Annotated in this window: 41 protein-coding genes, 2 pseudogenes and 1 CRISPR repeat array; of the genes and pseudogenes, 16 read left to right on the top strand and 27 right to left on the bottom strand. The window is 40.1% G+C overall.

What is annotated here, in order from left to right; all coding sequences use genetic code 11:
• Window positions 1–69: 69 nt before the first annotated feature.
• Together BV375_RS23930 and BV375_RS23925 are read right to left on the bottom strand one after the other, a co-directional pair.
• Entirely contained in the window at window positions 70–1,569 is a 1,500-nt protein-coding gene (locus BV375_RS23930; protein ID WP_086765138.1) for a glycosyl hydrolase family 57, read from the bottom strand.
• Window positions 1,570–1,659: 90 nt separating this feature from the next.
• The gene (locus BV375_RS23925) at window positions 1,660–2,541 is read right to left on the bottom strand and encodes an SDR family NAD(P)-dependent oxidoreductase (protein ID WP_086765136.1); all 882 of its coding nucleotides are present in this window, start codon (window positions 2,539–2,541) and stop codon (window positions 1,660–1,662) included.
• A 558-nt stretch (window positions 2,542–3,099) separates the two neighbouring features.
• On the opposite strand from BV375_RS23925, the gene BV375_RS23920 reads away from it, so the two are divergent.
• Window positions 3,100–3,687: a hypothetical protein gene (locus BV375_RS23920; protein ID WP_086765133.1), complete on the top strand. Its 588-nt coding sequence runs from the start codon at window positions 3,100–3,102 to the stop codon at window positions 3,685–3,687.
• 373 nt (window positions 3,688–4,060) lie between these two features.
• Here BV375_RS23920 and BV375_RS23910 read toward each other — a convergent pair whose 3' ends face one another.
• The 15 genes and pseudogenes from BV375_RS23910 to selD all read right to left on the bottom strand — a co-directional run bounded on the left by BV375_RS23910 (window position 4,061) and on the right by selD (window position 21,062).
• Window positions 4,061–5,755: an alpha/beta hydrolase gene (locus tag BV375_RS23910; protein ID WP_086765130.1), complete on the bottom strand. Its 1,695-nt coding sequence runs from the start codon at window positions 5,753–5,755 to the stop codon at window positions 4,061–4,063.
• A 259-nt stretch (window positions 5,756–6,014) separates the two neighbouring features.
• Window positions 6,015–6,617 carry a hypothetical protein gene (locus BV375_RS23905; protein WP_086689280.1) on the bottom strand — a complete coding sequence of 201 codons (603 nt, stop codon included), beginning with the start codon at window positions 6,615–6,617 and terminating at the stop codon, window positions 6,015–6,017.
• A 42-nt stretch (window positions 6,618–6,659) separates the two neighbouring features.
• Entirely contained in the window at window positions 6,660–7,712 is a 1,053-nt protein-coding gene (locus BV375_RS23900; RefSeq protein WP_086765127.1) for a glucokinase, read from the bottom strand.
• Between the two features lie 89 nt (window positions 7,713–7,801).
• Window positions 7,802–8,449: a histidine phosphatase family protein gene (locus BV375_RS23895; RefSeq protein WP_086765124.1), complete on the bottom strand. Its 648-nt coding sequence runs from the start codon at window positions 8,447–8,449 to the stop codon at window positions 7,802–7,804.
• Window positions 8,450–8,737: 288 nt separating this feature from the next.
• Window positions 8,738–9,118 (bottom strand): annotated as a pseudogene (locus tag BV375_RS23890) (Uma2 family endonuclease); the annotation flags it as partial.
• Between the two features lie 31 nt (window positions 9,119–9,149).
• Window positions 9,150–9,899 carry an ABC transporter ATP-binding protein gene (locus BV375_RS23885; RefSeq protein WP_086765119.1) on the bottom strand — a complete coding sequence of 250 codons (750 nt, stop codon included), beginning with the start codon at window positions 9,897–9,899 and terminating at the stop codon, window positions 9,150–9,152.
• Between the two features lie 15 nt (window positions 9,900–9,914).
• Complete coding sequence (locus BV375_RS23880) at window positions 9,915–10,700, bottom strand: ABC transporter ATP-binding protein (RefSeq protein ID WP_086765116.1); 786 nt, start codon at window positions 10,698–10,700, stop codon at window positions 9,915–9,917.
• Window positions 10,701–10,703: 3 nt separating this feature from the next.
• The gene (locus BV375_RS23875) at window positions 10,704–11,216 is read right to left on the bottom strand and encodes a hypothetical protein (RefSeq protein ID WP_086765113.1); all 513 of its coding nucleotides are present in this window, start codon (window positions 11,214–11,216) and stop codon (window positions 10,704–10,706) included.
• The gene (locus tag BV375_RS23870) at window positions 11,213–12,145 is read right to left on the bottom strand and encodes a branched-chain amino acid ABC transporter permease (protein WP_086765110.1); all 933 of its coding nucleotides are present in this window, start codon (window positions 12,143–12,145) and stop codon (window positions 11,213–11,215) included. Before BV375_RS23870 ends, BV375_RS23875 begins: the two co-directional genes overlap by 4 nt.
• A gap of 15 nt (window positions 12,146–12,160) precedes the next feature.
• Window positions 12,161–12,763: a Uma2 family endonuclease gene (locus BV375_RS23865; RefSeq protein WP_086765107.1), complete on the bottom strand. Its 603-nt coding sequence runs from the start codon at window positions 12,761–12,763 to the stop codon at window positions 12,161–12,163.
• Between the two features lie 7 nt (window positions 12,764–12,770).
• Entirely contained in the window at window positions 12,771–13,721 is a 951-nt protein-coding gene (locus BV375_RS23860) for a branched-chain amino acid ABC transporter permease (protein WP_086765104.1), read from the bottom strand.
• A gap of 7 nt (window positions 13,722–13,728) precedes the next feature.
• Window positions 13,729–14,973: an ABC transporter substrate-binding protein gene (locus BV375_RS23855; RefSeq protein WP_086765147.1), complete on the bottom strand. Its 1,245-nt coding sequence runs from the start codon at window positions 14,971–14,973 to the stop codon at window positions 13,729–13,731.
• Window positions 14,974–15,120: 147 nt separating this feature from the next.
• Window positions 15,121–16,104 (bottom strand): glycosyltransferase family 2 protein, encoded by a 984-nt coding sequence (locus BV375_RS23850; RefSeq protein ID WP_086765101.1) that lies wholly within the window; start codon window positions 16,102–16,104, stop codon window positions 15,121–15,123.
• A gap of 7 nt (window positions 16,105–16,111) precedes the next feature.
• Complete coding sequence (locus BV375_RS23845) at window positions 16,112–16,885, bottom strand: TVP38/TMEM64 family protein (RefSeq protein ID WP_243714025.1); 774 nt, start codon at window positions 16,883–16,885, stop codon at window positions 16,112–16,114.
• Between the two features lie 222 nt (window positions 16,886–17,107).
• Window positions 17,108–18,672: direct repeats of the CRISPR family, unit length 37 nt; unit sequence ATTGCAATTAATTAAAATCCCTATCAGGGATTGAAAC.
• A gap of 110 nt (window positions 18,673–18,782) precedes the next feature.
• Entirely contained in the window at window positions 18,783–21,062 is a 2,280-nt protein-coding gene (gene selD, locus BV375_RS23840; RefSeq protein ID WP_086765098.1) for a selenide, water dikinase SelD, read from the bottom strand.
• A gap of 224 nt (window positions 21,063–21,286) precedes the next feature.
• Between selD and BV375_RS23835 the strand changes: the two genes are divergently transcribed.
• From BV375_RS23835 to BV375_RS23810, 5 genes are all read left to right on the top strand, one after another.
• Window positions 21,287–22,063 carry a pentapeptide repeat-containing protein gene (locus BV375_RS23835; RefSeq protein WP_086765095.1) on the top strand — a complete coding sequence of 259 codons (777 nt, stop codon included), beginning with the start codon at window positions 21,287–21,289 and terminating at the stop codon, window positions 22,061–22,063.
• A 238-nt stretch (window positions 22,064–22,301) separates the two neighbouring features.
• Window positions 22,302–23,744 (top strand): pentapeptide repeat-containing protein, encoded by a 1,443-nt coding sequence (locus BV375_RS23830; protein WP_086765092.1) that lies wholly within the window; start codon window positions 22,302–22,304, stop codon window positions 23,742–23,744.
• A 126-nt stretch (window positions 23,745–23,870) separates the two neighbouring features.
• Window positions 23,871–24,125 (top strand): pentapeptide repeat-containing protein, encoded by a 255-nt coding sequence (locus BV375_RS23825; protein ID WP_086765088.1) that lies wholly within the window; start codon window positions 23,871–23,873, stop codon window positions 24,123–24,125.
• A 417-nt stretch (window positions 24,126–24,542) separates the two neighbouring features.
• On the top strand, window positions 24,543–25,709 hold the full coding sequence (locus BV375_RS23820) for a pentapeptide repeat-containing protein (protein ID WP_243714024.1): 1,167 nt from the start codon (window positions 24,543–24,545) through the stop codon (window positions 25,707–25,709).
• A gap of 772 nt (window positions 25,710–26,481) precedes the next feature.
• On the top strand, window positions 26,482–27,084 hold the full coding sequence (locus BV375_RS23810; RefSeq protein ID WP_086765080.1) for a glutathione binding-like protein: 603 nt from the start codon (window positions 26,482–26,484) through the stop codon (window positions 27,082–27,084).
• A 173-nt stretch (window positions 27,085–27,257) separates the two neighbouring features.
• On the opposite strand, the gene BV375_RS23805 is transcribed toward BV375_RS23810, so the two are convergent.
• From BV375_RS23805 to BV375_RS23790, 4 genes are all read right to left on the bottom strand, one after another.
• On the bottom strand, window positions 27,258–28,157 hold the full coding sequence (locus tag BV375_RS23805; RefSeq protein ID WP_086765077.1) for a polysaccharide deacetylase family protein: 900 nt from the start codon (window positions 28,155–28,157) through the stop codon (window positions 27,258–27,260).
• 570 nt (window positions 28,158–28,727) lie between these two features.
• Window positions 28,728–29,126 carry a DUF309 domain-containing protein gene (locus BV375_RS23800; RefSeq protein ID WP_086765074.1) on the bottom strand — a complete coding sequence of 133 codons (399 nt, stop codon included), beginning with the start codon at window positions 29,124–29,126 and terminating at the stop codon, window positions 28,728–28,730.
• Window positions 29,123–29,488, bottom strand: a complete 366-nt coding sequence (locus BV375_RS23795; protein WP_086765071.1) for a ferredoxin thioredoxin reductase catalytic beta subunit — start codon at window positions 29,486–29,488, stop codon at window positions 29,123–29,125. Before BV375_RS23795 ends, BV375_RS23800 begins: the two co-directional genes overlap by 4 nt.
• A 223-nt stretch (window positions 29,489–29,711) precedes the next feature.
• Window positions 29,712–30,869, bottom strand: coding sequence for a DUF58 domain-containing protein (locus tag BV375_RS23790; RefSeq protein WP_086765068.1), 1,158 nt, complete (start codon window positions 30,867–30,869; stop codon window positions 29,712–29,714).
• Between the two features lie 246 nt (window positions 30,870–31,115).
• Here BV375_RS23790 and BV375_RS23785 point away from each other — a divergent pair, with 246 nt between their 5' ends.
• Window positions 31,116–32,318, top strand: coding sequence for a PilT/PilU family type 4a pilus ATPase (locus tag BV375_RS23785; protein ID WP_086765065.1), 1,203 nt, complete (start codon window positions 31,116–31,118; stop codon window positions 32,316–32,318).
• A 141-nt stretch (window positions 32,319–32,459) separates the two neighbouring features.
• Here the strand turns inward: BV375_RS23785 and BV375_RS23780 are convergent.
• From BV375_RS23780 to typA, 3 genes and pseudogenes are all read right to left on the bottom strand, one after another.
• Window positions 32,460–33,051: pseudogene (locus tag BV375_RS23780) on the bottom strand (Uma2 family endonuclease).
• 141 nt (window positions 33,052–33,192) lie between these two features.
• Window positions 33,193–33,837 (bottom strand): Uma2 family endonuclease, encoded by a 645-nt coding sequence (locus BV375_RS23775; RefSeq protein WP_086765062.1) that lies wholly within the window; start codon window positions 33,835–33,837, stop codon window positions 33,193–33,195.
• A 228-nt stretch (window positions 33,838–34,065) separates the two neighbouring features.
• Window positions 34,066–35,856, bottom strand: coding sequence for a translational GTPase TypA (gene typA, locus BV375_RS23770; RefSeq protein ID WP_086765059.1), 1,791 nt, complete (start codon window positions 35,854–35,856; stop codon window positions 34,066–34,068).
• Between the two features lie 363 nt (window positions 35,857–36,219).
• On the opposite strand from typA, the gene BV375_RS23765 reads away from it, so the two are divergent.
• A complete protein-coding gene (locus BV375_RS23765) occupies window positions 36,220–37,362 on the top strand; it encodes a serine/threonine-protein kinase (RefSeq protein ID WP_086765056.1) in 1,143 nt (380 codons plus the stop codon).
• A 441-nt stretch (window positions 37,363–37,803) separates the two neighbouring features.
• The gene (locus BV375_RS23760; protein WP_086765053.1) at window positions 37,804–38,382 is read left to right on the top strand and encodes an HD domain-containing protein; all 579 of its coding nucleotides are present in this window, start codon (window positions 37,804–37,806) and stop codon (window positions 38,380–38,382) included.
• 83 nt (window positions 38,383–38,465) lie between these two features.
• Here the strand turns inward: BV375_RS23760 and BV375_RS23755 are convergent, their stop codons facing one another.
• Window positions 38,466–39,485, bottom strand: a complete 1,020-nt coding sequence (locus BV375_RS23755) for a ribose-phosphate pyrophosphokinase (RefSeq protein ID WP_086765050.1) — start codon at window positions 39,483–39,485, stop codon at window positions 38,466–38,468.
• A gap of 885 nt (window positions 39,486–40,370) precedes the next feature.
• On the bottom strand, window positions 40,371–40,493 hold the full coding sequence (locus BV375_RS38820; RefSeq protein WP_279432956.1) for a hypothetical protein: 123 nt from the start codon (window positions 40,491–40,493) through the stop codon (window positions 40,371–40,373).
• Between the two features lie 62 nt (window positions 40,494–40,555).
• On the opposite strand from BV375_RS38820, the gene BV375_RS23750 reads away from it, so the two are divergent.
• The 4 genes from BV375_RS23750 (at window position 40,556) to BV375_RS23735 (ending at window position 45,709) form a co-directional block, all read left to right on the top strand.
• Window positions 40,556–42,253 (top strand): serine/threonine-protein kinase, encoded by a 1,698-nt coding sequence (locus BV375_RS23750; protein WP_086765047.1) that lies wholly within the window; start codon window positions 40,556–40,558, stop codon window positions 42,251–42,253.
• A 433-nt stretch (window positions 42,254–42,686) separates the two neighbouring features.
• Window positions 42,687–43,382 carry a dethiobiotin synthase gene (gene bioD / locus BV375_RS23745; RefSeq protein ID WP_086765141.1) on the top strand — a complete coding sequence of 232 codons (696 nt, stop codon included), beginning with the start codon at window positions 42,687–42,689 and terminating at the stop codon, window positions 43,380–43,382.
• A 144-nt stretch (window positions 43,383–43,526) separates the two neighbouring features.
• The gene (locus tag BV375_RS23740) at window positions 43,527–44,744 is read left to right on the top strand and encodes a M20 family metallopeptidase (protein WP_086765044.1); all 1,218 of its coding nucleotides are present in this window, start codon (window positions 43,527–43,529) and stop codon (window positions 44,742–44,744) included.
• A gap of 161 nt (window positions 44,745–44,905) precedes the next feature.
• Window positions 44,906–45,709 (top strand): hypothetical protein, encoded by an 804-nt coding sequence (locus tag BV375_RS23735; protein WP_143842190.1) that lies wholly within the window; start codon window positions 44,906–44,908, stop codon window positions 45,707–45,709.
• 249 nt (window positions 45,710–45,958) lie between these two features.
• On the opposite strand, the gene BV375_RS23730 is transcribed toward BV375_RS23735, so the two are convergent.
• Window positions 45,959–46,606, bottom strand: a complete 648-nt coding sequence (locus BV375_RS23730) for a response regulator transcription factor (protein ID WP_086765038.1) — start codon at window positions 46,604–46,606, stop codon at window positions 45,959–45,961.
• Between the two features lie 75 nt (window positions 46,607–46,681).
• Between BV375_RS23730 and BV375_RS37130 the strand changes: the two genes are divergently transcribed.
• The 3 genes from BV375_RS37130 to BV375_RS37125 form a co-directional block, all read left to right on the top strand.
• Entirely contained in the window at window positions 46,682–46,822 is a 141-nt protein-coding gene (locus tag BV375_RS37130; RefSeq protein ID WP_166507514.1) for a hypothetical protein, read from the top strand.
• 217 nt (window positions 46,823–47,039) lie between these two features.
• Window positions 47,040–47,270 carry a CTB family bacteriocin gene (locus BV375_RS23725; RefSeq protein WP_086765035.1) on the top strand — a complete coding sequence of 77 codons (231 nt, stop codon included), beginning with the start codon at window positions 47,040–47,042 and terminating at the stop codon, window positions 47,268–47,270.
• A 103-nt stretch (window positions 47,271–47,373) separates the two neighbouring features.
• Window positions 47,374–47,539, top strand: a 166-nt coding sequence (locus BV375_RS37125) for a CTB family bacteriocin (RefSeq protein ID WP_166507513.1), incomplete at its 3' end; no start/stop codon positions are given.

The following is a 47,539-nucleotide window of genomic DNA, read 5'->3' as shown; positions in this document are numbered from 1 at the left end:
CTGGATAATTTAACTTATTTACTACTAGCTCACTCCGGAAAGTGACAGAACAGGGGTATTTCTTATTTCTTAAATTGTCGTTTGCAGTAAGTTTTCGCCACGTTGGTAAATTTCTCTAGCATAGTCAGTCCAAGTACCATGTCCCCAATAACGAAAACAACTAGTTTGCAGCAATAAATTATGTAGGAGAAGATTGCGGTAACTAAATTGCCTAGTTATAGACTCTGCTGTTGAATTAACTAATAATTTATCCACCTTTTCATGGAATGAAGTGCTTAATTCATACATGGGGGATAGAACATTTTCGTATCCCTTCACCCAGCTTATATGATTAGTCCATGAAGCTCCATCTAGATGAAAATTGGGGTTAGTTTGTTTTAATTCTACAATGGCATTCTCTACAGCTTCAGGCTGGCAATTATCTGGTGCAACTCGCTCCCAAATGTAGTGTTGTCCTGCTGGCTGACAAGTGGGATAGTCTTCAGGTTTGCACCCAGCAGCCTCTATCAATTCTAAATATTCTGTACCACACATTCCAACTACGCCTGCTTTTCCGCCACCATGATTTACCATGTCCCACCAAGCTTGTTTGAAAGCACTGGGAAATTCATTCATCATCACACCGCCATTTTCGCCATCTCCTATTTGGCTGACGATAGGTGGTACTAACACAGTTCCAACTTGTTGCTTAGATAGGGTTTTGGCTTCATAGTAAGGTTGCATTTGAGCAACTAATTTAGTGTCAGAACCTTGGGTTTTAATTAAAGCGATAATGCTAACAGTTTCGCCTTGAGAATTGCGGGCAATTAGACGGTGTGGTAAATGTTTGTGACTCAAAGCTTGGCCGCTAATTGTTTCTACAGAATGTTCTTGAACTAATAGCCAACGATATCCACATTCTTTGAGTGCTTTAACAAACTCAAACAGAGTATCAGGATGATTCGGCAAGTGCATTTCTGGTGGAGAAAATCCTTTAACTCGCGCTAATGCTTCCCAACCAAAAATTGCGGCAAAATGCTGTTGCCATGCCACGATTTGCAATTTAATATCTGCTATGGGAGTGGAAGGAATCACCGCATGACTCCACATTGTCCCCAACCACTCTACATAAGGCTGATAGGTGGGATCGCAAGTGATGCGCTTGAGGTTATCTATAATATCACTGCGTCCCATTTGCCTGAGTCCCCAAAAAAGATTACCAGAGTAATCCAACATGACGCGGGGATTGCAACCTTGATTAACAAGTTCGGGAATAAAATCTCCCATGCGGCTGTAACAATAGGCAAAAGGCCCTGCATTGTGATTATCACCTTCGCCTTGATGTTCAAACATATATTGCAGATTGCTAATCAGTCCCCCATCATACCCAGCAGGTATAGTTGGCTGGTGCATATGTAAGGCGATCGCAAATCCAGCGTTAATATCTTCTAAATGGAGATTGGTGTTTGGTAAAAATACTGGTGCATTATGGTTCACTACCGAGAGAACCTCTGTTTCCCAACCAGAAATATTCGGTAAGCCATCTATAATTTCGGGCAAAGCAGGAAGAGTATGAGGTAATGTCAGCATTTCTGGTTGCTCCGAAACGAGGTTTATCTTAATTCTCAAGATCCCCGACTTCTTTAAGAAGTCGGGGATCTTGTAGTTATCTCCTGTATTCTACTTACGTGCAGATACGAAAGAAACCATGTTTCTGGATAAGAGCAAATCGCGTGTTATCAGGCTGAGTTTTTGGGTAAGTGCGCTCAGTAGGTTAGGCTGTTTGCTTCTAAAAGCTGGCGGAGTGGCCATTTGTAAAATCGGCTCTAACAACCAAGGTACAAGGCGCTGGCACCAAACAGCTAGATGACTTTGCCATCCAACTAAAATTTCTGGTGAATCTCTTTGCAAGCCAGCGACAAACGTTTGTGCGACTTGCTGGGGAGTCATTGGTATTACCCAGCGAAATAATTGGAAGCCTCGCACCATGTCTGTGTCTGTAAGGGAAGGTAGTAATGCTTGCACCTGAATATTGTATGGTGCTAGTTCCTGCCTTAAGGCTTGAGTAAATCCTAAAATTGCAAACTTGGTAGCAGAATAAGTCGCCATTGTGGGTGCAGCTATTTTCCCCATCAAGCTGGACACATTCACAATTGTCCCTTGTCTGTGGTTAGCCATGCGTCGAGCTACCAGACTAGTTAAGTTGTACATCCCTAATAGATTTAGGGAGATTTCTTCTTGAACTTGGGGAAGTTTGCATTGCAAAAACGAATTTTGGTATGCTACTCCCGCACAATTAACCAGTAGATGAATTGGGCCATGATTTCGCCAAAGTTGAGCAACAGCGATATTTACTTCAATTGTTTGAGTTAAATCTATTGGTACGATCGTAGCGGCTGTCCCAATCGCCTCGATTTGGGCGGCTACTTCAGCTAACTTTTGGCGATCGCGTGCCAATAATATCACACGCTTGATGCCTTGCTGTGCTAGTTCGAGGGCGATCGCACGTCCAATACCACGGGAAGCCCCAGTAATTAAGGCAACTTTACCTTGAATCTTCATGAGTTTTTACCTCCAAAATCTTCAGTCTTACCGCGTTCTCGCATCCGGAGGGTAAGACAGATTAGTAATCGTCATTCAAATCAAAACTAAGCCTTTCACAAGGAGATATTCCTGCGTTAATCTACAATCCCTCATTTTCTCTAAACAGCAGAAATTTCTCACTTTCTATCGAAAAATCAACAATTTTCTCAATTGGCTGAATGGATATAGCTCATAGGTTTTTACATCTCCTTCATCAGAGCATTCACCAGCTAGTTGTCATACACACGTTAACAATTTAATCAAGGTATGGCAACATTTATTAATAAGCATTTCTTAATACTTGTTTACAACGAGTATATATATAAGCAAGATTTTTGGGATAAGTTTTTATTAATACTGCTCGATCAATATAGAAATTTCTTGACAATCAGTACAAATTACTGGCATTAATTCAATAAAATCAACATTTGAGCTAACTTGTGACAGCTTTCGTCATCACTTAGACATTAAGTGTACATATAGTTTTAGAAACATTGCAGTAGTGATTTACTTCAGCAAATTTACTAAATCCAGGTAATGAATACTCCCAGCCATGCCATTCTCAATCTGGTTGTTTTCAGCCAACAAATGCGCGATCGGGCGAGTCACGCAATTTTTATTGGCGCAATCTTGCCTGATGTGCCGATATTTGTGTTCTACGTCTTGATGAAGTTTGTATATCGTCTGCCATCACATCAAATTTGGTCAGAAGTATACTATCAACCTTTTTGGCAAGCAATTATCAGTACTTTTCACTCCATTCCTCTAGCACTGATTGGGGTAATATTTGCCCATGTTCTCAATTGGAAAGTCATAGAAGTTGGGTTTATCAGTATGGTGCTGCATTCACTTTTAGATTTACCAGTACATAACAATGATGCTCATCGGCACTTTTTCCCCTTTAGCGACTACCGTTTTATTAGCCCCATTTCTTACTGGGATCGCAAGCATTACGGCGGGATCGTAGCTTTTGTAGAAATTTCTCTGGTGTTAATGGCAAGTATTTATCTGTTTCCTACCATGCGATCGCCATTTAGCAAAGGACTATTATTAGCAGTCAATATTTTTTATTGGGGCGCATATTTCAGGTTTTATCTGATTAAAAAAATATTCAATTTGTTGTAATGTATGGCGAATTCGCGGTACGTTAGTAGACTTGATCATGCGTACCTACATCAACTAAGACTATTGCCTCCTCTTCCATATCCTCAAACTTCTGAAAATAGAAGACAATCCGAAAGTCATATTCCACAGAGCAAGACTAGAGATCTTTAAGTTCGCCTTGGAGCTTGTGGGCTTTGAGGGTAGGGGAAAATGGATCAGTCTCAAGCAGACTTAGGGTTTTCAGAGAGTTCTTGCGTAAGTCCATAAAGAATAGCTTTCAACTTCCTTGTTATTTACGGACGGATATTTTGGTGAACTAAACCAAGTGTCTGCAAAGCCGCCCAAAGGATTGTTTTGGGAACCCGCAAGGGCGCAGTGGCTACCCTCATCCGCCTTACGGCGACGGAGTAGGAGTTGGTTTTGGTGACGGTACGGTTGGTTGGGGATCTAAGCCATTCAATGCTTGTTTCAGCTGCGCTGTTGTCAAGGACTGTAAAATACTGAGATTGAGAGGAGCCTGACTAATGTATTGGGCATAGGATGGCTGCAAATATGAGCGGTATTCGGGGCGATTTAAAAGATGGGTTTCTAAGAAAGCTAGGCTCAATGCCTTGACATAGGAATAAGCAGGCGCACGGTTTGGTCCTAGTAACGCCTCTGGTACAGGTAAAACATTATTGTTAGCAGTTGTTTCAGCGATCGCACTAAAGTGTGTAGCATTTTCGATTAAAACTAAGTATTTGTTGGGATTAGGCAGCCAAGTAAAGGGGTAAATCTGTTCAGCTACTGGTGGCGCGAAAATATCTTCACTACCTGCGACTAGCATTGTCGGCACTTGAACTTGACTCACTCCGCTTTCGCCTAGAACTGAACTATCAATCGGATTAATCGCCATCACAACCTTAATACGAGGGTCTTGAAGTGGATAATTTGCTACTGGTAACTCATAAGCACGACACTGCAAAAATACTGAGACATTCAAAGTTCTATTAGGATTGCAATCGCGGCGTAGTTTGTTAAAGTTAATCTTCGCTCCAGCTAGAGCCAAAACAGTATAACCACCGAAGGAATGACCGATCGCTGCGACTTGTTGGAAATTGAGTTTACCTTGGAGGTTGGGATCAGTTCTATCTAACTGCTGGAGTTGATCGAGTACAAACTTAACATCTAAAGGTCGGTTAATAAATTCTTGTGCTTCTGGTGGCCCAGCCAAGCCGGAAAAGTATAGCTGAAAGCGTTCAGCATTACTACCAGGGTGTTCCAGTACAGCAACGGCAAAACCATGAGATGCTAAATGTTCCGCTAAGTAGACGAAGGCATAGCGGTCTGAAGCGACACCATGAGAAATTACAACTAGAGGAAAGGGAGGCTTAGGTGTATCTCCTGTTGTTTGGGATGATGTTTGCGGCACATAGACATCCACAGGGAGACTGCGATTCCGAGAATTGTCGTTGAGTTTTAAGCTGGTTATTTGCCATCTGAAATTTCCAGGCGATCGCAAATCTGGCTGTTGGGAGAAGTCAACCTTGGCATTAGGATTTTCTGCGATCGTCTGTTGTTTGATAGACGCAAAAATTTGATCCTTGGCTTTGCCCAACTCTAACAAGCTATTAACTATCTGTAGACCCTCAGAAAAATTCAACCGCAAACTTTCACTGGGGTATTTACGCAGCAAATTTACAACTGTTAATCCCTGTGGATCGGCCGCAGATAAAATTAAAGCAGCACGGATCGCATAAAAACCATTCTGCCGAGAGTCGGTAAGCAGCAATTCTCCTAAACGTTGCACCACCGCTTCACCCAAAGGTGAGTAGGTAAACTGAGAGACTAAAACAGGAGGAATATCAAATTTTTGTTGCAAAAGTTGCCGTAATTGTGCTAGTTGTTTAGGAGTGGCACGACTGGCATAAAATGCTAATTCACTGTTGATTTTGCCTTCTTTAGCAAACTTTTCCAGGGATTCAGCAGATAAAGTAAACTCCCCAAAAGGAGCGTAAAAAAAACTAATGCGCTCAGCTCCCAGTCCAGGTGTTGCAGTAAAAATTGTAGACAATATACCTAAACTGAGGTACTTCAGAAATTTTTTCATCAGCAAAACCCGCTGTTTACCCCGTCCACACAAACTTGGGCGGCGAGGAAAGCGGGGCGGGATATGTGCCGCTTTCCTGTTTACCTACTTTAGATATATCAAATGAGCTATTACTGCACATATATCTAATAGGTTATCCTACAAAAACTGCTGAATTTTTACCTTAAATTTCGCAATTTTTTCGTTATTGATAAAACTTTTTTAACCAGATAAATACTGTTTATCAGCCTTAGATTTAGATCTAAGGCTGAGAGATTTTTCAAGCTTTTAAAACCACATGAAAGGAATTTAAATAACCATTTATGGTTTTAGCTAAAGTCTGGCGCTGTTTTCTTGTAGTTATAGCCATTACTTGATATAAGCGCCCTTGAGCAAAATACATTCTGCTTTTAGTAACTTTGCCACCAGAATTGACATACTCAATTTCTTTCCCAGGATGACCATTGGTACTACGAATATCTCGCTGGCTAATTAAATTGCTTTTCGTAGTTTTTAAAGCTATGTCTCTGGCATTATTAAGTACTGCTTGGGGGTTAGCCATTTGCCCATAACTATAAGGAAAGTCATTGTAAGCAACTACATAAGCTACTTCCTGTTTTGGTGGTTGAGCTATAAATAGTTCTAAATTGATTTCTCCCATGTAGGTTTTTTGGGCTTGGGTGTTCCTTTTGGGCATTCCTGGCATCAAAACACTAAAGCGTCCATCTGGGCCAGTGAACAACTTCCATTGTGGCTGCACTGGTTGAGTAACCTTTGGTTTAGCTTGAGTAACCTTTGGTTTGGGTTGACGTGCATCAACCAGTAAAGATCCGCTGCATACAAGTGTGGCAGCAAGTAGGGGCAATAAAACTTTGATTGTCATAGTTTTGGCTTTTGATGATGCTGATATCACCGATGCCAGCTGTTATAACCTAGCAGCATACAAAGCAGCACCAATTAGCCCCACTTGTTGATTGAGAATAATATACACCGGTATTTCTTCGAGGAGGGAACGCATCCTTCCTTTTTGAGTGAAATTTAATAGGAAACTACCCTGTTGCATTAAAGGCAATATTTTAGGAGCGATGCCACCAGCAATATATAATCCGCCGTAAGGTAGAAGTTTGATGGCAAGATTTCCGGCTTCTGCACCATAAACCTCTACAAACAGTTGCATGGTTTGTTCGCAAAGGCGATCGCGTTCTTGCAGTGCAGCAGTGCCAATAATCGCACCAGGATCGACGCTTTTCTCTGGTTTTCCCGCTTCTTGTTCCCAGATTCTGACGATATGGGCAATATCGGGTGATTCAGCAGCAACTTTTTGATCGCGTAAAAATTGGTAAATTGAGACGATTCCCTGACCAGAAACGACTCTTTCTACAGAAACGCGTTGGATATCATGTTTATCCATCAAGTATTTCATCAGCCGAAACTCTAACTCGGTACGCGCAGCAAAGTCGGCGTGTCCACCCTCGGAGGGAAAGACGTGATAGTGTTCTCCTTGCTTGATTAAAAATCCTTGCCCTAAGCCAGTACCAGCACCAATAACGGCAATAGGCGCTTCGAGTCTAGGTTTCCCAGCTTGTAAAGTCAACAAATTTTTGTTGTTTAAACCGAAAATCCCGTAACCAACGGCAGTAAAGTCATTGATTAGGGAAACAGAGGCAATCCCCAATTCTTGTTGTAGACGTTCGCTATCTAAATACCAAGCTAAATTGGTCAGCTTGGCAGTATTGTTAACTACTGGGCCAGCGATCGCAAAGCAAGCCTTTTGTGGTGTCGATGCCTTAGCTTTGGCTAGAAACTGCTGAACTATCGGCACTAAATCGGGAAAGTCTTGGCTGTGATAACTTTCCTCGTAAATATTGCGTAACAGATGCGAATCTGAGGTTTCATGAAATCCTGGCGAATCTGTAGTTTCAGCCAACCGCAGAATAGTTTTCGTACCGCCAATATCTCCCGCTAGTAGTAATGTCATAAAACTTATTAGTAATAGAGTGGCTTTCTCAGTACACGGCAATGTATCTAGATTAGCGGAAGCCAGGATTTAAAATCTCTATCAAGGATTTAAACAAATCGAATTACTTCTTCTACCTCTACTAGATGAGAAGTATCTCCCTTAAGTTCTAACAACCATTCCGAGTCTTGAAGCACTACTTTGACTAAAGAACATAAAGAAGCCTTCACTTCCATTTTGGCAATTTCCCCTACTAGTCCCATAGCCGCGCCTAGTACAGAAGCGCCATGACCTACCAACAGGATATTAGCGGGGTAGAATTCAGTCGCTAGACATCTAGCCGTTTGTCCAGAACGTCCTCGTACTTGTGCTTGTGTTTCGGGATATTTGGCTGCAATGTGCGGAGTATAGGTAAGATCAATTCTGGGAAATAATTCCGCTAAAGCTGGAGTTGAGAGTCTTTCTGGTTCTTCTGTCATCCAAGCGGGATTTAACCATTCGCTCAAACCAGTTTCTAATTTAATCGGTAAATCTAGCACCTCTGCAACTGCGTTCGCCGTTTGTACAGTTCGCAGAAAGGGAGAAGCAAAAATGTGGCTGATTTTCTCTTTTTTCAGGCGGTTAGCTAGCTGCTTTGCTTGAATGAAACCATCCTCAGATAAAGGTGGATCGTAGCGTCTTTCAGCGGTGAGAAACCAATCAGGGTTAACAAAATCGAGGCGGTTGGCGTGTCTTGCGATCCAGATGATTTGACTCATGGCTTTGATTATTCAGGCGAATATAATCCGCAACAGAGATATAAACCCAAAAACTGGGCTACAAATCTAAATATATTATAAATATTGTAATGTTTTGTAAAAACTTTATTAACTTGGTGGAATTTTAAAGGTGTAGTTAGTTTTTCTTACAGAAAAAAACAGAGAACAGTTCCAATGCAGCCAATAAGCTACTTTTTCTAAGAAGAAGATAAACGAATGAAAACTTTTTTATATACAGCAGATATTCCATCTAATCGGAGTGAGGTTCTAAAATCCCTTAAGGGACTAATGCAATATATTTCCAGTTACTTTCGTCTGGCTTTGATCGGGTGAAAGAATTTCAATTGTCCAGTCTGGATGCTCCTCAAAGACATTCGCCACATCTCCATTTGCATCTAAAGGAATTCTTTCCCAAGCAAACACCGCGACATCTGGAACAATTGAACGTCCGCCAAAAGTACACCGCAATTCTGGAAAGGCTAAGGCAATTTTTTGAGGCTTGACTAAAGTATTAATATAACTAAATAATTGACACCGAAGTCTACTATGCTTTCCTTGAGGCATAGGTTTCTGAATAATTTGCCCATTGATATATTCACTAGCTGGCTTGGTTTCCGGTAGTTTTAAAAACTCTTCTAAAGTTAGAGGCTTGGTTGGTAACTGTACCATATATTACATCCTAATTCTTCATTCAATTCATTTATCCTAAATAAGCTTTTTTTACTCGCTCATCAGTAATTAATTCTGATGCTGCGCCTGTTAAAGTAATAGAACCAGCTTCTAAAACATATCCTCTATCGGCAATTTGTAGAGCAAGGTTCGCGTTTTGTTCAACTAATAAAATAGTTACGCCCGTAGCGCGAAGATTTTCAATAATAGTAAAAATTTCTCGGACGATCGCAGGTGCTAAACCTAAGCTTGGTTCATCTAAAAGCAGTAGTTGTGGTCTACTCATTAAAGCACGGGCGATCGCTAACATCTGTTGTTCGCCACCACTGAGAGTTCCTGCTAGTTGATTGCGTCTTTGGGATAAACGCGGAAATAGCTCATATTGATGCTCAATATCTGCTTTAATTTCTTTTTGATCGTTGCGAATATAAGCACCTAATAACAAATTATCTAAAACTGTTTGTCGTGCTAATACTCTCCGTCCTTCAGGAGAATGGGCGATACCAAGTTTAACGACTTCGTAAGCTTGACGACGAGTAATATTCCGTCCACTGTAGATAATTTGTCCACTTCTAGGATTAACTATTTTAGATATAGCCCGGAGAGTAGTAGTTTTACCAGCACCGTTAGCACCAATTAAAGTTACTACCTCGCCTTTTTTAATGATTAAATTAATCTTTTTTAGAGCTTGAATACCGCCATAATTCACATCAAGGTCTTGAACCTCTAAAATTGTAAAATCTTCTTTATCAGTTAAATATCGGCGTTCATCGGCGTTCATCGGCGGTTAAAATCCTCATCCACTTCCCAAATAAGCTGCAATTACGGCGGGATCGTCCCTAACAACGGCGGGTTCACCCAAAGCGATTAATTGTCCAAAATCTAAAACAGCAATGCGATCGCACAATCCCATAACTAAGGGTACATGATGCTCAATCAGTACGATCGTTAAGTTAAAGCGCTCTCTAAGACTGTGAATAAATTCGCTGAGATACTGTTTTTCGCTGGGGTTCATCCCCGCAGCTGGTTCATCGAGGAGTAAAATTTGCGGTTCCAAAGCTAAAGCGCGGGCAATTTCTAAGCGTCGTTGATCGCCGTAAGCAAAATTTTTAGCTTTTTCTTCAGCGCGATCGCTCAATCCCACCAGTTCCAATAATTCTAAAGCTTTTTTTCTACTTTTAGATTCTTCATGAGGTGCTGGAGGTAATCTTAAAACTCCTCTAATCATATTACTTTTAGTATGCAAATGCCCGCCTATTATGACATTTTCTAACGCCGATAATTCACCAAATAAACGAATATTTTGAAATGTACGGGCAATACCTAAACCCGCAATTTTATAAGGACGTAATTGCGAAATATCTGTACCTTTGTAGATTAATTTACCCTCAGAAGGCGGAATTAAGGCTGTGATCAAATTAAATAAAGTTGTTTTTCCTGCACCATTAGGGCCAATTAGCCCGAAAATTTCATGCTTTTGGACTGCAAAAGATACATTATTTACAGCTACTAAACCACCAAACCGACGTGTCAAGGATTTTGCTTCTAAGACAATATTATTTTCTGCGATAATTTCAGACATTGTTTAGCGTAATTGTAATTCACAAGTTGCAGGTAGTTCATCAACTAACCAATTCCCAACGCGGAATTTAGGGTTATCAACTCCAGTTTTAATTAGAACAATTCTTGACAAACGTGGGCATTTCCAACTTTGAGACTCAGGCGTTGCTGAGTAAAGATATTCATAAAGTTTAACTTCAAAACCGTATCTACCATCTGATAGTTTTCTACCAGCATTAATTTCAAAAGCTGCATGACTGGGGCTGGATGTACCAGATATATAACTAGCTAGCTCATCATTAGATATTTTATTTTTAAGTGCAGGAGAAACCAAAGCTATCCCTTCAGCAACATTTCTGGTTTTCCAGGTATATAAAAATTTATCTGCTGTAAATAATGCCCTTACATAATCGGGATTGGCTAAAGTATTAGCAACAGGTTTAACTGGTTGAGCCTGGGTTGTGGTGCATAAGAATAGTAAAGCGATCGCAGCTATTAATAAGGCTTTTAGTTTATGGATTTTTTTAAATTTTTTCATACTTGCTTATTTTTTACTTTGCGTTTTTTGAAGACATCCGGTGTTACCAGACCTTGAGGAAAAAATATAGTTCCCACTACAATTAGTAATCCAAAAATAATTAATCTTCCGTCCCGTAAAAATTGCGCTATCCAATTAGGTAATCCCCCTGTATCAGCTAGGCTGCGTAAGATTTCTGGTAAGGCTGTAAATACCATTCCTCCTACTATCGAACCTAAAAAAGTTCTAGAACCACCAATTAAAACAAAAGTTAAGTAGATAATACTCGCATCAAAAGTACCTTGACGAGCATTCCAAGTATTGAGGAAGTGAGCGCTAATTGCCCCCACAACGCCAGCAAGAATTGCTCCTAATGTAAATGCTAAAACTTTGTAGTAAGTGGGATTAATTCCCATTGCACCTGCTGCTAATTCATCTTCACGAATAGCAGTAAATGCTCTACCTACCTTAATGCGTTCTAAACGGTAAAACAATACCATTGCAATTATAAGTAATGGCAAAGCAATCCATAAATATTCGATTTGAGTTTGGAAGGGTTGAGGAATGCCAAAAATACCAACAGCACCGCCTGTAATTTCTAAATTGAGGGAGAGAACTCGCAAAACTTCTACAAAAGCAATAGTAGCGATCGCTAAATAAATTCCTCGTAACCGTAATGTCGGAATCCCTATAATTGCACCCAATAAACCGGAAACCACACCAGCAATTACCATCTCGATTAATAACAGTGGAATTGGAAAAAAACTACTGCTAGATGTAAAAACTTTTGTAGATAAAATTGCGGCAATATAACCACCTAAAGCATAAAATCCTGGGCTTGCTAAAGATAGTTGTCCAGTCATTAATGGTAAGTAAAGCGATAGCCCCAGTAATGCCCCTAATACCATAGAGACAATTAGCGAACCGTAAGTAGAGACAAATTCAGACATTTTAAACCATTGTGACTAAGCTGTTAATATTTGTTCTGCTGTCAATGTCAACTCAGGAAAAGTTGCGGACACTATCCTCTCAGAACCTCTAAATTGAGTGTGTTGGTATTTTCCACTAGTATCTAATACAAAAATAAACACAGTTGGAATTTTGGGATTGCCTAAATATTCTCTTAGTCCTATTGCTAAGTAATCTACAATCCAATACTCTGTGATACCTAAACGTTGATATTCATCCAATTTATCAATATAGTCATCTTCCCAATTAGTTGATGTGACTTCTACAGCTAACTGGATAGGTTCTTCAAGCGCAGAGTAAGCAGCACGATTTGATCGCCACATATCCCTATCTATGACACTTACATCAGGCTTGCGTCCTTGTTCTACGCCTTCAGCAGTTTTAGTTTTAATTACTGCTGTGTTCTTGACTACATAATTCAAATTCAGGCGTTTAACTTCATCCTTGAAAGAGTCGGCGATAAAATCAGCAACATCATCATGATTTCTTGTTGAACGCACTTCTACAATTTCTCCATCTACAAGTTCATAAAAACCTTCTTCTGGGCACTGTTCAAGAAACTGCTCAAAAGTCAATTTCTGTTTAGTAAACGTCGTCATATAGTCTTTAAACCTTCTGAATAAACCGTCTTCCTAGCAAACCTTGGGGTCTAACTAATAGCATGACAAACAAAATTGCAAATGCTACAGCGTCTTTATAACCAGAGTATTCACCAGGTACAAATGCTTCCACTAATCCAATTAATAAACCTCCTAGCACTGCACCAGGAATACTACCCAAACCACCTAAGACAATCACTGCTAAACCTCTTAAACCAAAAGCAATGCCAAAATATGGCCCAGCAATACTGACGCTAGAAGCCACTAAAGTTCCCGCCAAACCTGCTAAGAAACTGCTGATGAAAAATGTCAGCACAATAAAACCATCGGTGTTAATTCCTAACAAACTGGCGGTAGTTGGATCTTCTGCGATCGCCTGCATTGCCTTGCCATATTTAGTGCTATTGATAAAATAGGTAAGGATTGCTACAAACACTACAGAGACAGCAAAAATTACTATCTGTACGCTACGAATCGGAATTGGATTCTCTGGACTACCAAAGTTAATCGAAGCTGGTAAATTACCGTAAGCACCTGCGGGAAAAGTGTAACTTTCTGCACCTACTAAATATTGGATGAGGTTAACAATTACTACCGCCACACCTAAACTAGAAACCACCGTTAGCAAGGGGTCAGATCCTTTACGGCGTAGAGGTTGGAAAGCAATCCGTTCCATAGCTATGCCAACCAATCCTGCCAAGCTACTACCTAAAATTAAGGCGATCGCAAATGGTAATTTTATAGGTAGTGTGGCATTAGCTAGCAAGCCATTAAATCCAAAAGTCCCGCCCATGAGTGCATAGGTGAAATATGCACCTAGTGTAAAAACTGCCCCATGAGCTAAATTAATAATGCCCAAAATAGAATAAACAAGGGTGTATCCCAAGGCAAAAATTGCATAAACACTGCCAATAGATAGCCCGTTTAAGAATTGTTGCAAAAACAGATTTATATCCATATAGCAACTATTTTAAAAATGCGAATTTACCTTGACTACCGTCTTTGTCCATTTTGATTTGAGCTACATAAAAATCTTTTTGGACAACCTCACCGACGGGAGTAAACCCAATTTCGCCCAACGGTGTATTATATTTTCCAGCTAGTAGCTGTTTGTTTAATTCATTCCTCAATTGTGGCAGTGCTAATTTGTTGACCTTGCTTTTTTTATCTAAAGCTTGGAGTGCTTCTACATAAACTTGAACTGCGGCAAAAGCTTGAGCGCTAAACTGTGGTGGTTCTTTCTTGTATTGGTCAGTATAAACTTTACGAAATGTCGAGTTAATTTCGCCTGGATGTTCTGGGCTGTAAGCTTGAGCAATCAGTACACCATCACAAAGTGCTTTGCATACCGGCAAAATGTTGGAAGTGTTCATACCATTACCACCAACAATTAAGCCTTTATAACCCAGTTCCCGTAGTTGTCTGACTAAGTTACCACCATCAGCAGCCAAACCAGAAATAATTACTAAATCTGGTTTAAGATTAATCGCATTTGTAGCTTGGCTTTGGAAGTCTGTATCACTAGTTTGGAACTTTTGTACTGTTACCAATTCCAAACCCTGATCCTTCACAGTTTTCTGAAAAATCTCTGTCTCTGATTTACTAAAAGCATCATTTTGAGCAAAGAAAACAGCAACTTTTTTAATGTTGGGGTTCTGCTTGAGTGCTGCTTTAACTGAATTAGGCGCAACAATAGAAACTGGTGCAGAAACACGAGCTACGTAATCACCAATCTCCGGAATCTTGTTAGCAGTATTTGATGCTCCTAGCACTGGCACTTTAGCACGGTCAGCAACAGGGTCAGCACTAAAAGCTTGCTGTGACAAAGTTGGTCCCACAATACCGACAACTTTATCTTTATTAATTAAACTTTGAAAGGCATTAATTGCTCCATTTTCATCACCGCTAGTGTCTTGAAATACTAATTTAATTGGAGTACCGTTAATACCACCTTTATCATTAAAATACTTCTCAGCGATTTTGGCTCCAGCAACTTGTTCTTGACCAAGTAAAGCTACGTTACTAGTTTGAGCAAAAGCGATACCAATAGGAATTGCACTGGATGTGTTCGTTGTTGCAGTAGCGTTATTTGTAGTGGGATTTGGGGAAGTATTGCTGACATTTGTCCCATTGTTAGCTCCACCACAGGCTGTTAGCAGCATAGTTAAAGTGGCAAAAAATGTAGTTGTCAGCGCAGCGGATTTTTTCATGGGTAAAAGATCGTCTATTTCTGGAATCATATTTATTTGACCACAGGCAGACAAAGATTCCAAGTAGTTTTGTGCGCTTAATTTTTGATTAACAAAGTTTGGCGATCGCAGGATTATCTCATTGGTAATTTACTATCGTGTTTATAACTATTTTTCTTTAACTACACTTATGGGTTTTTGAGTATCCCCTTGCTCTTCGTAAAAACCTGCCACTTCCGCCAAGGTATATAAAGGTCTTTGTTTGACTTCTTCATAAATACGCCCAATATATTCACCCAAAATGCCAATGCTAAATAATTGCACTGCTCCTAAAAAGAAAATGGCTATCAGAATAATGGCCATTCCAGTTAGGGGAGAATGAGGAACAAAAAGTCGCCAGTACAACACCAGCATACACATGAACAGTGAAACTAGCGCGGCTAAAAATCCCATATAAGTTGAAAGCCGCAGCGGTACTTTAGAAAAAGAAACTAATCCGTTTATTGCCAGCGCTAGAGATTTGCGAAATGTATATTTCACATCCCCTGCAAAACGCGGATCTCGCTCAAATTTAATAGCTATTTGATTAAAACCAACCCAAGCACGTAACCCTCGAATGTAGCGATTGCGCTCTGACATTGCATTTAGCACATCAACAACTTTGCGATCTAATAAGCAAAAATCCCCCGTGTCTGTGGGAATATCCACATCTGCCAGATTTTTGAGAATCCGATAGAAAGCATAGGCTGTGAAGCGCTTAAACCAGCCTTCTTGACGACGTTGGATGCGTTGGGCGTAGACAATTTGATATCCTTGTCGCCATTTTTCTACCATGTCTGGAATCAATTCTGGCGGATCTTGTAAATCCGCATCTAGAATCACAACTACCTGTCCCCGAACAAAATTTAGCCCTGCTGTGACGGCAATTTGATGACCAAAATTCCGCGCCAGACTTAAATAAATCACACGCGGATCTTTTTGATGCAATTCCCGCATCATTTGTAAAGAGCGATCGCTGCTGCCATCGTTCACTAAACACAACTCTACCGGGCCATCCATCCGATTCATCACAATCGAAACACGACGATACATTTCTTCAATGGTGTCTTCTTCGTTGTAGATCGGTATGATAAAAGAATACTTAGGTAGCATGATTAAGTTAACGTTTGCGACGAAAGGGAAAAGTCCGACGACGGCGATACCAGGTAGATCCAGCCACTAGCATTCCTAGCAATGCCAAAGCACCAATCAGTGGCATAACCTCTCCGGTACGGATCGCTTTTAAGCCAGAACTACCTAATAACACAAATGGTAATACCGACGGTACTGTCCCTAAAATCGTGCCAATCAGGTAATCTTTGAAGCTTACTGTTGTCAAACCAGCAGCAAAATTTACCAATCCATAGGGCATGATTGGCACTAGGCGAATGGCAAACATATAAAATACTCCTCCTTGCCGCACTTCCGCATCAATCGCCTGCCAACGCCCTGCTAGCCGCCGCGAAACGGCTTCATGTCCAACTGTCCGCGCAAAGATAAAAGAGGCGATCGCAGCCACAATAGCGGCGACACTTGTCCAAAATGTCCCCAGCCAAGGGCCAAAAATCGCTCCTCCAGTTAAATTTAGTGCTGTGGAAGGCAAAACCAAAATTGTTGCTACCACATAGATCGCAACATAAGTCACAGGTGCCCAAATGCCAGACTTTTTCAGCCACAACTGAATTAGATCTGGATTAATTCCTCCTAAAAAATATGCTGTCAGTCCAGTAGCCACCAGGCAAACAAAAAACAATAAGATAAAACTGGTTTTAAAATTCAGCATAAATAAATTGATGCTAGTACAGGGTGGCAGAAATAGAGTACCATCCAAAAACCCCATGACCACAGCTTTTTCGCTTGAGTCTGGCGTCAACCAGTAGGTGTTTGAAAACAAGAGTCAAATTTTGCCCTCCAAAAGCTTACTGGCTATGGTTTTTAACCCGTTTACACTTATTTGGAGGTTGACGCAAACTCTCAAAACCTTACTACATAAGCTTTTGAGCCTGTTTTCCTAATGTCACCCTTGACAACTCAATCCTTGAAAAGCTACTTTTATTGGAGGTTGACGAAACTGTACCTTGAAAACCAAATATATCAACGCTTCCAACTGCGGGCGATTGCAATTAATTAAAATCCCTATCAGGGATTGAAACTTTGTAATAATTTCCATTCAGGTAATATATCAAAATTGCAATTAATTAAAATCCCTATCAGGGATTGAAACCGAGTATGGAATGCACCCAGATCCAGAGGTGCGCATTGCAATTAATTAAAATCCCTATCAGGGATTGAAACTGTTAAAGATGGCATTAAATTCCTGCTACGACATTATTGCAATTAATTAAAATCCCTATCAGGGATTGAAACTCACTTTTACTGTGGGACGGCTTTACTCTGGTTTATTGCAATTAATTAAAATCCCTATCAGGGATTGAAACAGAAAAATACAGGTACCAATGCCGAACAAAACCAAATTGCAATTAATTAAAATCCCTATCAGGGATTGAAACTTTATTCGATAGAGCAATTAGAAGCAATTTTTGAATTGCAATTAATTAAAATCCCTATCAGGGATTGAAACGGTGAAGGTGTTGGGTTTGGAGCAGGATTTTTATAATTGCAATTAATTAAAATCCCTATCAGGGATTGAAACGCTTACATTTGAACCTAACTCTTTGTGGTATTCATTGCAATTAATTAAAATCCCTATCAGGGATTGAAACTGATTACCCCAGTGCAACCAAGGTTGGATATCCATTAAACGAGATTGCAATTAATTAAAATCCCTATCAGGGATTGAAACTATGGGTATTTAGATGAAGAAGAGGAAGGAGAAAATTGCAATTAATTAAAATCCCTATCAGGGATTGAAACAAATCTTATGTGAAGGACTACCAAAGACTACACGGATTGCAATTAATTAAAATCCCTATCAGGGATTGAAACCCTTGTTTATTTACAGCTTATCGGATTTGGGTTGTACTAGAATTGCAATTAATTAAAATCCCTATCAGGGATTGAAACAAACAATTTTGGCTGCTAATTCCAATCGACGCGGATTGCAATTAATTAAAATCCCTATCAGGGATTGAAACGCACTCGATGAAGCTGGAATATTTCTAAATGCTAATTGCAATTAATTAAAATCCCTATCAGGGATTGAAACTAACCTCCCTGGCTTTGATGCCAGATGCGATCGCAGATTGCAATTAATTAAAATCCCTATCAGGGATTGAAACGGAAATAAAGATAAGTTTAGGAAGCTATTCAATTGGGATTGCAATTAATTAAAATCCCTATCAGGGATTGAAACGATTACGAGCAAATTGACACGGGGAACCTTGAACAGAATTGCAATTAATTAAAATCCCTATCAGGGATTGAAACTTTTCTTGGTGCGATCGCTCCACAACTGGATTATTGCAAAATTGCAATTAATTAAAATCCCTATCAGGGATTGAAACGGGCAATGCCCGCCCAATGCACTGGCTCAACTTATATTGCAATTAATTAAAATCCCTATCAGGGATTGAAACATGCAGGTGGCAGCTTTGCCCCTCCTGTCAACAAAGATTGCAATTAATTAAAATCCCTATCAGGGATTGAAACATCCGCCAACTTAGTGATGAAGATGCTTTAGAAATATTGCAATTAATCAAAATCCCTATTAAGGATTGCAATTATAGAATTATTGGGTTGCCTTTTTATTTGCGTCTTTGCGCCTTTGCGTGAGCTTTTAAATAATATTTTCAGTAACACCAAATTATTTATGCAAGAGTCAATTCATCCCATCAATCAGCAACGCCTAAAATAATGGGTTGTTGCTGAACTACTCGCGGCTTAATACTCCCAATAATGCTGCACTGTTTATATCCCAAAGCTTGAAGTTCGACTAAACATTGATTAGCTTGCGTTTCAGGGATAGCAGCTAATAGACCACCAGATGTTTGTGGGTCGAATAACAAAGGATACTTAAGATGAGACTCAACTGCCATTAGATTATCAATGTAACTTGATGCTTGTAGGTTCTCTAAATGCAGTGAGCTAAAAATTCCTGCTTCTAATGTATTGGTTGCGCCTGCTAACACGGGTATAGCGTCAAGTTGCAATTCCACCGCAACACCAGATGCTTGCACCATTTCTATCAAGTGGCCTAATAAACCAAAGCCTGTCACATCGGTACAAGCTGTTACTTCATGTTGCAATAAACATATAGCAGCAGCTTGATTTGACAACATCATAGACTCCACAGCAGCATCAATCCAAAGCCCTTTAGCTTGGCGGCGCATATCAGCAGCAAATAATGTCCCCGTTCCTAGCGCTTTAGTTAAAATTAGCACTTGTCCGGGTTGCATACCACCTTTACGCAACAACTTCTGGGGATTGACAACACCGTTGCAAGTTAAGCCAAAAGCTAGTTCTGCACCTTCACTGGTATGTCCGCCAATCAGAGGTGCGCCTGCTTGATTAACTACCTTGACAGCACCTGATAATAATTGGTAAAGAGTTTCTGCAACTTTTGCTGGTGCAGCATAGGGAATAGAAGCGATCGCTAATGTACTATGAGGCGTAGCTCCCATTGCAAAAATATCACTCAAGCAATGATTAGCGCTAATTTGCCCAAAAATATAAGGGTCATTAATCAAAGCTGGAAAATAATCTAGCGTCTGCACCATCAATTGACCTGTTGATATCTGCACTACTGCTGCATCATCGGGTGCATCTAATCCAATGATGATATCTTTTCTCTCTTCCTCAATCGGCTGTTCTTGCTGAATGCGGTACAGAACACTTTGCAAAACTGTACTACCAACTTTAGAACCACATCCAGCGCAACGTATTTGAGTGTTGAGTGAGTTAGGAGTTGAAATTTGAGAATTGTTCTTCATCTCTGGCAGATTTTGGAAGCGTTGCATAAAACGGCGGTCAATCCAATCTTTCCAACGCCACAATAGTTTATGAGGTGGTGAAGTGAATGCACCTTTTGTTGCGATCGCCTTTCCATCTCCTGTACCAATTAAACTTAGATATTGCTTCTGTGGTTTGTAGGGTTTGAGAGATTTATCTAATAAATACCGCTGTAAATTCTCAAACAAAGGCTTACCTTGTCGTACAGCAAATACCCCAGCTTTCGGACGGGGATGATTGACGATTGTCGCAATGTCGCCTGCGGCGAATACATGAGGGTGAGTTTGCGATTGTAATGTGTCCTCTACCAAAATAAAGCCTTGCTCATCAGTCCTCAATCCCGTCTTTTGTAACCACTGAGGTGCAGCTGCTTGGGTTACCCAAAAAATTTTGTTGCACTCTACTGTCAACCCAGATTCACATTTAATTTGCAATACCTCTTGATTTTCTTTCTCTGTAAGAGGTGCGACTTGAGAGACGGTTTCTCCTAAATGTAATTTTATACCACGCTTTATGAGAATTTGCTTAACTTGCTGTCGCACTGACTGATGATGCTTGGGCATCAGTTGGCGATCGCGCTGGAATAAGTGAATTTTCAAAGTCTCTGAATGCTGTACAATCTGCCGTAAATGTGCTTGCATTGACAGCGCCAATTCTACACCGCCTGCACCACCGCCTGCGATCGCGATGCTAATCGGTTCTTGAGGATTTTCTCCAACAATTTCTAGTAATTGATACCAATGTTGCAGTAATTTTGACACTGGTTTTGCAGGAATTACATATTCTGCCGCCTCTGATACAGATATTTTTGCCGGAGTACTGCCAATATCAACAGACAGCACATCAAAATCTACAGCAGGACGGTTAGCACAAATTACTTTATTGTTTTTTAAGTCCAATCCAACAACTTGATCAATGTACAACTGTGCTTGGGCAAATTGGGCTAATGGTCGTAAGTCTATATGGCATTCATCGTGGCAGTAAAAACCAGCAATATGTCCTGGCAACATTCCCGAATAAGGTGTATCTGAATTTGTAGTTATCAAGGTCAAACGCACACCAGGCAGAGGTTTCATACCAAACATCCTCAGCACAATTGCATGGCTGTGACCGCCACCAATCAGTACTAGATCTTTCAATATTGGCTCTTTGTCTTGCTGCATCTGGACATTTTAGTAAATGCTGTTACTTTGTCTATTGTGAGCGAGTAACTTACGTTGTTTAAATTTTATTTAATCGGATTTATTTCTACGCCTAGAATATATTACTGATTATGACTAAGTTAAAGCAATAAAGGTACTTGCATTAATTAGTGGTATACTTACGTAGGATTTAAATTGGTGTTTTTTTAGTAAGTAACATTTAATTAGTAAAAATAATTTTGGGTATGTTTAAAGTAATTAAAAGTGCTTACCAGACGGCAAAAACTTGGAATTCTGGAAATATAGTTAGATTTAAAAAAATCTATCTTGGGATATTTGCTAACCAGAAAAAAGTAGAGCTTATTCCAAATTATTCTTATACACAACGCTTGAAACTAGCAATTGAACAGCTAGAAGGCGAAAATAGAGAAATCAATTTAGCTGTATTTGATGATTTAGCCCAAATCGCCCAAAAAGAGCCAAAATTCCATTGGAAAATTATGGAAGCTCTCACGAATTTTATCCGCAATAATGCTCCTTATCTGCCTCAAGAAGAAGTTAAGGACTACCCATTTTCAAGAATTCGTGCCGATATTCAAGCAGCCCTAACGTTTATTGCTAAAAGAAATATTCAACAAGATATAGAAAATAACCAACTGGATTTGAGCCACACAGACATTAGAGGAGCTAACCTCTCTGGGGCAAATTTACAGCAGACAAACCTTTATCAAACTAATCTTGCAGGAGCTAACCTTTGTAGTGCCAATCTGCATGGAGCAATCCTCACTGCGGCTAATCTCTCTGGCGCTAACCTCACTGGTGCTAACCTCAAAGAGGCAATTTTGAGCGCAGCTAATCTCTCTGGGGCAAACCTTTCTGGAGCAAATTTAAATCGAGCAAACTTATATTTAGCGAAGCTTGATGGAGCAATTCTCAAAGATGCCATACTCAATGAGGCAAACTTGAGGGAGACAGAATTTTCTGGAGTAAATCTACCAAGAACTCAACTTGGTGATGCTTGAGCCATTTAAAATTTTGCCTAAACTTTAAATAAAAATTGAATTAAATCAAGTATTTTAGCTATTAAGTGGTTGCAAAGTAGACAATCGCATAATTGGTCTATTGCTTAATATCTAACTCATTAAGTAATAGTAGAATCAATTAAGACTTTTGATACATATACAAATTTTTAGTTAAATGCTATAATTTTTAACCTCAGAATATAAGTAAGAATCCTGAGTAGTGAGGAATATTTCTGCTATGTCTGCTAAGAAGACAGGCGTACTCTTGAATTGGTTGATAATTACAACAGTTATATTTGCTTTGTTATTAACTGTAATTATCTTTGCATTTTCTAATATTCGAGAGTTGTCAATTCCACAACAAATAGAATATGGAATTCAAGCATTAGCTACGACAGCAATAATTTTTTCAGGAATAGCGTTGATTGTTAATGCTTACTATGGAGCCAAGCGTGCCCAAGCTTTGCATAAAAGTGCGATCGCTGCTGAAAAAAATATTGAACTTAGCATCCAAAATACCAAACTATCTCAAGATAAGCTAATTGCAGAACGGTTTATGACAGCAATTGCACAGCTTGGGCACGAGAAGACTGAAACCCGCACAGGTGCAATTTATGCTTTAGAAAGAGTTGCGCAGGAATTTCCCACAGAACACTGGACAATCATGGAAATTCTTACTGCTTTTGTGCGTGAGAATGCTCCTATCTATGAAGGTAAAGCTAGGGAGGAAGATGCAGCACCTATAGATTTGCGTACACAGCAGTTAGATCCGAATTTCTATGAAGAATCACCAAAAATTCGTACAGATATTCAAGTAGCTCTGACAGTCATCGCTAGGCGTAATTATTTGGAGGACAAGGTAAATCAGAAACTAGATTTACGCAATACAGATATTAAACGGGCAGACTTGCTAGGGGCTAACTTGGAAGGAATGGATTTGCGAGGGTCTGACTTATGTGGTGCAGATTTGCGTGGAGCTGCTTTAACGGGTACAGACCTGAGTGGTGCCAAACTCTCAGGGACTATTCTTTATGAAGCCAACTTACTCAAAGCAAACCTGCGTGGAACAAACTTGCAAGGAGCAAACCTCAATCGAGCCAATTTGTCTGGTGCTAACCTGCGGGGAGCTAATCTTACAGGAGCGAGTCTGCGTGCAGCTAACTTGCAAGGGGCAAATCTTTATAAAGCCAACTTACAACAAGCAATCTTAAAAGTTGCCAACCTCTCTGGCGCAAAGTTATTTCTCGCTAACTTGCAAGGCGCAAAGCTTGGTAAAGCCAATTTATACCTTACTGGTCTGATTGGAGCCAACCTGCAAGGGGCAAACTTAAATGGAGCCAACCTCTGTGGAGCTAACTTAAACGCAGCCAAACTTCAGCAGACAGAGATATTTTTTGCCAATCTCTCAGAAGCTAGCCTGGCGGAAGCTGATTTGCATCGAGCTAACCTTATAGGAGCAAATCTTTCTAGAGCAATCCTCTATGAAGCCAATCTCCACGGGGCAAATCTGATGGGAGCTAACTTCTGTGGGACAAACCTCTGTGATGTCAATTTAGAAGGGGCAATTTTGACAGGTGCTAAAAATTTAGAATTACAACAAATTACAGCAGCAGTTGGCGATCGCACAACTCGCCTACCTGATTATGTCGAAACCCCAATACACTGGCGACAACATGGTTAATGTAACTGTGCATCTTGCGATTTGAACACAAATGCTATAGCTTATACTGAAATTCCCCGTAGTAATTAAGAACTTCAAAAATAATCTTAAATCTATGTCTGATGGCAATACAGACGCTCTTAGAAATTGGTTAGTAGCTTTAACATTTATATTTATTCTGTTCTTAACTATTATTTTTTTAGCTTTTGTGGTGATGCTGACCTGCAAGGGGCGAGCTTCAAAGGAGCTAATGTACAAAAAGCTAACTTTGACGGAGCAAACTTGCAAGGTTCTGACCTGACAACAGCTAAAAATCTAACATTACAGCAGATTGAATCAGCAATAGGCGATCGCACAACTCGTCTACCAGATGATATGCAAGCCCCATCGCATTGGCAATAGTTCTAAACACTATTTATTAGCAAGCACTCATACTAACTCCTTTCAGTTGAAAGGGGTTTTATTTTGCATAATTGCAGTAGTTTCTCTTAATTTGTAAGTAAATCCATATAGATTTTTTAAGCGACAAATTAAATTATTAATTAAGTCCGTGTTTTTACTGTACTAAAAGAAACATACAAATAATACTATGGATAAACTAAATTACACAAGGAGTCAGAGATGAAGACTAATTATATGTCTTTGTTTAAGACAGATGGACTCACTAGTTTCTTTATATATATAACAACCATATTTATTCTCTCTCTAACTTTAAATCATTTATTTTTTTTTAGTTTTCAATGGCTTTCAAGCGAGCTAAAAATTGCAATTATCACTCAAATAATCACAATAATTGCTATACTTGCTTGGGTAATAGCAATGAGTATTAATGCATACTATACTTCCCAACTCTCCCTAGCAATGGATCAGATTGAATTAGCAAAAATTTTTTCAGATGTTATGGAGCGTGAGCAAAAGATAGAAATTGATCTCAAATATACAAAACCAAAACCAGAAGATTTAGTTACAGAAAGGTTTTATCAAGCAATCGAGCATCTAGGTAATGAAAAAATAGAAACACGGTTTGCTGCGATATATGCACTGGAAAGAATTGCCAGAGATTGCCCTAAAAATCATTGGACAATTATGGAAATACTCGCTGCTTTTATCCGAGAAAATGCCTCTACACAGGATAAAAACGAGGATAATTTACCAGAAAAAATTCCTACAGATATTCAAACAGCCCTGACCGTAATTGGCAGACGCAATACACAGTATGATTTGGCAAATAAGAAACTAGATTTACGCGATATAGATATCAGTGGCGCTGACCTGATGGAAGCCAATCTTTCTGGAGCTATTTTAATTGGAGCCAATTTACAATGGGTAAACTTGATAGGAGCTAATCTATCTGAGGCAAATTTAACAGAAACAAATCTTTGTGGAGCAGTTCTTTATGAAGCTAACTTGCAAAAGGCAATACTCCCAGAAGCTAATCTGCAAGAAGCTGTTTTGAGAAAAGTTAATTTATCTAAAGCAGTACTGTATGAAGCTGACTTGCAAGGCGCAATTCTTTATGATGCCAACTTACAAGGAGCAAGTCTTTATAACGCTAATTTAGAAGAAGCTATTCTTTGTGACACTAACTTAGAAGGAGCAAACTTAGAGGGAAGCAACTTACTAGGAGCAAACTTAATTGGTAGTAACTTGCAAGGTGCAAAACTAATTGGAGCTAACTTAGAAGGTGTATTATTTAGCACAGCTAACTTACAGCAAGCTAACCTCTATGAAGCTAATTTAGAGCAAGCAAATTTCTATGAAGCTAACTTACAAGATGCAATCCTCACAGGCACTAACTTAAATCAGGCAATTCTTCAGAAAGCCAGAATTTTTGGAGCCGACATGACTAGATGTGAAAACTTAGAATTACAGCAGCTTGAATTAGCGTTTGGCGATCGCACAACTCTTCTGCCAGAAAATTTTGAACTACCTGAACATTGGTGTCAACACATAGCTGATCTTTCAGTCTCAGAAGCCGAAACTTGAATGTACTTTTAAAGGAAATTCTCCTGTACGCAAGTAGATAGCAAATGAAGAAGGTATATTGCTGATTTTACAGGCTGACTTGTACATTCCTTTTATGGGGATTACGGTAGGGTAGCGCTACACTTGCTATCAAAAGGAAGGATCGTGTTTATAGTCCCAACACTTATGATTACGCCAGATTTTGTCACTGTTTTCACATTCAAATTGATCATCGATACCTGGAATTGAAGTCGGATATCTATTAGTAAAAATTGAATTTTCACCGATATAAGACAATAGTACAAGAGCAACATAAAAGCCACAAGTAAGTACTATCATGGCAAATAAAATTAATAAAATAAGTTTGCGGATTTTTTGGGAATAAAACTGGATTTTTTCCTTATCTGAGTGATCGTACATAACTATTTTCGATTTTCTAAATAGCAGCACAGAGGAATGCTATAAAATTCAAATACTGGAAATACAGTGAGCCAGTTTTTTTATTTTTATGATCAGTATGCTTTTGTCAATAGATTTATCAATTTTAAAATGATGAGATTGCAATTAATTATTTCCTCTGGTCATTGTGCCACGTAATTGCCTATAAAAATCATGAATTAATCTTTATATTTATTCAAAAAAATATTTAAACTTTTTAATTAAGGTTGGTATAGAAACTCTTTAGCAAATATTTTGGTATTTTAATTAAAGAATATGTAGTTTTTAGATATAGATAACTTAAATTTAAGGTACACTACCCTCGGAGATCGCGAATATTCCAGGGTATGATCGCATGATTGACCTATATACTTTCACCACACCTAACGGGCGTAAGGCTTCCATTATGTTGGAAGAAATAGAATTGCCTTACAATGTCCACAAAATCGATATCACAAAACAAGAGCAATTCGCATCCGAATATATAGCAATTAATCCGAATAGTAAAATTCCGGCGATTGTTGACCAAGAAACAGATATCAAAGTTTTTGAATCAGGTGCAATTCTCATTTACTTAGCAGAAAAAACAGCTAAATTACTACCAAGTGATAAAAAGAGTCGCTTTCAAGTGTTAGAGTGGCTAATGTTCCAAATGGCGGGTGTAGGACCAATGTTTGGTCAACTCAATCACTTTAAAAGGTTCGCACCCGAGAAGATTCCCTACGCCATTGAACGTTATGAAAAGGAAACCCTACGAATTTATAGCGTTTTGGATCAACAATTGGCAAACAATGAATTTATTTGCGGTGACTATTCGATTGCAGATGTTGCAACTTATCCTTGGGTGGCAATTTATCAAATGCAAGGTTTAACTTTAGACAATCATCCAAATCTGAAAAGGTGGGTTGAAACTGTAGGGCAGCGTCCAGCAGTGCAGCGAGGAATGAGTGTGCCTTAAACAGAATATAAGGGAGATAAATATAAATATTTAATCTCCCTTCTCAAATTAATCTAATATTCTGATTAATTTAAATAATGGTGAATTATTAAACGTCAAAACGTTTTGAATACAGATGCGATCGCTAATCTAAATTACTGAGGTATAGGTAGAGTACTTTATATTATCAATAATTACTTCTTCTTAGCAATAACGCTTTGGTCTTTATCTTCCATTTGTAACAGTTCAGGAATAGTTACAAAGCGGTAACCTTCCTTGCGAAATTTGGCAATAATTTCTGGTAAAGCTTGCACAGTTCTTGAGCGATTACCTCCGCCATCATGCATCAGCACAATACCACCAGGTTTAGACTCCCTAAATACATTGTTGATTAACCTTGGTACAGCAGGACGTGAGTAATCTACAGAATCAGATGACCACAAAATGATAGCGTATTTGTTATTTCTCGCGTAATCAGCCACTCCATTGTGCATAAATCCTCCAGGTGGACGAAATAAGTTTGTTTTAACTCCGGTAATTTGATTAATTAAGTCTGCTGTGTGGTCAATTTCATAAGCTGCTGTCTGTGGATTCATAAATTGATACCAATGATGCCAAGTATGGTTACCAATTACGTGACCTTCAGCACTCTCTCGTTTTAACAAGTTTGGATAATTTTTTACATTCTGCCCAATAACAAAAAATGTAGCTTTGATATTATTTTTTTTGAGAATATCAAGTACTTGAGTGGTACTTTCAGGCCAAGGACCATCATCAAATGTGAGAGCAATTACTTTTTCAGATGGGGCGAGTTTTGCCGCCTCAATTGTTGCTCTTTCAAAACGTGGTGGTACAGCATAGAGTAAGCCCTTAACTTGTGCTTGCTGCTGTAAAATTGTGAGCATTGTCTCCTTGAATTCCTCAAGACGCTGTTGAATTCCATCAGAGGCAGCACTATCATTATTTTGTTGACTCTGTGCTTTTGAAACTTTTGGTTTGATTAGCGTCAGCATACCAAAACTAAAACTAACACTCAATATAAGCAGCGTAATTAATATTTTTTGTGCATAGAGAAACGATTTATTTTTCTGCATTTATAGCTCCATAAATGGTCAACAATATTTTTTAACACTTTTATTAGCCTTGGCTGATAAGCCATAGGATAATTAGGGTGTTTTTTCTAAATTTAGACACCTGACTTTTAAAAAATACCTTGCCCAAGGAAGCAGCTAATATTTATAAATAAAACTTTTATCTGAAATGAAAGCTTTATTCTAGATTAATTTTTGTAAAATATGGGGTATGTAAGTTATTTATAAAAAGGCAGGTATAGCCACCTGTTAAAAGGCATAAATTTAGATAGGTTAAATATTGCACGTCTGATTGACGAAGTTATCACAAACTTATGGCGAAGATATGACCTAATGAAGTGACGACGGTATAGGACAGACCTTGTAATAAAACTAGCGATCGCCTTTAAAACTTGGGTAAAATTCTCTTGAGCTTCCCAAGGAGCAAAAAGCTTACTTTCCTAAGAAAAGACTGATGAAGATAAGGAGGACATTAGGGAATTCTTGAAGAGGCTTCTCCCTCCCTTCCTTTGTCCTCCTTCCAGCAGAGTTATTCTAAAGAACTACAGTTGTCAGATCTCACCTCTTTGCTGCTTATTTTTCGTCATTGATTAACTCAATCCTGGGTAAAGGCAATGTGTCAGCTTCACCCAAGTCATCAGCAGCAATCGTATCTGGGCCTATTTGCTGTAATGCTTGCAACAATGCCAAACTATGGTTTAACAACGCTTCTAAATCGATGCCAGCATAATCTGATGGGTAGCGTCGCAGACGATTGCTGCCTTCTCCCAGTAGAATTACAGCACCTCGCCAGTTATGATTACCCAAATGATAAAGCGCTACAGCAATTTGTAGAATCCCTTGATAGAAGCTTTTTTCTGGCTCGCTGGCTTCAATCCACAAAGCTTCTAAAGTGTCATGACAGGCATAGAAATGTCCAGAATTGAACTGTTCTACACCTAGCCAAAACTCTTGGGGCATGGTTTCACTCATGCCATGCTTTCTCGTATTTCTTTGATTGCTTCTAAAGTGATTTCTTGCTTGTCTCCAGCAAACTCGTTGTCTGGGGTGAGAAACAGCATACAATGGCATTCTTTGCGTTCTCTCATCGGCACGCAAGGACAGTTCCAATAGGTGGCGTGTACCTCAGCTTCTTTATCTTCATAGTGGCGACAGGGACACAAAGGCGCACCAAGTTCGTCTTTATGTTTGGCTAGCCCTTCGATCACAACTGCCGTCACAGAAGGTTCAGAACAGAAGTAAGTTCCAGTACGCTTGGCGTATTGTTCGGAAAAATGCCGCATTGCCTCTAGGCTTTTATCGCTGGATTTTGTATTAACTTCTGATGACATCATTAGATCGGCCACTCATAATTTAAACATTTCTTTGCATTGTACATCAGCCTCATAGGGCTATTAGTGGGTGTTTTTCCCCAACCTTATTTTTTAAAATTGGCTAACATTTGCTCAGAGGCTTGTATATCTATGTTGATGGAATCAAAAAGAATCTGGGTCATCAGAAAAGTTTAACTTGCGAAATATATTGTAATTTTCTTCACATTAAACTTGTAGCCTCGATTCAACGCAATGATTTTTGCAGTTGGGGTTGCAGTGCTTGCTCACTTTCTACAATGATGCCAGGATAATCCCGATTCACAACTACTGGTTCTACTGGTGAAGAATTATTTTGCCACAAAACCCAGCGACTGCCTAAAGCCAAGTTAGAAATGCTGAGGGGGTTTTGAGTCAGCCAAATCAAAGGGTATTCTTCAGGAATAGGCGTTTTAGTATCTTCTTGGGCTATTATCGCTGCTAAAGCTTCTTGAACTATCCGGTCGCCTTTGACTAAACCTGTAGATGCTGTCCACAGTTGTACCTGCATATTTTGACGCTGGGCATAAAAATACAGTGATGCGGCGGCGATGACGGCTTGTTCAAAGTTTTCCGCGTCCCAGTTAGCTGCACTGTCCAGGGCAATTATTATCTCCTGTCCACTGCTGACAATTTCTAACTCCCGTACTCGTAATTCCCCGTAGCGGGCGCTGGTACGCCAGTGAACCAGACGGATCGGGTCTCCTAGACGGTAAGGACGTAGCGATCGCACCAGCCCTGTTGTTTCTGTTTGCTGGGGTCGACCACGCAGATGACTGGTATAGCTTTCTTCTTGCCCCATTTCATCAACTAGGGGGCAGTAAGTCATGGGTAATACACTAGGATAGACAATCGCTGTGGCAGCACATTCACGCTGACGGCGACACCAGAACAAGCCTAAAGGGGCACCACTAACTAGTTCGACTGTATGCCAGCGATAGACACCCCGGCGCTGGGTTGGTTGGTAGTATACCCAACGGTGATGGTCTTGGGGAGGAATTGTTTCTATTGACTTTTGTACTGGTTTGCCCAAAACGAAGGGCAATATATCTTCGACTTGCAGCAAGTTAACAGCCTGCTGTGTCTGATTATGGATTTCTATTTCTACAGTTAGTTCATCTCCGGCGGTCACAGGCTGGATGGGACGGCGTTTGACAGTTAAACCAACAAGCGATCGCGGCGGTAAGATAGCTGCTACAGTCAATAGAGCAAAACTGACTCCGCTAATAGCATATAGCCAACCAGCCATTGTATTGATAGCAGCCCCAAAAAAACAGATAGCTATTCCTGCTAGAACCAAACCGCTGTATGCAGGGGCACAAGCGCGGGTTTGTAACCAGTTATTGGTGGGTGTGATGATTTTCATAATTTCCTTTCTAGCCCAACCATGCCTGAAATTCATAGAAATTCATGGTTTCACTAAAGAATTTGTGAAGACTATTTCAAAAGCAAAAATATTACTTAAGTATGTTGTAGATTGAAAATCTAAGTAAGTATACGGTTGACTTAAGTAGAATCGGTTAATCTACCAGTTTGGCTAACCGACTAGTTTTTGTGTCTAGGCTAAGTTTAACCGTTGCTTTTAACCTGATATTTGCTACAGGAAGCACTAATGGACAACACGCTGACATCTAAGTTTCTCCCCCAACTTCCACCACCACCGCCTCCCCCTTATCAACCACAGAAAAAGGTGGTCTCGATTCAAGAGATGGTAAGCGATGCCTATATCCAGCAAGCCAGTGATATTCATATTCGCGTCGGAGAGTTGCCTCGATTCCGGATTCGCGGTCAGATGGAGATTTATGAGTTGGGAGAAGTAGTCACACCAAAAATCTTTGAGGCATACTTAAGTGAGATTCTTACTCCATCTGGAAAACAGCGATTCGCAAAAACTAAAGAACTGGATACAGCAATTGTTTATCCAGGATTCTTGCGCTGTCGTGTCAATTGTTTTGATACTTTAACTGGGGGTGCAATGGTACTGCGGTTAATTACACTGCATGTGCCAAGCATTGATAATTTAGGGCTACCATCCATCCTTAAAAATATTACTAATAAAAAACAAGGTTTAATTTTAGTTACAGGTCCGACTGGATCGGGAAAGTCTACCACAATAGCGGCAATGATTCGCTATCTTAACGAGACAGCACAAAAACATATCGTCACTATTGAAGACCCAATTGAATATGTTCATACTTCCCAAAATTGCTTAATTAGTCAACGGGAAGTAGGTTTGCATACCCATGATTTTTATGATGCTTTGCGGTCGGTGTTGCGGGAAGACCCAGATGTAATTTTAATTGGGGAAATGCGCGATCGCATTACTGTTGATACTGCCATTAAAGCTGCACAAACTGGTCACTTAGTATTGGGAACTCTCCACTCCAAAGATAGTATTAGCACAATTAATCGCTTACTCAACCTTTATAGTCCTGATGAGCAAGCAATCATGCGTGTGCAAATTGTTGATTCTCTAGTCGCTATTATTAATCAACACTTGCTGACCACAACAGATGGTGGACGTACAGCAGCGATGGAAATTTTGCTCAATACACCTACTATGCAAGATTATCTACTCAAAGGTGAAGAAACAGCAGCTTATGAACTTATGGAAGCTAGCACCAAAGAGGGTATGAAAGTCATGAATGATGCTCTTTGCGAATTGATACTGACTGGTCAAATTAGTATTGAGGATGCTTTCAAAACTACGCCAGATGTCGGTGATTTGCGCCGTCGTTCCCGCAATGAAGGTTTAGACCCATCTCGTACCACCCAACGTGATGTTTACACAGCTTATAGCTATAGTTCGCGTTGAGGGTGGTGCTGCGTTATTCTTAAAATTATCCCTCATCTTCCAGGGACGGGGGATTTCGTGGTCTTAGGGGATAAAGTTTTGGAAAAGCCCTAATAACTTCTTTTCCTATTTAAAACTATCTAGGAAAGTTAGGGAATGATGTCAGATTTTCCGCTGTAACCAAGCAAAAACTTCATCAACAGAGAGTGCTAAATTCAAATCTTCTAACACTGGTAATATATCTTTTCCTGCTAACAAATCTGGCAAAGAATTAGGCTGATAAACTAAAATAGAGCGTTCACTTGGGTCAATCAACCATCCTAGCTGACTGCCATTTTTCAAACAGTGTAAAATATTGCCAGTTACTTTAGTTTGACTTTCAGCCGGGGAAAGAATTTCTATTACCCAATCGGGTGCAAAATCAATACCACTGCTGATAATTTCACCGCGTTCATCCAGTGGTAGTTTATTGCTGGAGATCACAACCACATCAGGAACTACTGAACGATTACCGCAGGTACAGCGCAATTTAGGAAAGGCTTCATAGTTACTTCCCAACCCATCAATCACTGAAACTAAACGTTTTTTTTTGTAATAAACTGTGTTTAGCTCCTCCCATAGGTTTCTGAATTGCCTCTCCATTAATATATTCCCAAGCTGGTGACTCCTCAATGTATGGAAGTTTTAAGAACTCCTCTAGAGTCGTGCTTTCTCTAACTGTAATTTTTCCCTGTGTTAACCCAATATTTTTCATAATTCGGTTACAAGCAAAAGCGGGTTAGCTTTTGGAATAAGTAGCATTTTGAGATCAAGATTGTTCTATTCTTCTCTTTTTAGTATAGGCTGAAGCCTTAACTACTTTAGAGCGATCGCCGGATTAAATTATCTTTTTTACTTACTTGGATAACTGCTGTTTTACCCAACTCCGAAAAGTTTTAAGCGTTGCATTTCTACCTGCTGTTTTACTTTTTTCAAGATATTGGGGAATAATTTCAATCAAAAGTAAATGCGGAAAATTTAAACTTGACTGAGACTCTACATAATTCCCATCCTGTAAAATATTTATTTTCAATATGCCTTTTTCAAAACGCCATAGTTCTGGCACTTTTAAAGCTTGATAAATATCAGGATGAGTACGGGAAGTAATATCAACTTCTAAGGCTAGATCGGGTGGTGGATCAACTGTTAAATCTATTCGCTTTTTGCCACGAATTGTAGCTTCATTTTTGATGTAAAAACATTGATCGGGTTCTATACCCTGAGCCATAAATTCATTTTTGAATGTGGTAGAGCCAAGACATCTAAATTCAATATCTACTTCTTCCAACAGTGCTTTGACTAAATCACTGATAATTTCTTTATCATCTTCAAGTTCTGGCAATGGAGCAATAATTTCTAATATTCCCCTATCATAAGCAATTCGCGCTGCACGATGCTCGCCCAACTCTTCAATAATTGTCTCTAATTCTTGCCAAGTGACATCTTGCAATAATACTCTTTGTCCTGGTGGTAGATGGATGCGCTTTAACTCCAATAACATCTTTTTCGCTCCTTGCAGTTTAATGACTTCGACTCCAACTCATAAGTTCTATGATTTCATAAACTGTTTAATGTGGATGAGTTAGAGAATTTAGATTTAGAATTGTTAGATTTTATGGGTGAGTCTGATTTAGTAGGTTAGTGAAGAGATAAAGGTAATATTGTTACACACCTAGCAAATAAAAAAGCCCGCATCGGCGGGCTTTCTAAATCAATTAAGTTACTTTACTTAGCGTTTCGCTAGCTTCTTCGACATCTTCCGCAGACGAATCGATTTAGGTGTAACTTCCACCAATTCATCGGGGCCAATGTATTCCAAAGCACGTTCTAGACTCATGTCTATCGGTGCTTGCAGTTGCACTAGTTCATCGCCACCAGCAGCCCGGTGGTTGGTTAACTGCTTGGTCTTACAGATATTTAATTCTAAGTCTTGCGGACGATTGTGTTCTCCCACAATCATACCTCTGTAAACCTTTGTACCAGGAGTAATAAAGAATGCTCCTCTATCTTCAGCGTTTTTCATGGCGTAGAAGGTAGAAACGCCTTCTTCAAAGGAGATTAAAACGCCTTTGTTACGGGCTTCAATGTCGCCACTGAGTTGACGGTAGTCCAAGAAGCTGTGGTTCATGATGCCTTCACCACGAGTCATCCGCATGAATTCACCACGGAAACCAATCAAACCACGGGCAGGAATGACAAACTCTAACTGAGTGCGATCACCACTACCTGGTTGCATATCTTGCATTTCGCCTTTGCGTTGTCCCAGGCGTTCAATACAGCTACCTACAGCATCAGCAGGAATGTCTAACACTAAAAGTTCGTAAGGTTCACAAGGTTGACCGTTGACTTCGCGGTAAATTACCTGTGGCTGAGATACCTGAAACTCGAAACCTTCTCGACGCATGGTTTCAATTAAGATACCCAAGTGGAGTTCTCCACGACCGGAAACTAGGAATTTATCGGGAGAATCGGTTTCTTCAACCCGCAAAGCAACGTTGGTTTCGAGTTCGCGCAATAAGCGATCGCGCACTTGTCTTGACGTCACCAACTTACCTTCTTGACCTGCAAAGGGCGAATCATTCACCCAGAAGGTCATTTGTAAGGTTGGTTCATCCACTTTAATTAGTGGCAAAGCTTGCGGTTCATTTGGATCAGTAATTGTTTCCCCAATGTAAGCATCAGCGAAACCAGCCACCGCCACGATATAACCTGCGGTTGCTTCTTCCATTTCTACCCGTTTCAAGCCTTCAAAGCCCATCAACTTAGTGATTTTGGATTTGACAACTGTGCCACTTTCTGTAATTAGAGCCGCTTGCTGTCCAGCACGGATAGTGCCGTTGTGAATTCTGCCAATGACAATCCGTCCCAGGTATTCAGAATAATCTAGGGTTGTGACTTGCAATTGCAGAGGCTTGTTGATATCGCCTACTGGTGGTGGAACGTGTTGCAGAATCGCATTAAACAGAGGTTGCATATCTACCGCTTCTGCTTCCATGCTTTCCTTGGCATAACCTCCCATACCAGAGGCAAACAGATAGGTAAAATCACACTGGTCTTCATCTGCGCCTAATTCCAAGAACAGATCCAACACTTTATCAACAGCAACGTGGGGGTCAGCTTGGCCACGGTCAATTTTGTTGACAACAACGATGGGGCGCAGACCTTTTTCCAAAGCTTTTTTCAGTACAAAGCGTGTTTGGGGCATGGGACCTTCGTTGGCATCAACAATCAGGAGACATCCGTCTACCATGCCAAGTACTCGTTCAACTTCACCGCCAAAGTCAGCGTGTCCTGGAGTATCGACAATATTGATTAGGGTGTCTTTATATCTAACCGCTGTGTTCTTAGATAGAATTGTAATGCCTCGTTCACGTTCCAGGGCGTTGGAGTCCATGACGCAATCCGGAACGTCTTCACCTTCTCGGAAAATGCCGGATTGTTTGAGGAGTGCATCAACCAGGGTGGTCTTGCCGTGGTCAACGTGGGCAATAATGGCGACGTTACGAATTGGGAGCGTCATAGAAACTTTTGGTGAACTCTAGAAAGGGTTTTTAGATGTACATCTTAATGCTAGGATGCCAGGCTGTTTTAACAGAATTGAGGATAAAGTACAAACTCTGTAAAGAAGCTTTAACAATTCTAGCGTAATCGTCACAATTCCGGGGCATTTTACATCTTTTTCCCAGCCATAAAATTAGGCAGGCTGGATTGTGTATTTAGCTTTTGAATATTTACTCAGTAATAATTCTCGTGATTTAAAAGTAAGTAAATTTTTATGACAGTAGTAATTACCCTCTAACTTCTGAGTATGGAAAAGTTAGGCTAACAGACAATTATTTACCGATGTGCCAAAATTGACAGCATAAGTTCGATATTTTTAATTATGGTTTGGGCATCAGGACAGCAGTTGCAGGGCGGTAAATACACAATTGAAAAAGAATTGGGTGAAGGTGGCTTTGGTATAACTTACCGCGCTAGAGGTAACAATGGGCGCTTCGTAGTTATCAAAACCCTGAATGATAAAGTTCAACGCCGCCCCGACTTTGACAAGTTTCAGCAAGACTTTGTTAATGAGGCGATAAAACTAGCTAAATGCAATCATCCCCATATTGTGCAAATTGATGAGGTAATCCATGAAAATACCCTATGGTGCATTGTTATGGAATACATAGATGGGGAAAATTTAGCCCATCGAGTTGAGCATCAAGGTATTTTGCCAGAGGCGGAAGCATTACGATACATTCAACAGATTGGTGAGGCGCTAACTGTAGTTCACAATAATGGTTTGCTGCATCGGGACGTGAAACCGCAAAATATTATGTTGCGTGGTGGTAAATCAGAAGCGGTATTAATTGATTTTGGGATTGCGCAGGAATTTTCTCAGAATTTAACTCAGACTCATACACAAATGGTAACTGATGCGTTTTCGCCAATTGAGCAATATGACAAGCGCGCAAAACGAGGTGCTTTTACAGATGTTTATGCTTTGGCTGCAACACTGTATTCTTTGTTAACTGGAGAAATACCAACAATGGCTCCAATCAGAGCAATTGGTACGCTGTTAGAAGAACCAAAAAGCATAAATCCTAGTATCAGTGAGAGAGTTAATCAGGCAATTCTCAAGGGAATGGAGGTAAAGCCAGAGAATCGCCCTCAGTCAATACAAGAATGGTTAGCATTAGCCATGCTAAATGATGCTTTTGAAAGTTTCCCAGAAATGCTTGGAACATGGTGTGGCGATTTTGGAAGTGGTAAAGCTACGCTCTCTATAACACGCCAGTCTGGGGATTCTTTTGATGGAACTTTAATTCATGAACACTGGTGGAACGGAACAGCTAAGATTGCTATCAGTGGCAAATTGAACTCTAAAACAAATGCAGTCACAATACAAGACACTAAAATATTATCAGGATATTGGAGGCTAGGTGAAAATCACGGCAAGTTATCATTTAATTTCCATGAAATATCTGGGCATGGAAAAGATAGGAAAGGCTCATATTCATGGTTATTAAAAAAAGTAAATTAGATATATCTTAATATTGGTATTTTTTCAATACTGCCTGACTATCTTTATCTGCATTTTCTCTGTGGCTTTGTAGTTCGTATCTTCATTGACATTACATCAACGCAAAGTACGTTGCTTGTGACCAATCACGGCACTGTCTACATCTAAAATAAAATAATGGCAGTTGAATAAATATTTATAGTAACTGTGCGATCGCGCCTCTCTTCCTCTACGTTCTCTACAGTTCGTTATTACAATAACTTTTTTAAAAGCAACGTAAACCCAGGTACAACCTCTTCACCACTCAAAGTTGCTGTCGCTGGATATTGAGTAATCTTGATAGACACTTTAATTCTAAGCTGAATATCCTACACGGCATCTTTAGCAACTTGACGGTTTGCTTGATGCGATCGCCTAAATTTTTCGCTAAAGTGCAATCATTAAGATGATTATTTAAATACAATGCTTTCCCAACGCTTTACCGCAGCCCTTATTTACGCTACCGAACTCCACGCTAAGCAAGTACGTAAAGGTTCTGGCATCCCCTACATTGCTCATTTATTAGGTGTTGCCAGTATTGCTTTAGAATACGGCGCAGATGAAGATGAAGCTATAGCCGCCCTTTTACACGATGCGATTGAAGACCAAGGCGGTGCAGCAACTAGAGAAGAAATTCGTCGCCGTTTTGGAGACAATGTTACAGCAATTGTCGATGGTTGTACTGATGCCGACACTACACCCAAACCGCCTTGGCGACAGCGCAAAGAAGCATATATTGCTCATCTTCCCACGGCATCTTCATCAGTGCTGTTGGTGTCAGCTGCGGATAAACTTCATAACGCCCGGTCAATTCTCAAAGATTACCGCGTGTTAAACGATTCACTTTGGCAATGCTTCCAGGGAGGTAAAGAAGGTACTCTTTGGTACTATCGGACAGTTGTCGATACCTTTAAGAGTATCGGGTCACCTGCAATTGCGGAAGAATTGGAACGGGTGGTGTTAGAGTTAGAAGGGTTGGTATTCGACAAAAATGAAAGCTGAAGGATGAAGCTGGGAAAATTTCATACTTCATACTTCATACTTTTTTACGTAGAACTGTAACAGCGATAACAGTCCTTTTTTTGCTAGCGGAACATACTACTTACTGAACTATCTTCGTGAATCCGCCAGATGGTTTCTCCGAGTAGGTTAGCCACTGAAAGCACTACCAGTTGCGGAAAACGATTGCTTTCCGGTATGGGAATGGTATTTGTGACAATCACTTCCTCAAACAAGCCACTAGACAACCGATCAACGGCTGGCGGAGAGAACACAGCATGAGTTGCACAGGCATATACCTGACGTGCCCCTTCTTCACGCAGTAACCTTGCTCCAGCGGCAATTGTGCCCCCAGTGTCGATCATATCGTCCACTAGTACTGCCGTTTTCCCCCTGACATCACCAATTACATTTAAGACTTCGGCGACATTGTGAGCTTGGCGACGTTTATCAATAATCGCTAGGGGAGCATCGTTCAGTTTTTTTGCAAATGCTCTTGCCCGGGCTACACCACCAACATCAGGAGAAACAACTACTAGATCTGACAGTTGCTTACTCGTCAGATAATCTAGTAAAACTGGTGACCCATAAACATGGTCAAAAGGTATGTCGAAATACCCCTGAATCTGGGCTGAGTGTAAATCCATTGCCAGAACACGGTTGGCACCTGCTTGAGTGATCAGGTTAGCAACCAATTTAGCAGTGATTGATTCTCGTCCTGCCGTTTTCCGGTCAGCGCGGGCATAACCATAGTAAGGAATTACCGCTGTCACCTGGCGTGCAGAAGCCCGCCGACAGGCGTCAATCATAATCAGCAATTCCATTAAATGGTCGTTCACCGGTTGACAACTTGGTTGGATGAGATAGACATCACAACCCCGAATTGATTCCTGGATTTGAATATATAGTTCGCCGTCCGCAAACCTTTTACGGATCATAGGACCTAAGTCCATGCCCAGGTAACGAGCGACTTCTTGAGACAGTTGTACATTGGCAGAGCCAGAAAACAGCCGCAGACGATTATTTTCATTCAGTCCTGTTGCAGATGGCTGCAATTTGGACAAAGTTGCAGAACTGAGCACAGCAGATCCTCGATGTGCATTCATGGCAATCTTAACATCAGCAATTTAGCAAATTTAACCGGATTAGTGTAAAAAAATATCTGTAAAAGTTAAAACATTTCTCCTAAAAATTATGATTTACTAACTTTTGAGTAAGTTTGGTAAACAAACCACTGATAGCTTAACTGAACAACAACTGTATTAACTAGGCCCATTATTCGGATTTTTTGCTGTGTAGAATAAAAACACCAGATTTCCGAGGCTAGTTTGGGAGATTGCTGCTTTTACGCACTTATTGTTGTGACTGAGAATGAACTTTTTACAGTTTCAGCCAAATTACTCCGAGATATTATATAGCTGAACCCTAATAAACAAACACCCAAGAAGCAGCCAAATGTTTTATGATACAAGCGGCACATTTAATTTGATTATTGGTAATAAATTACACACTAAAATTCCAAGAATAGCTTATTTGCTACGCAGAAACCAGATTTTAAGTGTCTAAGAATACAATATGAATACAGGCTTTTGATACATGTTCATCTGGTTAGTTATTTCTGCTGCACTGTACTATAGCAATCAAATTCGATTCATAAACTTACATTGTGTGGTGCGCTTCTCTGCGAGACGCTTCGCGAACGCGCAGCCCAAGCCCGATAGGCAGGCAATAAGCAATACTGTTATGGAAGAAACAGTAGGTCGTTTTTTTCAGAAATCAAACCAGATTCCTATACTATTTAGTGACTGCTTTGTAATATTCACACGCCAGCAACTTTGGCTTGTGTTTTTCCCAGATTATTCACACTTAAGTACTGAGAAAAGAGTGTATCAATAAAATTGAGATAGTCTTAATCAGGCTGATAGGAAATTTCAACCTACTCTACAGGAGGCTTGCTAACAGCAGTTGACGACGCGCCATGTCTTGCATAGCTAATCAAGTTGAGGAAAGTTTTCTGGGTTGGCAAACTCTGTACAAAATGGATGAAGCGGAGTGCCGTTGTCATAAGTACCCATAAGGTAGGGTAGAATATCGCCGCTAGTAAATGTTGTCACTGCTTAGACCTATCTTTGTGGAGACATCTTTCTCAGTTGCCATAACACTTAATTATTCGATTATGCAACCACCTATTACAGTTGGCACTGTCTTACAAAACCGTTACCGGATTATTCAAATTCTGGGACAAGGGGGATTTGGCAGAACCTATCTTGCAGAAGACCAAAGGCGTTTTGATGAACTTTGTGCAATTAAAGAATTAATTCCCACAACAATTGGAACTTCTGTTTGGGAAAAGACACAAGAACTTTTCCACCGAGAAGCGGCAATTTTGTATCAAATCGAGCATCCGCAAGTGCCAAAATTCCGGGAAAGATTTGAACAAGACCAGCGCTTGTTTTTGGTAGAAGACTATGTTGCAGGTAAGACATACCGGACCATACTATCGGAACGTCAAGCTGTTAATCAAACTTTGACAGAGCAAGAAGTACTACAGTTGATGCTTTCCTTGCTGCCTGTATTGGAGCATATTCACAGTCGAGGAATTATTCATCGAGATATCTCACCAGAAAATATTATTTTACGAGATAGTGATGCTAAACCAGTATTAATTGACTTTGGGGTAGTTAAAGAACTCGCAACTCGAATGCAATCCCCGAATAGCACAGCGCCTGTTACGACTGTAGGCAAATTAGGTTATTCTCCTAGTGAACAAATGCAAACAGGGCAAGCTTATCCTAATAGCGATTTGTATTCGCTAGCAGTCACAGCGATAGTTCTGCTAACTGGTCGAGAACCCTCAGAATTATTTAATGACAATCAACTAACTTGGAATTGGCAACAATGGGCGAGAGTTAATCCCAAATTTGCCCAAGTTATTAATCGAATGTTGAATTATAGACCAAGCGATCGCTATCAAAGTGCTGCTGAGGTTATCCAAGCATTACAAGCTGTCGGTCAAACTAATGTCCCTAACCCTAATGTCTCCAATATACAGACAGTTGCTGTTGGTGGTGTTCGTCAGCCGAACCCAGCACCATCGCCTTCGCCTAATAGACCTGCACCTGCAATTCCACCAAACAATAATAGCTCTGTCTTGGATAACCCTCTAGCAATTGGGGCAATTGGTAGTGCAGTAGTTATCCTAGCAGGATTTGGTTCATGGGCGTTGGTAAGTTCTATTCGCAGTCAGTCCAAGGCACCACAAGAAACACCAGGGCAAACTTTTCCTTCACCAGTTATTTCTGGTGGAACTACATTAACACCTACACCTACACCTACACCTACTAACACTGAACCTGTTGTCTTGAGTAAGCGCCTCAATTTTGGAGCATCCAATACAGCTACAGTAGAAAATACGCTTAAAGAAAATCAAATAGTTCAGTACAGTTTTTCTGGGCAAAAAGGACAAAAATTAACTACAGTTCTTCAGCAAGGCACTGGCATTGTTATTTCAGTTTTAGATACTAGGAAACAACCAATTGATAATCTGGCTAATCAAGTTCAATCCTATGAGGGCAGATTGCCTCTGACTGGTAGATACACTATTCAATTAAGTCTGGAACCAGGAATTGCTGAGAGTGATTATAGCCTCAATGTTGCATTAGAAAAACTAGTTAGGGATACACCTACACCAACTCCTACTTCTACACCCACCCCAACTCCTACACCCACTCCGACTCCTACACCCACCCCAACTCCTACACCAACTCTTACACAGATACCCACCCCGACTTCTACACCAACCCCAACCCCAACTCCTACTTCTAATGAACAACCAAATAATATACCTAATCCAATTACTAGCCCAGGAACTTAAAAATGAATGTACTATCTAAAGACAGTAATTTAGAGTTTTGATGGGGTAATTATCTATAAAATTCTGTTAATAACAATATATGGAGAATGAGACCAAATATAAGCAAATTCCAAATCTTTTTTTTTGCAACATCAGAAGAAATAGCGGCATAGCCAAATACCAGATTATAGATTAATTTCGTAGTTAGCAAAACAAAACAGTTTTCCTAATAAAAGTCTGTTTTAATTCGCTCAATCCAAAATATTGAAAATTAATGAGTATTTGAAAACTATTAGATTGATTTAGAAAGAAAATAATATAAATAAGTTACAACAATTGTTAATTATTAAAAAATCAAATTTTAACAGTTAAAATTGTTGTAAATAAATATGATTTTTAGTAATATAAAGAAATAAGTATACAAGCTAATAACTGACTCTTCTAAAACAAATTGTTGAACACACTACTAATTACTGGCACTGATACTGAGGCTGGCAAAACTGTTTTAACAACAGCGTTAGCAGCTTATTGGCAAAAGTACTTTCCTCAGCGCAACTGGGGAATTATGAAACCGATTCAATCGGGAGAGGGCGATCGCGAATGGTATCAAAAGCTGTTTTCCCTAAAGCAAACGGCTGAAGAAATTACACCACTGTACTTTCAAGCACCGCTAGCACCGCCAATCGCCGCCGCTAAAGAAAATCGCCGAGTAGATTTATCTGTAGTCTGGCAAGCTTTGTCTAACTTGCGATCGCGTCGCGATTTCGTCCTAGTAGAATCTTTGGGGGGCTTAGGCTCACCAATTACTGAAGAATTGACAGTAGCAGATTTAGCAGGAGATTGGCATTTACCAACAATATTAGTAGTGCCAGTGAGGTTAGGAGCGATCGCTCATGCAGTGGCTAATGTAGCATTAGCTAGGCAAGCACGGGTAAATCTCAAAGGGATTGTTCTCAACTGCGTACAACTGCGTTCGGATGCAGAAATAGCGGACTTAACGCCACTAGATTTGATTCAATCACTCACCAATATTCCTGTTTTAGGCTGCTTACCTCATCTAGATAACCTGGCGGATTTGGATAAACTAGCACAAGTAGCCTCAGATTTAGATTTAGGGATTATTCCAGAAATCTCTGCTTTTCATAGTTAAAGGAAATATTACTCTGATGACGCGGAGATTGATTTGAATTTTGAATTTCCCGTAGGGGTTGACTCCGCTTGCAGTAAGTGTTGCAGAATGTCACACTGGAAACATAGCCTCAGCTAGCTGTGTTTACCTAAGCTATTCTTCACAATGGTTTCCATCTTCCCAAATCCTGCTTCTGTTGACTTATCTCATGTCCGACTCTCAATTCGCTCATTACAAGCTCAACTGGTAGAATGGCGGCGACAATTGCATCAAAAACCAGAGTTGGGTTTTAAAGAAAAACTCACAGCCGAGTTTATTTCACAGAAGTTACAAGCATGGGGAATTGAGCATCAAACTGGTATTGCTCAAACTGGCATTGTTGCCATCATCAAAGGTACTAAACTCAGCACTGGTAGAGTTTTGGCAATTCGGGCAGATATGGATGCTTTGCCAATTCAAGAACTTAATGAAGTGCCTTATTGCTCCCAGCATGATGGAGTAATGCACGCTTGCGGACATGATGGACATACAGCGATCGCATTAGGTACAGCTTACTATCTACAACAGCATCGTGAGGATTTTGGCGGCACTGTCAAAATTATCTTCCAGCCAGCAGAAGAAGGGCCGGGAGGTGCAAAACCGATGATTGAGGCTGGGGTACTGAAAAACCCTGATGTGGATGCCATTATTGGGTTACACCTGTGGAATAATTTGCCCCTGGGGACAGTGGGTGTCCGGGCTGGTGCATTGATGGCAGCTGTAGAATTATTTAACTGTACAATTTTGGGCAAAGGCGGACACGGCGCAATACCACATCAAACTGTAGATTCGATTGTAGTTGCAGCCCAGATTATCAATGCTTTACAAACTATCGTGGCGCGGAATGTGAATCCGATCGATTCAGCAGTTGTGACTGTAGGTGCGTTACATGCTGGCACAGCACACAATGTGATTGCTGATACAGCAAATATGAAAGGAACAGTTCGGTATTTTAACCCAGCTTTTGCAGGCTTTTTTAAACAGCGTATTGAGCAGATAATTGCGGGAGTGTGCCAAAGTCATGGTGCAAGTTATGACTTTGAATATGTGTCACTTTATCCCCCAGTAATTAATGATGCAGGTATCGCAGAATTAGTGCGATCGGTTGCAGTAGAAGTGGTAGAAACCCCTATCGGTATAGTGCCAGAATGCCAAACAATGGGCGGTGAAGATATGTCCTTCTTCTTGCAAGAAGTTCCTGGCTGTTATTTCTTCCTTGGTTCTGCTAATCCTGCAAAAGATTTAGCTTATCCTCATCATCATCCCCGGTTTGATTTTGATGAAACTGCATTACCAATGGGTGTGGAAATATTTATTAGGTGCGTGGAGAAGTTTTTAAATTAAGTCAATTGAAGCCTTAGCGAATGGAGTTCACACGCCAGTTTTTCATCGCACTGGCTTGGCTATAGAAACCAAGCCTACCTCCCTGGGCTAATGAAAAATTAAGGTATTGAAACTTGTGAAGTTATTATGACTTAATGCCTAACTTTTTTTCACTAAATATCATGACTTCCCAACCCTTAAATCCATCTATTATTGCTGCACTAGGAGACTTTGAAAAATCCAATGCCCCTAGTGTGTGGGCAAATTTGGATAAAAAGCAAGTGCTAGCGGAAATTAAAATTCGCCTCAACGATCCATTTCAAGTTAACCAAGGGGGACAACCATTTTGCGGACCAGCATCAATTTTGTTTGAACTGATTCGCAAACAACCACTGAGATATGTGCAAATTTGCCGTAGCTTGTTTGAAACTGGCAGTTTTCAAGGACAAACTAAACGTATTCAAGCAACAGAGAGATTGCGGCGAAGTCAAGGTAGACTGCGGATGAGCCAAGCAGATTGGATGGTATTGGCAACATTACGGGAATCAGAAAATCTTATTTTCCCTGTTGAACCAGATGCACCCGATATACTCCGCAATTTGGCTGGTATGACTAAATCTTGGGAAATTAAAGGCTGGACAAGTGAAGTTTTGGGCTATCGCCAAGTCAAGTACATCCATACATATATATATGGTGAAACTGAAGCTTTGAATACAGCGGCACAAGTTATCGCCTCTGGTGGTGTAGCTTTTGCTTTAATTACCGCTGAAGGTTTACTTGGCAATGGTAATAAGCCCTTTTTGCCTTATCCTAATCATTGGATAACTATATTGGGGAATATCTCAACTCAAAGGGGTTTATTGTGGTCAAATGATACTGGACGTTTCAGCATGGATGTTTATTCTTGGGCGAATAAATATCACATCGATTTAGGTAAAGGCCCATTCGAGGATTATTTTTGGGGTGTCGTATGGGGATCAATGTAATTGTGCTGGCTGACTAGAGAGTTTCCCAACCGCCAGAGGTACAGATTTATCTGTGTTAATCTTCTGTACCCTCATTACAAAAAAACTATGGTTTTTAAGGTAGATGCAGTTTAGCAGTCATATTTGATGTGTGGAAATTACCCCTAGAGGCAAGCAATAGACAACAACAAAACAGCGTGCGTGGTATTGGTTAAAGCGCAAGTGTGGGAAATTTTTTCACCAATCAAACCTGATTACTATTAGATATCACTATTCAAAGATAGAGTTAGCGTAAATTGCCAGTTGCGATCGGTTTTTCAAATTCAAACGATTGAATAGGTGGGTGACGTGGGTTTTAACGGTACCTTCGGAAATATAAAGTTTCTCCGCAATTTCACGATTAGTTGCACCTATACCAATCAAGCGCAAAACATCTTGTTCTCGATTAGTAAGAGTACTCAAGTCCTGCGACGGTGTTTTCTCTTGGCTAACTGACGTTGAAGCTGGTACTTTAGCAAGCATCTTTTCCAATAGCCCTGGTCCCATTTGGGTGTAACCTTTATGCACAAACCGAATCGCCTGTGCCAGTTCCTCAGATGGCATATCTTTTAGTAGATAACCCTTAGCTCCTGCTTTCATTGCCTCGGCAATATTTTGATCGTCATCAAAGGTGGTTAGGACTAATACTTTAATAGTGGGAAAGCGATCGCAGATAACGCGTGTAGCAGCTTTGCCATCCATCACAGGCATTTGAATATCCATCAAAACAAGATCGGGTTGCAAAACTGTAGCTTGCTCAATAGCAGTTTCACCATTATCAGCAGTTCCCACTACTTGCAAGTCTGACTCCAAATTGAGCATAACTTTGATTCCCTCGCGGATCAGAGCTTGGTCTTCTACAAGTAATACACGAATCATAATGGACACCTCAGAAGAACTAAAAGTTAGATAAAAGCGCCTTTTAAAGCAGTTGTAACTCTATCGTGGTTTGTAATGCACCTTAAAGTATTATCTTCAACTGCAACATCAACAATTTCTGAAGTGGCACTCAACAGTCTCTATGCCTCTGCTATGGATGATTCGAGTGGTAAAGCAGTAGAAAAACTGTCAGTGGCTCTATTACGAAAGTTTTAGATATATATACCTATAGTATCAACGAAGGTCTTAGGGCAGTTAGCTATTTTGCAGAGTTGGGATTCAAGACGTTTTTCAGATGTTTATTCCTGGCAGGAATCCTACTATGAATACAGTTAGAACAAACAAAGCAGAGGGCAAAAAACAAAGCAATAAAAAACTTGTTTTACCTCTATTCTAACTAACTCTAAATCACACAAATAAAGGAGTCAAAATCATGTCAGTTGAAAATCAAGCCGCTATCGAATTGTCAGAACAAGAATTAGATGTAGTTGCAGGTGGTAATGGTGGTGATGTTCTGTTTGATGCCACCCGATTCCAGTCCAACACTCTGCTCGTGGGACAAAACACTCAATCAGGTCCAGGAGGTAGTTCCACAACTTCTACGGTAGCAAGACAAGTACTCGATACCAGTGCGATTCACTTGATTGCATTAGGTGGACACTAAATATTACAAAAACTTCAGCAGAGGTGAGACTCAAACACAATCAATCATCAATAAACCTCTGCTTTTAAATCAGTAAAAACTTACCAATATAGGAGTCAAAATCATGTCAGTTGAAAATCAAGCCGCTATCGAGTTGTCAGAACAAGAATTAGATGTAGTTGCAGGTGGTAATGGTGGTGATGTTCTGTTTGATGCCACCCGATTCCAGTCCAATACTCTGCTCGTGGGACAAAACACTCAATCAGGTCCAGGAGGTAGTTCCACAACTT

Origin of the sequence: Nostoc sp. 106C (assembly GCF_002154725.1) — a bacterium.
Classification (GTDB): domain Bacteria; phylum Cyanobacteriota; class Cyanobacteriia; order Cyanobacteriales; family Nostocaceae; genus Aulosira.
Note: the sequence above shows the minus strand (reverse complement) of the source record. Positions and strands in the feature narration are given on the sequence as shown.

Excerpts from the sequence above, each read along its gene's own strand:
- BV375_RS23880 (WP_086765116.1), bottom strand. The coding sequence starts at position 10,700 with ATGTCTGAAATTATCGCAGAAAATAATATTGTCTTAGAAGCAAAATCC.
- BV375_RS23855 (WP_086765147.1), bottom strand. The coding sequence starts at position 14,973 with ATGAAAAAATCCGCTGCGCTGACAACTACATTTTTTGCCACTTTAACT.
- BV375_RS23760 (WP_086765053.1), top strand. The coding sequence starts at position 37,804 with ATGCTTTCCCAACGCTTTACCGCAGCCCTTATTTACGCTACCGAACTC.
- BV375_RS23910 (WP_086765130.1), bottom strand. The coding sequence starts at position 5,755 with ATGAAAAAATTTCTGAAGTACCTCAGTTTAGGTATATTGTCTACAATT.
- BV375_RS23750 (WP_086765047.1), top strand. The coding sequence starts at position 40,556 with ATGCAACCACCTATTACAGTTGGCACTGTCTTACAAAACCGTTACCGG.
- BV375_RS23755 (WP_086765050.1), bottom strand. The coding sequence starts at position 39,485 with ATGAATGCACATCGAGGATCTGCTGTGCTCAGTTCTGCAACTTTGTCC.
- BV375_RS23905 (WP_086689280.1), bottom strand. The coding sequence starts at position 6,617 with ATGACAATCAAAGTTTTATTGCCCCTACTTGCTGCCACACTTGTATGC.
- BV375_RS23730 (WP_086765038.1), bottom strand. The coding sequence starts at position 46,606 with ATGATTCGTGTATTACTTGTAGAAGACCAAGCTCTGATCCGCGAGGGA.
- BV375_RS23795 (WP_086765071.1), bottom strand. The coding sequence starts at position 29,488 with ATGATGTCATCAGAAGTTAATACAAAATCCAGCGATAAAAGCCTAGAG.
- BV375_RS23790 (WP_086765068.1), bottom strand. The coding sequence starts at position 30,869 with ATGAAAATCATCACACCCACCAATAACTGGTTACAAACCCGCGCTTGT.
- BV375_RS23930 (WP_086765138.1), bottom strand. The coding sequence starts at position 1,569 with ATGCTGACATTACCTCATACTCTTCCTGCTTTGCCCGAAATTATAGAT.
- selD (WP_086765098.1), bottom strand. The coding sequence starts at position 21,062 with ATGCAGCAAGACAAAGAGCCAATATTGAAAGATCTAGTACTGATTGGT.
- BV375_RS23765 (WP_086765056.1), top strand. The coding sequence starts at position 36,220 with ATGGTTTGGGCATCAGGACAGCAGTTGCAGGGCGGTAAATACACAATT.
- BV375_RS23740 (WP_086765044.1), top strand. The coding sequence starts at position 43,527 with ATGGTTTCCATCTTCCCAAATCCTGCTTCTGTTGACTTATCTCATGTC.
- BV375_RS23870 (WP_086765110.1), bottom strand. The coding sequence starts at position 12,145 with ATGTCTGAATTTGTCTCTACTTACGGTTCGCTAATTGTCTCTATGGTA.
- BV375_RS23865 (WP_086765107.1), bottom strand. The coding sequence starts at position 12,763 with ATGACGACGTTTACTAAACAGAAATTGACTTTTGAGCAGTTTCTTGAA.
- BV375_RS23875 (WP_086765113.1), bottom strand. The coding sequence starts at position 11,216 with ATGAAAAAATTTAAAAAAATCCATAAACTAAAAGCCTTATTAATAGCT.
- BV375_RS23835 (WP_086765095.1), top strand. The coding sequence starts at position 21,287 with ATGTTTAAAGTAATTAAAAGTGCTTACCAGACGGCAAAAACTTGGAAT.
- BV375_RS23800 (WP_086765074.1), bottom strand. The coding sequence starts at position 29,126 with ATGAGTGAAACCATGCCCCAAGAGTTTTGGCTAGGTGTAGAACAGTTC.
- BV375_RS23925 (WP_086765136.1), bottom strand. The coding sequence starts at position 2,541 with ATGAAGATTCAAGGTAAAGTTGCCTTAATTACTGGGGCTTCCCGTGGT.
- BV375_RS23860 (WP_086765104.1), bottom strand. The coding sequence starts at position 13,721 with ATGGATATAAATCTGTTTTTGCAACAATTCTTAAACGGGCTATCTATT.
- BV375_RS23895 (WP_086765124.1), bottom strand. The coding sequence starts at position 8,449 with ATGAGTCAAATCATCTGGATCGCAAGACACGCCAACCGCCTCGATTTT.
- BV375_RS23810 (WP_086765080.1), top strand. The coding sequence starts at position 26,482 with ATGATTGACCTATATACTTTCACCACACCTAACGGGCGTAAGGCTTCC.
- BV375_RS23920 (WP_086765133.1), top strand. The coding sequence starts at position 3,100 with ATGAATACTCCCAGCCATGCCATTCTCAATCTGGTTGTTTTCAGCCAA.
- BV375_RS23805 (WP_086765077.1), bottom strand. The coding sequence starts at position 28,157 with ATGCAGAAAAATAAATCGTTTCTCTATGCACAAAAAATATTAATTACG.
- BV375_RS23735 (WP_143842190.1), top strand. The coding sequence starts at position 44,906 with ATGACTTCCCAACCCTTAAATCCATCTATTATTGCTGCACTAGGAGAC.
- BV375_RS23830 (WP_086765092.1), top strand. The coding sequence starts at position 22,302 with ATGTCTGCTAAGAAGACAGGCGTACTCTTGAATTGGTTGATAATTACA.
- BV375_RS23820 (WP_243714024.1), top strand. The coding sequence starts at position 24,543 with ATGAGTATTAATGCATACTATACTTCCCAACTCTCCCTAGCAATGGAT.
- BV375_RS23785 (WP_086765065.1), top strand. The coding sequence starts at position 31,116 with ATGGACAACACGCTGACATCTAAGTTTCTCCCCCAACTTCCACCACCA.
- BV375_RS37130 (WP_166507514.1), top strand. The coding sequence starts at position 46,682 with ATGCACCTTAAAGTATTATCTTCAACTGCAACATCAACAATTTCTGAA.
- BV375_RS23850 (WP_086765101.1), bottom strand. The coding sequence starts at position 16,104 with ATGCTACCTAAGTATTCTTTTATCATACCGATCTACAACGAAGAAGAC.
- typA (WP_086765059.1), bottom strand. The coding sequence starts at position 35,856 with ATGACGCTCCCAATTCGTAACGTCGCCATTATTGCCCACGTTGACCAC.
- BV375_RS23900 (WP_086765127.1), bottom strand. The coding sequence starts at position 7,712 with ATGACATTACTACTAGCGGGAGATATTGGCGGTACGAAAACTATTCTG.
- BV375_RS23725 (WP_086765035.1), top strand. The coding sequence starts at position 47,040 with ATGTCAGTTGAAAATCAAGCCGCTATCGAATTGTCAGAACAAGAATTA.
- BV375_RS23885 (WP_086765119.1), bottom strand. The coding sequence starts at position 9,899 with ATGAACGCCGATGAACGCCGATATTTAACTGATAAAGAAGATTTTACA.
- BV375_RS23775 (WP_086765062.1), bottom strand. The coding sequence starts at position 33,837 with ATGTTATTGGAGTTAAAGCGCATCCATCTACCACCAGGACAAAGAGTA.